This window comes from Desulforamulus putei DSM 12395 (assembly GCF_900129195.1).
Taxonomy (GTDB): domain Bacteria; phylum Bacillota; class Desulfotomaculia; order Desulfotomaculales; family Desulfotomaculaceae; genus Desulfotomaculum; species Desulfotomaculum putei.
Genome location: NZ_FQUY01000024.1, coordinates 1 through 42,270 on the forward strand (window position 1 = coordinate 1; position 42,270 = coordinate 42,270).

The 42,270-nt window shown below is 48.3% G+C and carries 42 protein-coding genes, 4 tRNA genes and 2 pseudogenes; 12 read left to right on the top strand and 36 right to left on the bottom strand.

Going from position 1 to position 42,270, the window contains the following annotated elements:
* Positions 1-6 precede the first annotated feature (6 nt).
* Complete coding sequence (locus BUB67_RS17245; RefSeq protein WP_274377244.1) at positions 7-105, top strand: DUF5348 domain-containing protein; 99 nt, start codon at positions 7-9, stop codon at positions 103-105.
* A 417-nt stretch (positions 106-522) separates the two neighbouring features.
* On the opposite strand, the gene BUB67_RS12950 is transcribed toward BUB67_RS17245, so the two are convergent.
* The 18 genes from BUB67_RS12950 to BUB67_RS13035 all read right to left on the bottom strand — a co-directional run bounded on the left by BUB67_RS12950 (position 523) and on the right by BUB67_RS13035 (position 14,536).
* Positions 523-597, bottom strand: a tRNA-Gly gene (locus BUB67_RS12950).
* A gap of 60 nt (positions 598-657) precedes the next feature.
* Positions 658-733 (bottom strand) — tRNA-Lys (locus BUB67_RS12955).
* Positions 734-763: 30 nt separating this feature from the next.
* Positions 764-839: transfer RNA gene (locus BUB67_RS12960), tRNA-Glu, on the bottom strand.
* Between the two features lie 14 nt (positions 840-853).
* Positions 854-929 (bottom strand) — tRNA-Lys (locus tag BUB67_RS12965).
* Positions 930-1,097: 168 nt separating this feature from the next.
* Positions 1,098-2,384, bottom strand: a complete 1,287-nt coding sequence (locus BUB67_RS12970) for an adenylosuccinate synthase (RefSeq protein WP_073239842.1) — start codon at positions 2,382-2,384, stop codon at positions 1,098-1,100.
* A gap of 398 nt (positions 2,385-2,782) precedes the next feature.
* Positions 2,783-4,105 (bottom strand): replicative DNA helicase, encoded by a 1,323-nt coding sequence (dnaB, locus tag BUB67_RS12975; protein WP_073239843.1) that lies wholly within the window; start codon positions 4,103-4,105, stop codon positions 2,783-2,785.
* 37 nt (positions 4,106-4,142) lie between these two features.
* The gene (gene lonC, locus BUB67_RS12980) at positions 4,143-6,086 is read right to left on the bottom strand and encodes a Lon family ATP-dependent protease (RefSeq protein WP_073239844.1); all 1,944 of its coding nucleotides are present in this window, start codon (positions 6,084-6,086) and stop codon (positions 4,143-4,145) included.
* Between the two features lie 48 nt (positions 6,087-6,134).
* On the bottom strand, positions 6,135-6,584 hold the full coding sequence (rplI, locus tag BUB67_RS12985) for a 50S ribosomal protein L9 (protein ID WP_073239845.1): 450 nt from the start codon (positions 6,582-6,584) through the stop codon (positions 6,135-6,137).
* 31 nt (positions 6,585-6,615) lie between these two features.
* On the bottom strand, positions 6,616-7,575 hold the full coding sequence (locus BUB67_RS12990; RefSeq protein ID WP_073239846.1) for a YybS family protein: 960 nt from the start codon (positions 7,573-7,575) through the stop codon (positions 6,616-6,618).
* Between the two features lie 379 nt (positions 7,576-7,954).
* Positions 7,955-8,365, bottom strand: coding sequence for a MarR family winged helix-turn-helix transcriptional regulator (locus BUB67_RS12995; protein WP_073239847.1), 411 nt, complete (start codon positions 8,363-8,365; stop codon positions 7,955-7,957).
* 153 nt (positions 8,366-8,518) lie between these two features.
* Positions 8,519-8,752, bottom strand: coding sequence for a 30S ribosomal protein S18 (rpsR, locus tag BUB67_RS13000; protein WP_008411728.1), 234 nt, complete (start codon positions 8,750-8,752; stop codon positions 8,519-8,521).
* A gap of 42 nt (positions 8,753-8,794) precedes the next feature.
* A complete protein-coding gene (locus tag BUB67_RS13005) occupies positions 8,795-9,202 on the bottom strand; it encodes a single-stranded DNA-binding protein (protein ID WP_073239848.1) in 408 nt (135 codons plus the stop codon).
* A gap of 36 nt (positions 9,203-9,238) precedes the next feature.
* The gene (gene rpsF / locus BUB67_RS13010; RefSeq protein WP_073239849.1) at positions 9,239-9,526 is read right to left on the bottom strand and encodes a 30S ribosomal protein S6; all 288 of its coding nucleotides are present in this window, start codon (positions 9,524-9,526) and stop codon (positions 9,239-9,241) included.
* A 370-nt stretch (positions 9,527-9,896) separates the two neighbouring features.
* The gene (locus BUB67_RS13015; RefSeq protein WP_073239850.1) at positions 9,897-10,109 is read right to left on the bottom strand and encodes a DUF951 domain-containing protein; all 213 of its coding nucleotides are present in this window, start codon (positions 10,107-10,109) and stop codon (positions 9,897-9,899) included.
* Positions 10,102-10,971: a mechanosensitive ion channel family protein gene (locus BUB67_RS13020; protein WP_073239851.1), complete on the bottom strand. Its 870-nt coding sequence runs from the start codon at positions 10,969-10,971 to the stop codon at positions 10,102-10,104. Before BUB67_RS13020 ends, BUB67_RS13015 begins: the two co-directional genes overlap by 8 nt.
* A gap of 143 nt (positions 10,972-11,114) precedes the next feature.
* A complete protein-coding gene (locus BUB67_RS13025; RefSeq protein ID WP_073239852.1) occupies positions 11,115-12,509 on the bottom strand; it encodes an aminopeptidase in 1,395 nt (464 codons plus the stop codon).
* An 88-nt stretch (positions 12,510-12,597) separates the two neighbouring features.
* The gene (locus BUB67_RS13030) at positions 12,598-13,368 is read right to left on the bottom strand and encodes a CvpA family protein (RefSeq protein ID WP_084127741.1); all 771 of its coding nucleotides are present in this window, start codon (positions 13,366-13,368) and stop codon (positions 12,598-12,600) included.
* Positions 13,369-13,480: 112 nt separating this feature from the next.
* Positions 13,481-14,536, bottom strand: coding sequence for a YkvI family membrane protein (locus tag BUB67_RS13035; RefSeq protein ID WP_073239854.1), 1,056 nt, complete (start codon positions 14,534-14,536; stop codon positions 13,481-13,483).
* Positions 14,537-14,708: 172 nt separating this feature from the next.
* On the opposite strand from BUB67_RS13035, the gene yyaC reads away from it, so the two are divergent.
* The gene (gene yyaC / locus BUB67_RS13040; RefSeq protein ID WP_073239855.1) at positions 14,709-15,314 is read left to right on the top strand and encodes a spore protease YyaC; all 606 of its coding nucleotides are present in this window, start codon (positions 14,709-14,711) and stop codon (positions 15,312-15,314) included.
* A 17-nt stretch (positions 15,315-15,331) separates the two neighbouring features.
* On the opposite strand, the gene BUB67_RS13045 is transcribed toward yyaC, so the two are convergent.
* Both BUB67_RS13045 and BUB67_RS13050 read right to left on the bottom strand, forming a co-directional pair.
* Positions 15,332-15,970, bottom strand: coding sequence for a phosphoribosyltransferase (locus BUB67_RS13045; RefSeq protein ID WP_073239856.1), 639 nt, complete (start codon positions 15,968-15,970; stop codon positions 15,332-15,334).
* A gap of 44 nt (positions 15,971-16,014) precedes the next feature.
* Positions 16,015-16,518 (bottom strand): DUF4446 family protein, encoded by a 504-nt coding sequence (locus tag BUB67_RS13050; protein ID WP_073239857.1) that lies wholly within the window; start codon positions 16,516-16,518, stop codon positions 16,015-16,017.
* 154 nt (positions 16,519-16,672) lie between these two features.
* On the opposite strand from BUB67_RS13050, the gene larC2 reads away from it, so the two are divergent.
* The gene (larC2, locus tag BUB67_RS13055; RefSeq protein ID WP_084127742.1) at positions 16,673-17,860 is read left to right on the top strand and encodes a nickel pincer cofactor biosynthesis protein LarC2; all 1,188 of its coding nucleotides are present in this window, start codon (positions 16,673-16,675) and stop codon (positions 17,858-17,860) included.
* Positions 17,861-17,918: 58 nt separating this feature from the next.
* On the opposite strand, the gene BUB67_RS13060 is transcribed toward larC2, so the two are convergent.
* Complete coding sequence (locus BUB67_RS13060; RefSeq protein WP_238457057.1) at positions 17,919-18,362, bottom strand: DegV family protein; 444 nt, start codon at positions 18,360-18,362, stop codon at positions 17,919-17,921.
* A 62-nt stretch (positions 18,363-18,424) separates the two neighbouring features.
* A complete protein-coding gene (locus tag BUB67_RS13065) occupies positions 18,425-19,120 on the bottom strand; it encodes a DUF554 domain-containing protein (RefSeq protein WP_073239859.1) in 696 nt (231 codons plus the stop codon).
* A gap of 222 nt (positions 19,121-19,342) precedes the next feature.
* On the opposite strand from BUB67_RS13065, the pseudogene BUB67_RS13070 reads away from it, so the two are divergent.
* Both BUB67_RS13070 and BUB67_RS13075 read left to right on the top strand, forming a co-directional pair.
* A pseudogene (locus BUB67_RS13070) lies at positions 19,343-19,477 on the top strand (transposase); the annotation flags it as partial.
* Positions 19,478-19,510: 33 nt separating this feature from the next.
* A complete protein-coding gene (locus tag BUB67_RS13075) occupies positions 19,511-20,584 on the top strand; it encodes an RNA-guided endonuclease InsQ/TnpB family protein (protein WP_238457058.1) in 1,074 nt (357 codons plus the stop codon).
* Between the two features lie 149 nt (positions 20,585-20,733).
* Here the strand turns inward: BUB67_RS13075 and BUB67_RS13080 are convergent, their stop codons facing one another.
* The 14 genes and pseudogenes from BUB67_RS13080 to rpmH all read right to left on the bottom strand — a co-directional run bounded on the left by BUB67_RS13080 (position 20,734) and on the right by rpmH (position 32,562).
* The gene (locus tag BUB67_RS13080; RefSeq protein ID WP_073239861.1) at positions 20,734-21,609 is read right to left on the bottom strand and encodes a ParB/RepB/Spo0J family partition protein; all 876 of its coding nucleotides are present in this window, start codon (positions 21,607-21,609) and stop codon (positions 20,734-20,736) included.
* Positions 21,602-22,363, bottom strand: coding sequence for a ParA family protein (locus BUB67_RS13085; protein WP_073239862.1), 762 nt, complete (start codon positions 22,361-22,363; stop codon positions 21,602-21,604). The genes BUB67_RS13080 and BUB67_RS13085 overlap by 8 nt, the downstream gene beginning before the upstream one ends.
* Before the next feature lie 325 nt (positions 22,364-22,688).
* Positions 22,689-23,003, bottom strand: a pseudogene (locus BUB67_RS13090) (transposase); the annotation flags it as partial.
* Between the two features lie 109 nt (positions 23,004-23,112).
* On the bottom strand, positions 23,113-25,020 hold the full coding sequence (locus BUB67_RS13095; RefSeq protein ID WP_073239863.1) for a methyl-accepting chemotaxis protein: 1,908 nt from the start codon (positions 25,018-25,020) through the stop codon (positions 23,113-23,115).
* 182 nt (positions 25,021-25,202) lie between these two features.
* Positions 25,203-25,349, bottom strand: a complete 147-nt coding sequence (locus BUB67_RS16470) for a hypothetical protein (protein WP_159431841.1) — start codon at positions 25,347-25,349, stop codon at positions 25,203-25,205.
* Positions 25,350-25,539: 190 nt separating this feature from the next.
* Positions 25,540-25,983, bottom strand: coding sequence for an Hsp20/alpha crystallin family protein (locus tag BUB67_RS13100; protein WP_073239864.1), 444 nt, complete (start codon positions 25,981-25,983; stop codon positions 25,540-25,542).
* 390 nt (positions 25,984-26,373) lie between these two features.
* Entirely contained in the window at positions 26,374-27,096 is a 723-nt protein-coding gene (rsmG, locus tag BUB67_RS13105; RefSeq protein ID WP_073239865.1) for a 16S rRNA (guanine(527)-N(7))-methyltransferase RsmG, read from the bottom strand.
* A 1-nt stretch (position 27,097) separates the two neighbouring features.
* Entirely contained in the window at positions 27,098-28,987 is a 1,890-nt protein-coding gene (gene mnmG / locus BUB67_RS13110) for a tRNA uridine-5-carboxymethylaminomethyl(34) synthesis enzyme MnmG (protein WP_073239866.1), read from the bottom strand.
* Positions 28,988-28,997: 10 nt separating this feature from the next.
* Positions 28,998-30,383, bottom strand: a complete 1,386-nt coding sequence (mnmE, locus tag BUB67_RS13115; RefSeq protein ID WP_073239867.1) for a tRNA uridine-5-carboxymethylaminomethyl(34) synthesis GTPase MnmE — start codon at positions 30,381-30,383, stop codon at positions 28,998-29,000.
* A gap of 87 nt (positions 30,384-30,470) precedes the next feature.
* On the bottom strand, positions 30,471-31,091 hold the full coding sequence (gene jag, locus BUB67_RS13120) for an RNA-binding cell elongation regulator Jag/EloR (RefSeq protein WP_073239868.1): 621 nt from the start codon (positions 31,089-31,091) through the stop codon (positions 30,471-30,473).
* Positions 31,066-31,758 carry a YidC/Oxa1 family membrane protein insertase gene (locus BUB67_RS13125; RefSeq protein WP_073239869.1) on the bottom strand — a complete coding sequence of 231 codons (693 nt, stop codon included), beginning with the start codon at positions 31,756-31,758 and terminating at the stop codon, positions 31,066-31,068. The genes jag and BUB67_RS13125 overlap by 26 nt, the downstream gene beginning before the upstream one ends.
* 31 nt (positions 31,759-31,789) lie before the next feature.
* Positions 31,790-31,996 carry a membrane protein insertion efficiency factor YidD gene (gene yidD / locus BUB67_RS13130; RefSeq protein ID WP_073239870.1) on the bottom strand — a complete coding sequence of 69 codons (207 nt, stop codon included), beginning with the start codon at positions 31,994-31,996 and terminating at the stop codon, positions 31,790-31,792.
* Positions 31,997-32,338, bottom strand: a complete 342-nt coding sequence (rnpA, locus tag BUB67_RS13135) for a ribonuclease P protein component (protein ID WP_073239871.1) — start codon at positions 32,336-32,338, stop codon at positions 31,997-31,999.
* 89 nt (positions 32,339-32,427) lie between these two features.
* On the bottom strand, positions 32,428-32,562 hold the full coding sequence (rpmH, locus tag BUB67_RS13140; protein ID WP_073239872.1) for a 50S ribosomal protein L34: 135 nt from the start codon (positions 32,560-32,562) through the stop codon (positions 32,428-32,430).
* A gap of 379 nt (positions 32,563-32,941) precedes the next feature.
* Here rpmH and dnaA point away from each other — a divergent pair, with 379 nt between their 5' ends.
* The 7 genes from dnaA to gyrA all read left to right on the top strand — a co-directional run bounded on the left by dnaA (position 32,942) and on the right by gyrA (position 41,782).
* Positions 32,942-34,267: a chromosomal replication initiator protein DnaA gene (gene dnaA / locus BUB67_RS13145; RefSeq protein ID WP_073239873.1), complete on the top strand. Its 1,326-nt coding sequence runs from the start codon at positions 32,942-32,944 to the stop codon at positions 34,265-34,267.
* 234 nt (positions 34,268-34,501) lie between these two features.
* A complete protein-coding gene (gene dnaN / locus BUB67_RS13150; protein ID WP_073239874.1) occupies positions 34,502-35,599 on the top strand; it encodes a DNA polymerase III subunit beta in 1,098 nt (365 codons plus the stop codon).
* Positions 35,600-35,611: 12 nt separating this feature from the next.
* Positions 35,612-35,824 carry an RNA-binding S4 domain-containing protein gene (locus BUB67_RS13155; RefSeq protein WP_073239875.1) on the top strand — a complete coding sequence of 71 codons (213 nt, stop codon included), beginning with the start codon at positions 35,612-35,614 and terminating at the stop codon, positions 35,822-35,824.
* A 10-nt stretch (positions 35,825-35,834) separates the two neighbouring features.
* Complete coding sequence (recF, locus tag BUB67_RS13160) at positions 35,835-36,950, top strand: DNA replication/repair protein RecF (RefSeq protein ID WP_073239876.1); 1,116 nt, start codon at positions 35,835-35,837, stop codon at positions 36,948-36,950.
* Positions 36,950-37,213: an extracellular matrix regulator RemB gene (remB, locus tag BUB67_RS13165; RefSeq protein WP_073239877.1), complete on the top strand. Its 264-nt coding sequence runs from the start codon at positions 36,950-36,952 to the stop codon at positions 37,211-37,213. Before recF ends, remB begins: the two co-directional genes overlap by 1 nt.
* Before the next feature lie 180 nt (positions 37,214-37,393).
* Positions 37,394-39,310 (top strand): DNA topoisomerase (ATP-hydrolyzing) subunit B, encoded by a 1,917-nt coding sequence (gyrB, locus tag BUB67_RS13170; RefSeq protein ID WP_073239878.1) that lies wholly within the window; start codon positions 37,394-37,396, stop codon positions 39,308-39,310.
* Positions 39,311-39,340: 30 nt separating this feature from the next.
* Positions 39,341-41,782 (top strand): DNA gyrase subunit A, encoded by a 2,442-nt coding sequence (gyrA, locus tag BUB67_RS13175; protein ID WP_073239879.1) that lies wholly within the window; start codon positions 39,341-39,343, stop codon positions 41,780-41,782.
* The last annotated feature ends 488 nt before the right edge of the window (positions 41,783-42,270 follow it).

Consider the following 42,270-nt stretch of genomic DNA (forward strand, 5'->3'; position numbering starts at 1 on the left):
ACCAACATTGCCTGTAGATTAGAGTTGGATAGTGAATGGTATGTTATTATGCAAGATGTACGATTAAATTTAAAAATTCAGGAAACATACCGGGTGATAATTTAAGTTAGAAAAAGGGGGGGAGTGGTTGTTCTTGCCACTTCCTCCCTTTCTAAAATATCGGTCATTATATCCGTCAACTTTGGGTCATCATGCAACATCAATCTTAGGACATTATGCAGCGTTAATAACAATATAGCAATACTTCTAACAGAAATAAAGGGTAGACTGTCAGAATTAAAAAAAGATAACATATAGCCTGGCTCTGAAATTGCGCCACATAATAATAACGCCCCGGGAACTCCCGGGGCAAACTTATTCTAAAGAGATTTTTTCCCAATACCCATGCTGATCAGGTGAGATAAGAATTGGTTAGCGCTGACACCCTCTTTTTTGGCTGTTTCGATAACCATCCGTGTGCAGGCTTTTTGAAATAAAAACCCTCCGCAGGATTAAATAAGTCCTCGGAGGGCTTGATTTTACTGGAGCGGGTGACGGGGATCGAACCCGCAACCCTCAGCTTGGGAAGCTGATGCTCTACCATTGAGCTACACCCGCATCTTATTAATAATTATATCCACCTGTTTAAAAAAATCAAACATCTATGAAATAAAATTTTGGTGACCCATCCGCGACTCGAACGCGGGACACCCTGATTAAAAGTCAGGTGCTCTACCAACTGAGCTAATGGGTCATGTAAAATAAGAGACAAAAAAACAAAAATTGGTGACCCCTACGGGATTCGAACCCGTGTTACCGCCGTGAAAGGGCGGTGTCTTAGGCCGCTTGACCAAGGGGCCACAAATTTTTGTGGTGGTGATCCATCCGCGACTCGAACGCGGGACACCCTGATTAAAAGTCAGGTGCTCTACCAACTGAGCTAATGGATCAGATATTGAATTAGAGGTCACGCAACCTCACATGTGATATATTACAGCATCGCAAGAGAAGTGTCAACAAGTTTGTCCTAAAAATATTCCTTTAACTTTTTAACAAAACTGTAATATAATGCACCAAATTTTAAACAAAAAGGGGGGCCTTACGGCCCCATTGGTTTGCTAGGCAAATAAATCTTCCAGGATAATGGTCTGGCTGCGTTTTACGCCAACGCTGATGAGGGCGATCTTTACCTCAGTCAATTCAACAATGCGTTCCAGGTACCGTTTGGCGTTGTCCGGCAGGTCTTCGTAACGGGTTACCTGGGAGATATCCTCCTGCCAGCCGGGGAACTCTTCGTAGACCGGTTCGCATTTGGCCAGCTCTTTCAAAGAAGCAGGGAACTCCCGGATGATTTCCCCCTTGTAGCGGTAGCCGGAACAAAGCTTGATAACCGGCAAGCCGGTAAGCACATCCAGCTTGGTGATGGCCAGGCTGTCCAGGCCGCTGATGCGGGCGGCATAGCGTACAATGACTGCGTCGAACCAGCCGCAGCGGCGGGGGCGACCGGTGGTGGTACCAAATTCATGGCCCTTTCTTCTGATTTCTTCCCCTGTCTCATCCAGCAGCTCCGTGGGGAAAGGCCCTTCGCCCACCCGGGTGGTGTAGGCCTTCACGATCCCCAGCACCCGGTCAATTTTGGTGGGACCGATGCCGGTGCCCAGTGCGGCGGCGGCAGCGGTGGGGTGGGAAGAGGTTACATAGGGATAGGTGCCATGGTCCAAATCCAACAGGGTACCCTGGGCCCCTTCGAAGAGCACGTTCTTGCCCTCCTTAATGGCGTTATGCACCAGCAGGGAAACATCTTCGGCCATGGGCTCCAGCATTTCTGCATAACCCTGGTATTCCTTGAGAATTTCCTCATAGTCAAAGCCCCTGGTATCGAAAAGCTTCTCAAAGACGGTGTTCTTGCGCTCGATATTTTGTTTTAATAACTTGGGAAATTCTTCTTTATCAATCAAATCCACCACGCGGATGCCCACCCGGGCAGCTTTGTCGGTATAGGTGGGACCAATTCCCCGCCTGGTGGTGCCGATTTTAGCGTCGCCCTTTTGCTCCTCTTCAACAGCATCCATGAGACGGTGATAGGGCATGATGACATGGGCCCGCTGGCTGATGCGCAGCTTACCAATGGGCACACGGCGCTCCGCCAGGGAATCCAATTCCTGTTTCAGCACGCCCGGATCAATGACCACGCCATTGCCAATCAAGCATAACTTGTCAGGATACAAAATTCCGGATGGGATCAGGTGCAGTTTAAATTCCGCATCGTCCACCACCACGGTATGACCGGCATTGTTGCCGCCCTGGTAGCGCACGATAATATCTGCTTTCTCCGCCAGAAAATCCGTTACCTTCCCTTTGCCTTCGTCCCCCCACTGGGCGCCGATAATCACAACTGTAGACACAAGAGAGCACCTCCTAAAGCCTCATTTAAGCCGCTGAACAGGTCCCAAAAGGGGTCAGACCCCTTTTGGAAAATTCTGGTGCGTTCAGCAAGATCTTTTCTTCACTAACTACGGGTAAAAATCAGCCTGCTTTCCCGGGCATACTCCGGTTCCTGGTAGATATTCTTTCCATTGAAATAAAAATAACCCAAACAGAAACTTGAAAAGTTTTCTATTTGAGTTCCGACAGAATACCCCCATTAATTTACAATATAATTATAATTAAGGTATGGGATCTGAGAGAGTCCCCAAACAGGAATATACTAACCCAGTTTCTTGTTATTGTCAACCGGAATAAAGAAACGAAAAAGGGCAAACCAGCTGCATGGGCTTTGTTCTTTCTTGCACAATGTTATTTTCTATTCACGGCGGGCTAAATTGACGAATTTTACAAATTCTTTAAAAAATCCCAGTTCAATGGTGCCAACAGAACCGTTCCTTTGCTTGGCTACGATAATTTCCGCGATGCCCTTTTTTTCTGAATCCGGATTGTAGTATTCGTCCCGGTAGATAAACATGATGAGGTCGGCATCCTGTTCGATGCTGCCGCTCTCCCGCAAATCGGACATCATGGGGTGTTTATCGGTGCGGCTTTCCACCGCCCGGCTTAACTGGGACAAGGCCAGCACCGGTACATTCAGTTCCTTGGCCAGGGCCTTCAGATTGCGGGAAATCTCGGCAATTTCCTGCTGGCGGTTTTCAATGCGTTTGCCGCCGGACATCAGCTGCAGGTAATCAATAATAATGAGACCTAGGCCCTTTTCGGCCTTCAGCCGCCTGGCCTTGGAACGAATCTCCCTTACCGTGGCGGCGCCGGTATCGTCCAGGTAAATGGGCGCCCGGGAAAGGTAGCGGGCAGCTTCATGGAGTTTGGCCCAGTCTTCGTCGGTAAGATCTCCTGTCCGCACCTTGTGGGCGTCTATCATGGCCTCGGAGCACAACATACGCTGCACCAGCTGCTCCTTGGACATTTCCAAACTGAAGATACCCACCGGCACCTGATGCTTTAGGGCCGCATACTGGCCGATCAAAATGGCAAAGGCGGTTTTACCCATACTGGGACGGGCCGCCAGGATAATTAAGTCCCCTTTTTGCAGGCCGTTGGTCATACGGTCTAAATCGTGGAACCCTGTGGGGACACCGGATATTTTGCCCCGGTTGCTATAGACATGTTCGATTTCTTCAAAGGTCTTGACCAAAATTTCTTTAATAGGTGTAAAGGTATCGCCGCTGCGGCGCCGGCCCAGTTCCAGAATGGAGCGTTCGGCCTCGTCCAACAGCTCTTCGGGATTTTCGCTTCCCTCGTAGCCCCGGGCGGAGATCCTGGTGGTGACAGAAATGAGGGCCCGGGTGAGGGCCTTTTCCTCCACGATGCGGGCGTAATATTCGGCATTGGCGGCTGTGGGCACCAGATTGGCTAGGGTGGCCACATAGGTGACGCCGCCCACCTTCTCCAGATCGCCCCTGGCCCGCAGAAGGTCGGTGACGGTAATGAGGTCCACCGGTCGGCCAGCTTCGGCCAATTCCAGGATCACTTCGTAAATAATACGGTGGCTGTCGCGGTAAAAGTCCTCCGGTTTCAGGAACTCCATCACTCTGAAGATGGCCTCCCGCTCCAGCAGCATGGCCCCCAGCACCGACTGTTCCGCTTCTATATTTTGTGGTGGTACACGGTCCAACATGGGTATCACCCTTCGGGTCATTCTGTATGTCCGTTAACTAACCGGCCAAACTGCCGGCCTGATCGTCCGGCAAAATGTGCTGTAAGATTTCTTCTACCCTTTGAACAGGAACCACTTCAATGCCTTTCAGGTCCACCGGTACGTCCTGCATGTTTTCTTTGGGAATAAACACCTTTTTGATACCGGCCTGTTTGGCGCCATAGATTTTCTCAAACACCCCGCCCACGGCCCGTACCTTTCCTTGAATGGAAATCTCCCCGGTTACCGCAATGTCCTGGGGGATGGGCTGTTCCTGAACAGCGCTCAGCATGGCCAGCATAATGGCCACGCCGGCGGAGGGTCCATCGATGCGGCCGCCGCCCACCACATTGATATGGATGTCGTAATTGCTGATATCTTTGCCGGTGAGTTTGCGGATGACGGAGGCGGCGTTGAATACCGAATCCCTGGCCATACTGCCGGCGGTATCGTTAAAACGGATGTTTCCCTGTCCCGGGTTGCGGGTAGGAAAAGCGACGGCTTCAATTTCCAAAACCGAACCGAGGTAGCCGGCTACCCCTAGGCCAAAGATCTTACCCACTTCCGGTTCATCGGATGCTTTGGTTAACACATAGGGGGTCAAACGGCTTACCTGAACCACTTCATAGATATCCTGAACCGTAATATAAACGGGGGTGCCGGGGCTTTCCTGCCGGCGGAAGCAGGCCAGACCGTAGGCGTCCGCTAAAATGTTAATGGCTTTTCTGCCCTCAATGGTGTACTCGGAGATAATTTCCGGCACTTGAGCATCAATTTTTACCGCCAGCTTCGCTGCCGCCTGTTTAATAATATCCTGAATGGCTGCCGGGGTGAGGGGTTCAAAAAACACCTCGGCACAGCGGGAACGCACGGCCGGATTAATATCCTCCGGGTCCCGGGTGGTGGCGCCGATGAGAACGAAGTCCGCCGGCGCTCCTTCTTCAAATATTTTTTTAATGTACCGGGGTACATTGGGATCATTGGGGTCGTAATAGGCCGAGTCAAAAAAGACCCGCTTGTCCTCCAGCACTTTGAGGAGCTTGTTTTGCAGAGCCGGGTCCAGTTCGCCAATTTCATCAATAAACAAAACGCCGCCGTGGGCATCGGTGACCAGGCCCAGTTTCGGCTCCGGAACACCTGTTTCCGCCAAGTCCCGGCGGGCACCCTGGTAAATGGGGTCATGGACAGAGCCCAGCAGAGGGTTGGTCACTTCCCTGGGGTCCCAGCGGAGGGTGGTGCCATCCACTTCCACAAAGGGAGCGTCCTTGGCAAAGGGGGCTCCTTTCATGCCCTTGGCCGCTTCCAGGGCCAGCCGGGCAGCGGTGGTTTTACCAACCCCCGGGGGGCCGTAAAGGATGATGTGCTGGGGAAAGGGAGAGGCCAGCTTGGCCAGCAGGGCCTTAACAGCCCGCTCCTGGCCAATGACTTCGTCAAAACTTTCCGGACGCAGGATTTCCATGGCGGAAGAAGCCAGTTTCTTGGATTCTAACTTCTCCAGAACGGCCAGCCTTTTTAAGGTCTGGGCGTTTTCCGGGCCGCTGCTTTCCTTAATGACCTGCAGCTTGATTTCACGAATATAGTCTTCGTGACGCTGGTTCATCTTTTCGCCGATTTTCTTTTCCAGTTCCTCTTCCACTGTGCGCCGGGCAACGGTATCGGCAATTTCGTCCTGTAGGGTTTCTAAAATAGCCGGGATCTCTTCGATGGAAGGCAAATCTTCGTAGGTTGGATCTTCAAATACCAGCTTTTGTAAAGCCAGTACCCTTTCCTCAATCTTGTCGGAACGCATCAATTGCAAGGCTTCCAATTTTCCTGCCCGCAGTACCAGCTTGTCCGAGCCATAAATATTGCTTAACAGCCCGTACATGGCTGTAACCTGCCGCTGCAGTTGGTCCAGTTTGGAAAATTGACCGGAATCCTGTTCTTTGGCGCCGCTCATGAACCTTTCGAGGAAAACTTTCATTTATGCTGCTCCTTTCAATGCCTGATCCTGTCCCGGTTCCTGTGGATTTTACTCTACGGCAACAACGTTCACATTTATTTCAGCCTGGGCCACCGGATGGATTTTAACGGTGATTTTGTGGTTCCCCAGTGTTTTGATGGGCTCCTTCAGTACAATTTTTTTCTTGTCGATGTCATAACCATGCTGGGCCTTGAGGCCGTCTGCAATGTCCTTGTTGCTGATGGCGCCGAACAAGCGGCCGGCGTCGCCCACCTTGGCCTTCAACACCACCGTTAAATCATTGATTTTGGCTGCCAGTTCTCTGGCCTGTTCCTCTTCCTTTTGCTTCTTGGCAGCCTGGGTTTGTTTCTGGTTCTGAATTTCCTTCAGCTTACCCTGGGAAGCCGGGGAGGCCAGGTTCCGCGGGAACAAAAAGTTTCTTGCGTACCCCTCGGTAACGTTAACGATATCTCCTTTTTTGCCCAGTTTGGCAACGTCCTGTAAAAGCACAACCTGCATGGCAATCCTCCTTCTATAATGAAAGTAATCCTTAGTTTTCTCTTTTCGCTAACGGCCGGCGAAGGTTGAAAATAGTGTCCAGTACCCCCAGTACCACAATGGCGGGGTACATCAATGTAATGTAAAGGATTAAAATCACTGTCAAAACCATTTTAAAGGGCTTGGAAAAAGGAATCTTTTTAAAAAAATGCACCACCACCGACAGGCCGATGATAAAGAAGATAAAGAGAAAGACGGTCAGGATATTCTGCCCTATCACTTTGACGGTGTTCAACGCAAATTGGTTGCCTCCCAGGTAAAAAATGAGGCCCAGGATGATCCCCCAGATGGCGTACCAGGGCAACCTCCATTGACTGAAAGGAGGCAGGGCATTCACTTGATAATCCAGTTTTCTTAGCACCCGGTTCCCCACCATATAGGACAGGCCTGCGGATAACATCCCGTGCAGGACAAAATATGCCGGTAATAACAGGAGGGAGGCCCTTACTGTTTGCCTGAACAATTCCTGCTGCTCTGCCGGTACCGGGTTGCCTGCTTCTTCATACATGGAAAACACCGCGTTGAGTGATTCATTGATGGCAGCGTGTATCATCTCAATATTGATTCCCGACACAAAAACCGTTAAAGCAATGACGGTCAGGTAGGCAATGACGGAAACCACAGAGGCTGCCACCAGGGCATGGCCCGGTGATACGTAATTTTTATAGAGCAGACCCAGAACCAGTCCCAGGGGGCCAAAGAGGATAAACAGCAGCAGAACCTTCAAGGGGCTGGGATAGAGGACCATCAATAAAAATCCTGTTACCAAAAGGGACAGGACCGCCGTATATAAGCCCCTGCGTCTTACCAAAACAGCCAGAGGAATTGGCATGAGGATGCTGATTAAAAATAAAAACGGGGGAATGAACATCCCCAGCAAACCCAGCACCGCCGTAAGCCCGGCCGTAAAGGCCCCGTCCACCAGCGCCCGGGTATCTCTAAAGGAAGCCAAACAAAGATCACCTCTTCTTATCCGTCATATATGTTTGAAGGGAGTCCGACATTATTTCTTCTTCCATTTTATCTTCCCTTACAAGGACAGGGATGACAGAACATCAGCCTTGAGCCATTCAATCAGTTTAATGTTGCTGTCTATAGCATTTTCCTGCCGAGAGGGGAGCATGCAGAAGACTCTTATCACCTTAAAACAACTAAAGATTCGCTGGCACCGGCGGCATTTCCTGCAACAGGTCTGTGTTATTTGTTCCCGCCACTGGTTAAATCAGCATAAATCAGCACATTCCAGTGGGCTCTGACCATTTCCTCCGGCACAAAAGTAAAAGCTGTTGATCCCTGCCGGGGTTAACAGCTTTTAGCAAGAAAATCTTGTATTACAGGGAGGATTCCAGCTTGCTAAGGAGTTTAATTAATGTTTCCAGTTCCTCTTCCGTAAAATGACCTTTAATTTTATCCTGAATGTATTCTTCAAAACCGGGGAATTGCTCTTTTAAATTTTTGGCCTTTTCTGTCAAAAAGATTCGCACCACCCGCCGGTCTTCCTGATTCCTTTCCCGGCGCACCAGCCCGTCTCGCTCCATGCGGTCCACCAGAGAAGTAATGGTGCTGGCCTTTAAAAACAGTTTGTCCCCCAATTCGGTAACGGTGAGGCCGTCCTGCCGCCATAATTTCAGTAAGGCGGACAAGGGGGCGGGGTCCAAACCCATTTGTTCAGCCAGATTGCCGAATTGAATTTGCATTTTTTTGAAAGCCATGTAAAGACTGAAGGCCAATTTACTCTCCATGGGAAATGCTCCGGTTCACAAGATTATGCCATTATTATACGGCTTATTCATATTAAAGTCCATAAAGGTGGTTCTGTTTCGTGATATTTGTATTGGAAATGTTTTTAAACAAAAGTAAAAGGATGGGGGATATCCCTCATCCTTTCGGAGATCTTAGGATTCTGCAGTAAAGGGCAGCAGGGCAATATTACGAGCCCGCTTAATGGCAGTTGTCAGCATCCGCTGGTGATGCGCACAGTTGCCGGAAATACGGCGGGGTAAAATTTTACCGCGCTCGGTAATATATTTCTTTAACTTGGAAACTTCTTTATAGTCAATGGTTGTTGCTTTATCTACACAGAAGCTGCAGACACGCTTTTTGCCTCTGCGTCCACGCTCACGTTTCACAGTTTTCCCTCCTTGCTCGGGTACCGGCTTTTAGTCTAACCCCTAGAACGGTATGTCATCTCCGCTAAAGCTGATCTCGCTTCCAAAACCGCCGCCACCAAAGGAACTGCTGCCTTGATTGTCCCGATCTTTCGGCCAATCAAGGAACTTGATGGTATCTGCCACCACTTCAGCGGCTTTGCGGCGAATTCCCTGGTTGTCATCATAGGAACGGATTTGCAGGCGGCCTTCCACAGCGATCAGGCGACCCTTGCCCAGGTTGTTGGCGCAGGTCTCGGCTTGTTTCTGCCACACTACAATATCGATAAAGTCCGTTTCTTTTTCTTTTTCTTTATTAAACTGAGGGCGATCCACCGCCAGTGTCATTTTTGCCACAGCAATGCCGTTGGTGGTATAACGAAGTTCTGGATCCCGGGTCAGACGCCCAATTAAAATAACCTTATTGAGCATTGTTAACACCGCCTTGGGTTGTTCTATCAACAAAACCTACTCATCTTCGCGTGTGATCATGTGGCGAATGATGTCATCATTAATCTTCATAACCCGGTCCAACTCAGCGGCTGCAGCGGCTTCTGCTTTGAACTGCATTACTACGTAGATGCCCTCTTTCATGTGGTTAATTTCATAAGCCAGGCGACGCTTACCCCACTTGTCCAGTTTGGTAACCTCGGCGCCTCTTTCTTCCACCAGGGCTTTAAATTTTTCTACCAATGCAGTTACTTTTTCTTCTTCAACCTCGGGTTTGATGATATACATCACTTCATAATTGCGCACAACAGTTCACCTCCTCCCCACGGACTAACGGCTCTGCCCCTGAGGCAGAGCAGGGTGGAAACATGCCATATTAAAGCACTGTAAAATTATATCATCAATATATATAAAGGGCAAGAGCTTGCCAGAGAAATTTTTTCCCTTGACTCAGGGGGACGGTTCCCTTGATTCTGACCTTCCCGACTCAAGGAAACGGTTCTCTTAAGTGAATAGAAGCCAATTGACTCATTCATGGGTTTTGAGCAGGAATGTATCGAGGGAGACTGTCATTTATGATGAAAGACTCAAGAGAACTGTCCCCTTGATTCTTCCCAAAGACTCAAGAGAACCGTCCCCTTGATTCTGATGAAGAGAAACGTCCCCTTGATTCGCTTCAAGAGAACCGTCCCCTTGATTCGCTTCCAGGGCTGCTGATCACTGCCTTGACACTTTTCTCAAATTTGGGTCTTGGCAACATGAGAACCCGACCGCATTTTTGGCATTTGATGCGGAAATCGACACCTGTGCGCATCACTTCCCAGGTATCATTGCCGCACGGGTGGGGTTTACGGGTTTTTACCACATCTCCTACCTGGTATTTATGCACCCGGCGCACCTCCCATTGTCGTAATTAACACCCTGCGGGGGTAAGGAATTTCAATTCCTTCTTTATCAAACACCTCTTTAATGGCCTTTCTTAACTGACGTTCAATCTCCCACTGGCGCATGGGTTTGGTTTTAGCAGTGACCCGGATCACCACATCGGATTCACCAAACCTTACAACCCCCAGCACATCCGGCCCTTCGATCAAGTCTTCCGCCCAGGTTTGGGCAAAGTCCCGGCTCATTTGTTTGAGGACTTCGATGGCCCGGTCAATATTCTCTTCGTAGGAAATGCCAATTTCAACCATGGCTTGCATGCCCCCGCGGTTGAAATTGGTCACCATGGTAATGATGCCGTTGGGAATGATATGCAGCTGACCGCCAAATTCCCGGACCTTTGTCACCCGCAGCCCGATTTCTTCAACTGTGCCGGTGACACCTGCCACCGTGACATATTCACCCACCGCATACTGGTCCTCGAACAGGATAAAGAAACCGGTAATAATATCCCGCACCAGGTTTTGGGCCCCAAAGCCCACCGCCAAGCCCAGGATGCCGGCCCCTGCCAGTACGGTCTTGGCAGCATTGGGGATAAATATTTCTATGATGGACATGGTTGCCACAAAATAGACCCCATAGCGGAGGACGCTCTTTAACAAACCGGTGAGGGTCTGGGCCCTGCTGTCGCTGATGAATTTGCCGGGTTTCGTAAAAAAGATTTTTTCCACCAGTTTACTGCCGAAATGGATCAGCAATTTGGCCAAAACCAGGGTGGCCATAATTCTTAACGTAGTAGCCAATGCCCGCTGAATATCTGCCGGCGTATACAGGCCGAAAAGCCATTCTTTCAATGATGCTAAATCCATAATCCCCTCCCCTTTAGCCTTACGGGCATTCCTTAAGGGTCCTGTTGCTGGACTTAAAGGCATGCTTGCGGGTCCCGGACCCACAAGAAATATCTGACAGGTTGACAACAGGACCCGTAATCACTACCCTAAAGGCCAACTGCTTACGCTCCAAAGAAAGCCTTATAGGCTCTGTAACATTCAAAAATATCCGCCTTGCTGGCAATTTCCAGGGGTGCGTGCATGGAAAGCAGCGGCACCCCGCAGTCGATGACTTCAAACCCCAGTTCCGCAATCATATGGGCAATGGTGCCGCCGCCCCCCTGATCCACTTTACCCAGTTCCCCGGTTTGCCAGGTGATTTGATTTTGATTCAGCAGGTTTCTTAAAAAGGCCACATATTCTGCGTTGGCATCGTTGGTATGATATTTACCCTTGGCCCCGGTATATTTGGTGACAACCACACCGCCGCCCAGTCTGGCCGCATTCAGTTTTTCCAGCACTCCTTCAAAATTGGGATCCACTGCCGCCGTCACGTCTGCGGAAAGGGCAATGGATTTGGCAAAAACCCGGTAGATGGCCAGTTCATTAAACCGGGGGTCCATGCGGGATCCTATTTCCGCCACGGCATTTTGCAGGAATCTTCCCTGCATGCCGGTATTGCCGGTACTGCCGATTTCCTCTTTGTCGACAAACAGCGCCACCGCTGTGCGGGCGGGAGCGGTTGTTTCCAGAATGGCCCGTAAGGAGGTATAGACACAAACCCTGTCGTCCTGACCATAGGCCCCCACCATGCTGCGGTCCAGCCCAACATCACAGGCGGGTCCTGCCGGTACCGCCTCCAGCTCGGCGCTGATAAAATCCTCCTCCGTAATGCCGTAATTCTCATGCAGTAGAGTAAGCATGTTCATTTTAACAGCGTTATCCTTGTCGCCGCCCTGCAGGGGCAATCCGCCGATCAACAGGTTTAGCTGTTCGCCTTCCACCGCTTCGGTCAGTTTCTTTACCATTTGGTCTTTGGCCAGGTGGGGCAGCAGATCTGTGATGGTGAACACCGGGTCTCCGGGACGGTCCCCGATAGAAATTTCCACTGTTTGCCCGTCGGCTCGGCAGACAATGCCATGCAGGGCCAGGGGAATGGTCAACCACTGGTATTTTTTAATACCTCCGTAATAGTGAGTTTTAAAAAAGGCCAGCCCTTCCTCCTGATACAGCGGGTGGGGCTTCAGGTCCAGCCTCGGCACATCGGTGTGCGACCCAATTAAACAGATCCCCTTCTCCAAACCCTGCTGCCCGATCACGGCCAGCGCTACAATCTTTCCCTTACCGGTGATGCAGACCCTGTCCCCGGGTCGCAGGTTTTGGCACTGTTCGATGGGTATGAATCCGCTGGCCAGGGCCATGTTGACAATTTGCCGGACACAAGAGCGTTCTGTCTTGGCACAGGTGATAAAGGTTTTATAGTCTTCGGCAAAGGCCATAATTTCCTGCATGGTTCCTTCACCGGCGTTTTCCCAAACATTTTTCCGGCTGTACTTGAGCCGGTCCGCTTTTACCATGAACTTTTCCCCCTTTATTTGGTTTTGGCAATGCTTATCAAGACCCACTTATTATGCCCCACCCGGAGGTAGGTAATTTGAACCGCCGCTATATTTTTGTGCCCGGACCGCCGGGGATATGTTTAAACAAAAATTGGCTGCTGAACTCCGGTATCAGGGGCGGCAGGATGTCTAAATGTTGCAACGGCGGGCCGAAATGTGCCATGAAGAAGGAAGTGCTGATCCCCTTTGCCAGGGCTGCCGACAATCCCTGAACACCCAGCAGAGCCAAGGGAACCTGCAGGGGTACCAGAACCGTGATCATCACCAGAATAATCACCACCCCGGTGAAAAAACCAAGGACAAGCCCCGCCAACTTGTCCACCGGACCCAGCGGGCTGAATCTAAAAATGACGGCGAAGATGGAAACAATCCATTCAACAGCTGTCTTTACCACCAGAAAAATGCCCAGAAAGGCCAGTATTTTCAACAGACCATGGGCCAGCAGCAGATTGAGGGCTTGACCAACCGTGTGGTGCGGCCCCAACAGGCTCAGGTGGGCAATAATATCCTGCCAGGGAGTCGGCAAAGGGAGTTGGGCGCTGATCTTTTGCAGCAGCCCAACGGGAAGTTTCAATATTTCCGGACTGTTAAAGGGTTCCGGGAGTTTGATCAGAGGTTTTAGAAATTGGGCGATGCTGTCCGCCCAACCCCACCGGTCGGCCAGCCATTGGGCAAGCTTAAGGTGATAATGAACCGCGGCGCCAAAGGACAACAGCAAGCCGGCCAACCGGAGTACGCCTGCCAGCAACCCGTGGCAGTACCCCCTAAAACTTGTCAGTATCAATATAAGCAGAAAAAAATAGTCTAACCAGTTAATTTTCTACACCCCCGCTTTACTAAACTCCCCGGGATGCAGCACATTCCATTTCCGTTCATTTTTGTGTTCGCTGTTATTTTGCCATAATCCTTCCTCCGGAAACCCGTTGCTGTCACCGCTTGCAAAACTTCCACAGCGGTACAAGCAGCAGGGAGAAAAAAAGCGCCATCCCTGCATAGCCAAACACAGGATACAGCAGCCTGACCAAAAAAGAAAAATCCAGCAAGGTCAGGGGCAGTACAGCCAGGCAGACCGCAAATCCGAAAAACCGGTAACGCTTGCCCCCTGCGGGCGCCAACCGGCTGGCAAAACCATGGGCATTGGCAATGGCGGTGGTAAGGATGGCCACCCAGATTAACAGAGCAAAGACAGGCCGCAGGGAGGCGCTGACACCGGAAGCCATATATAGCATGGGCACTTCATAATTGGTGACATGGGGGTAAAAGGCCAATCCGGCAATGGTTACCATTGCCACAGCGAACCCCAGACCCAGTCCTCCCAGGATGCCCGCATAAATGCCTGTTCTTTTGTCGATGGAACGCCCCATGGAGGACAACACCGCCACCGGAACAACCATATTAAATGAAACATACAACAGGCTGGACCAAAGCCAGTGGCCCCCTACCCCATGCTGGTTGATAAAGGGCAATTCAGCGGGTAAACCACGGGCTGCCAGGGCCAGGCCGGCGATCAGGCAGACCGCCGCCAGTTTTACCGGTACTAATATTACATTCACGTTTAATAATCCTGTTAACCCGTGCATGATCACAAAAAAAACAGCCAGCAAGGCTACGCCGACCCCCACCCACTGCGGCAGACCCAGATATTCCTGCACCACCGCACCGCTGCCGGAAAGCATTACCCCCAGACCTCCCACCAGCATGAAAAGACTCAGAATGTCCATAAATTTTCCGGCCCATGGCCCCATTAAATAGGAAAGCAGTTCCTGGTAGCTGCCGGCACGTAATTTTACACCCAGATACAACGCCATGGCGCCCAGATAGGCAAATAGTACCGCCGACACCAGCGCACCCAGCAGCCCTTTATAACCATATAAAATAAAGAATTGCAAAATCTCCTGCCCCGACGCGAACCCGGCCCCGATCACCGCCCCCACATAGGTTGCCGCCAACCTTATTACCAGCCCCGTTCCCGTCTGCTTGATCATTGAGCCACCCCTAACCTTTTCTTTCTCCCTAGATACTATGCCGAAAAAGCGTCAGGCTGAACAAGAAATGAAAATGGCCCCAATTTATTTTGATAAATCCATGTATTTTGGAATAAAGGGAGAATAAGCGGGGAATAAATATAGTATGTTTGCTTTGAGAGGAAGTGATGGGATGTCCGTTCATATGGATACCTTGCACCGGCAAGCAGTTTTGCCCCCGAAAACAAAAATCAGTGTCGAGGATCCCCTCGCTGTAGATAGCTTTGCCATGGATCTGGTCACCCGGTTACAGGGTTACGGCATAAAGAGTGATGATGAAGTGGTCATCGTCTGTATCGGCACCGACCGTTCCACCGGAGATTGCCTGGGGCCCCTGGTGGGAAGCAAAATAGCAGCCGATGCCGGCCATCGTTTTAAGGTTTACGGTACACTGGATGAACCGGTACATGCCAGCAATATGAATGAAAAACTGGCGGAGATCCGGTCCAGGCACCCCGAAGCGCTGGTCATCGCGGTGGATGCCTGCCTGGGACACCTGGAAAACGTGGGCTGTGTAAATATCGGCGACGGCCCCCTGTTGCCCGGCGCCGGGGTCAATAAGTCCCTGCCCGCCGTTGGACAGCTGTACATCACCGGTGTGGTAAACGTAGGTGGCTTCCTGGAGTACCTGGTGCTGCAGAACACCCGGTTGAACCTGGTGATGAGACTGGCCAACCTGATCGCAGAGGGCCTGCTGAAAACCGCCCAAATCATACAAAATCAATCCCGAAGTGGTTAACTTCGGGATTAACTTTTTTATAAACAGTATTGATAACCTTTAAGAATGGATATGACTTCATCGTCACTGATTTGACTGAAGTCCCGGTAAAACTGCCCCACTGCATAAAAGGGCTCCTCGGATACCAGGCAGACCAAATGGTCCACTTCTTTTTCCAACCGCTCCACCGTGTCCGGGGGAGCCACAGGGATGGCCAGTGTGACGGCCTGACACCCGGCATTTTTGATGGACCGCAGGGCCGCCATAATGGTAAACCCTGTGGCAATACCGTCGTCTACCAGTATCACATGCTTGCCCGAGAAATCCGGCGATTTGCTGCTCCCCCGGTAGGCCGTCATTCTCCGTTTAATTTCACTGATAATCTTTTGGACGGCCGGCGCCAGGTCTTTTTCCGATAATCCCAGGCGGTTGAGCAAATTTTGATTATAGATCACCGTACCGTCTTCGGTGACGGCGCCCACAGCCACCTCAGGGTTTTGGGGTGCCCCCACTTTCTTGGGAATGATAATGTCAAGGGGGATATCCAGCGCCTGGGCTACCTGGGCCCCCACCACCACGCCGCCCCGGGGAACGGCAATGACGATTCCTTCTTGAATGTTTATTTTTTTCAGGGACTCGGCCAGCCTTTGTCCTGCGTCAATGCGATTTTTAAACAAAAGAAACCCTCCCGTATCAATAAGGTGGGCCGGTGAGGGGTTTCTTATTCATATTTTTCAAGGGTTCTCTGGACGGCCTTCACTTCCTCTTCAGTCAGACTGTAATCCGAAGTACCTTTACGGATGGGTTTGGCATAAATCCTGGTTTCATCCCTTCCATAAAGGCCGGTTAAAACCACCCCGTCACCTCTGCGGTCCAACAACGCCATGGAAAAACTGAGGTCACTGCCCATGTTATCGAAGGCGTTAAACCGGATCAAACCAGGGTTATGGACACATTGGGCCAGCTGTTCCTTTAAAATGTCCTGCTCCCGTCTCATTTCCTGTCCCAAAACCTCCAATTTCTGCACATCACTGGCATAGCGCTGTAATATTTCTTCTAAATCAGCGCCGGAGGGGCCCCGCGTCAACAGGCGGTACCGCCTGTTGACGTCCCTGAAACGGCGGTACAGGATCACTTGACTGATGAAAAGCAAAACAATAACAACGGCAAGGGCCAAAATAATCATCGCTGAATTTATTTCAATGATTTGCCATAAATGATTCACGTCTTTACCACCCTTTTAATTTTTACGTTATACTACTGGTAGAACATCATTAGTATGGCTTGTCCGCCATATCATGATGATAATTACTAAATGGCATCCGAGGAACATTATACCAGAGATTGCTAAACTGTAGTAGATAAAATAGTTAACAGGGGTGTATTTTTTGAAAATTCTGTTTATTGATTGCTTTAGCGGCCTGTCTTTGGACATGCTTTTAGGGGCGCTGCTGCAGCTGGGCGTTGCAGAAAACCTTTTGCGGTCACAGTTGGCCAAGATCAATACCGGCAGTTACCGGATAAATATTTATGATGAAAAGGACTTTTCGGTGGCGGCAAAACGCATTGAAATCATCACCGGCGACTCGCCCCCTGATTATGATACCCGGCAGATCGTTGACTTGCTGGAAAACAGTGATCTCAGTTCTTTTGTAAAAAAAATCTGCGCGGAAACTTTTCTCCGTTTGGCCATGACCCGGGCCAAGGTGACGGGGCTGCCATTGGAACCGATTGTTATAGAAAATTCCCTGGGTTCTTTGGTGCTGCTTGTTGGGATTGCCGTCTGTATTGAACAATTGGCCCCCGATAAAATTATGATGCAGTCCCTCCCCCTGGGTTCCGGTCTGGTTAAAGTCAATGACACCTGGCTGCCGGTCCCTGTGCCTGTCACTGCTGAACTGGTGAAGGGGCTGCCGGTTCAGTTGGGCCCGGTGGAGGGCGAACTTGTCCGGCCCCTGGAGGCCTCTTTGGTCAATGTGCTGGTGGATGAATTTGCTCCACCGCCGGTGATGGCGCCCTTTGCTATCGGTTACGGAAAGGGCAGCCTGCAACTGCCCATCCCCCACCTGCTCCGGGTCATGCTGGGCAGTGCGGAAACCCCTTGCGGTTACCTGGAGGAAATTGCCACCCTGGAAACCAACATTGATGATATGAATCCGGAATTTTATCCTTATATTATGGAATTATTTTTAAAAAAGGGAGCCCTGGATGTTTTTCTTACCCCCGTTATCATGAAAAAGGGGCGACCTGGTACCAAATTATCGGTCCTTTGCAAGACCGGTGATGTAAAGTATCTTGCAAATCTTATTCTTAAAGAAACTTCCACCCTGGGGGTCCGTATTGGCTATCAAAACAGAACAACCGCATTGAGGGAAATGATGAAAGTAAATACCCGCTATGGCCCCGTCGGTGTAAAAGTGGCGCGTTTGCATCCCGGGGAACCGGTCCTTCGGATTACCCCCGAATATGAAGATTGTAAAGCGGCGGCACAGGCATATGGCGTGCCCATCAGCCAGGTTTACCAGGAAACGTTGAAGGAAGCGGATGCTTTAAAGGAAAACTTATAGGCGTTTTTGCACATATAAAAGGGAGTCTGAAAATCCTTCAGACTCCCTTTATGCTTGATTAAACCTTACAGATACAAAACCCGATCAACCCCGGTCCGGTATGCACGCCGATAACCGGCCCCACTTGCCCGAAATAGGATTTCTTAACATTGGGCAGAGCTTTTATTTTACTGAACAGTTCCCAAGACTCCTCTGCCGCCCCACCGTGCATTACAGCCACAGTGCTATTTTTCTCACTCAGTCTTTTGCTGGCGATTTCAAACAGGCGCAGGATGGATTTTTTTCTTCCCCGCACCTTATCATAGGTATAATGTTTACCCTCTTCGTTAATGGAAATGATAGGTTTAATTTGCATAATTTCTCCAATGGTACCGGCCACATAACCGATTCTGCCGCCTTTTTTTAAGTAGTCCAGGGTTGCCACCACAAAATAAATATCCATGTTGCCAATAATATCTCTGGCCCTTTCCAGAGCAGACTGAAAACTAAGGGTATCCCGCATTGTAACCCTATATTATACCGGGCAATTCATATAATAAAAAAATGCCGGACTGGGTGTCCGGCCTAGATGCCAATGTTTAACTTTTGCCATAACCAGGAAAGAAAGACTGCCATAAAGATCGCCGGCAGCAAATTGCCAACTTTGATTTTTTTAATTCCCAAAACGTTACTGGCGATTCCTACAATTAACAAACCCCCGGTGGCGGTCATTTCATTGATCATGGCGGGTGTCAGGAAAGACTTAAGTTCGCTGGCTGCCAGTGTGATGGCTCCCTGGTAGATAAACACAGGGATTGATGAAAATGCCACTCCAAAACCCATGGTTGAGGTAAAAATAACTGCGGACGTACCGTCTAACAGGGATTTGGCATAAAGGGTTGAGGCGTTGCCGGTCAGTCCGTCCTCCAGGGCTCCCATGATGGCCATGGCTCCCACACAATAAATCAAACTGGTGGTCACAAAGGCCCTGGCCACTTCACCTTCTCCGCCACCGACCCTGGATTCCAGATAGGCGCCTGCCCGTCCCAACCATCCTTCAATATTTAAAATTTCTCCGATGACCCCTCCCAATACCAGGCTCAGAATAACAATCAATTCATTCTCGGTTTTAAGGGCCATTTTAAAACCAATCAGGGCCACTGCCAGTCCGATACCGCTCATCACGGTGTTGTTGGTGGACTCGCTGATCCCTTTGCGAAATAATAAACCTATTGCAGTCCCGGCAACAATGGCCGCTGCATTGACGATTGTTCCTGTCATTTTCTTCTCCTCCGTGCTGCCATGTTTCACGTGAAACATTTATTGTAATAAACCAGGTTTTTTCCGGTACGATAATATTTAATTACTAACAGAGAGGTCGGCTTATGAACCATGACATTATACTTCAGCCGCCAAGAAAACCTCGGACCGCAGTCCGGGGATGAAAGGCGGCTTGGTTTTTAAGTATTGAGTATTTTCTTTTGAGTATGGTAAATTTTAGATATGGATAAGGTTAAATCAACAAGACATTCACGATACCATATTAACTATCACATAGTATGGATACCCAAGTACCGGCGCAAGGTATTAGTCGGGCATGTGGCATCCAGGGCAGAAGAAATTCTTCGGCAGATAGCAAAGGCAATCCAGGAACACTGAGGTGTTACTATGTTGAAAGCATATAAATACCGACTATATCCAACTAAAGAACAATCCCGAAAAATGCACGAAACCTGCTTCCTGTGCAGTCTGGTGTATAACCAGTTCTTGGAGGAACGCCGGGAAGCCTGGGAAATATTCGGGGTTAGCCTTAGCTGCTATGAGCAAATAAAAGCTTTGCCTATCAAGAAAGAAGATGACCCACGGCTTAAACAAGTCTTTTCCCAGGTACTCCAGGATGTTGCCCGGCAGGTGGATAAGACCTACCAGGCTTTCTTCCGCAGGGTGAAAGCTGGGGAGACCCCGGGCTATCCCAGGTTTAAGGCAGCTCGAAGATATGACAGTTTTACTTACCCGCAGTCTGGGTTTTCTTTGAAAGATAACCGTCTGGTACTCTCAAAGATAGGCCCGGTGAAAATAAAACTGCACCGTCCCATGGATGGTAAGGTTAAGACACTAACCATCCGGCGGCAGAACGGTAAATGGTACGCTTGCTTTTCGGTGGAGATAGATGCAGTACCACTACCGCCTACCGGTGAATCCTGCGGAATAGACGTTGGGTTAGAAAAGTTCGTCACCACCTCAGACGGAGAAATGTTTGATAATCCCCGGCAATTACGCCAGGCAGAAAAGAAACTAAAGCAGCACCAACGCCGGGTATCCCGCAGGAAAAAAGGTTCTAACCGCCGGAAGAAGGCTGTCCGGGAACTGGCCCGGTGCCACGAAAAGGTGGCTAACCAGCGCCGGGATCTGCACCATAAGGTTGCCCGTTCCCTGGTAAACCGGTACGATGTGATAGCCATTGAAGATTTGCAGGTTAAGAATATGACCCAGAATCACCACCTGGCTAAGAGTATTGCTGATGCCGGCTGGGGGAACTTCAGACTAATCCTAACGAGCAAGGCTGAGAGTGCCGGCCGTAAGGTAGTTGAAGTTGACCCCAAGCAAACATCACAATTATGCTCCCGGTGCGGTGCGGAAGTTAAGAAAAAACTTTCTCAAAGGTGGCATCATTGCCCGGTTTGCGGTCTGTCTATAGACCGGGATATAAATGCTGCCATTAACATTTTAAAACGAGCAGTATAACTACCGTAAAAATTAGGGCCCGGACGGGGCCTTTGGGGACGGCCGGCGGTAGCAGCCCGGATGAACCGAGAAGCCTCACGTTTCAACGTGGGGAGTCGTCACGGCGAAGGCTATTCCTAATTGAATGGCTTAATGTTTCACGTGAAACATTAAGCCATCAACCTGTCTTCAGGGAGCAGTAATTCCAGCAGCCTGTTTAAATCGTTATCGTCATAATAATCAATCTCTATCTTACCGCCGCGCCGGTTGGTTTTGATCTGAACTTTGGTCCCCAGACAACTTCTTAACCGGTCCTCTAATTCCATGATCTCGGGGTTCCGGGGTTTTTCCTTTCTGGTCTTTTCTTTCTCCTGCTCCCCGTTAAGGATGTTCTTAACCAGTTCTTCAGCCTGGCGCACAGACAACTGCTTCTTAGTGATCAATTCGCACACTTCAAGCTGTTTGTGCCGGGATTCCAGCGCTAGCAGAGCCCTGGCATGTCCTACGGATATTTCCCCGCTGCTGAGCTTTACTTTTATCTCATTGGGCAGGGACAGCAGGCGAATCATATTGGCGATCTGGGGCCTGCTTTTTCCGACCCGCTGGGAAACCTGGTCCTGAGTAAGTTGAAATTCATCCATCAGCCTGCGGTAAGCTGTCGCTTCCTCCAGGGGGTTGAGGTTCTCCCGCTGTAAATTTTCGATCAGGGCAATGGCGGCAGACTGCAGCTCGCCATATTCTCTGACCACAGCCGGGATGTATTCCAGACCCAGTTGCTGACAGGCACGCCACCTGCGTTCACCGGCAATAAGCTCATAACCGCCGCCGGGTTGTGCCCTTACCACCACCGGTTGAACAACCCCATATTCCCTGATAGATTCCACCAGTTCCATTAATTTTTCCTGGTCAATCCTTAATCGGGGCTGTTTTGGGTTTGGCTTAATATCAGACACCTTAATCTCTTTCAAAATCCCTTGACCGGGGGCATCACTTGCCACAGGCATCAGGGCTTGCAGACCCTTTCCCAACCCTCTTTTTTTATTCAATACCCATCACTTCCTTGGCTAGTTCTCGGTATGCTTCCGAACCCCTGGATTTAGGATCATAGATGACGACCGGTATACCGTGACTGGGGGCTTCACTTAAACGAACATTCCTCGGAATAATGTTTTTGTACACCTTGTTCCCGAAAACCTTTTTAACTTCATCCACCACTTGTATAGACAGGTTCAGCCTGGCGTCAAACATGGTTAATAATACCCCTTCAATTTTTAAGTTGGGATTAAGGTGTTTTTGTACCAACTGAATGGTATTCATTAACTGACCAACGCCTTCCAGGGCATAAAATTCACATTGTATGGGTATCAGTACGGAATCGGCAGCTGCCAGAGCATTCAGTGTCAACAACCCCAGTGAAGGGGGACAATCGATAATAATATATTGATACCTTTCCTTCAAAGGTGCCAGCGCCCGTTTCAGAATCTGTTCCCGGGCCATTAAAGAGACCATCTCAACTTCGGCGCCGGCCAGCTGTATGGTAGACGGAAGCAAATCCAGGTTTCGAATCTCGGTGGAAATAAGTACTTTCTCCGCCGGAACATCATTAATTAAAACATCATAGATGCAGCGTTCCAGTTTCGTCTTGTCTATGCCTAAACCACTGCTGGCATTACCCTGGGGGTCAATGTCAACCAGCAGTACCGGTTGTCCCATCAGGGCGAGGCTGGCCCCTACATTAACGGCAGTGGTGGTCTTGGCCACTCCTCCTTTTTGATTGGCAATGCATATTATTTTCCCCAATTGAGCACCCCCCAAGTTTTTCTCATATCCCTATTCAACAGAGCAATGATTTCTTCCTTCTTTAAAAAGTACAGATATAGGTTTCCGTGAAAGGAAAAATGTTTCACGTGAAACATTAGGGCTGCAGACAAACCTCAAATTAAATACCTAAATCCGTGATTTACCCAACAGGCAGTCCCTCGGATTGATGTTAGTGATAAAATTTGTATTTTGCCGATGCTATTGACAATAATCTGGTAATCCTCTACAGGAGTACCCTAAAATTGACAACAGCAATCTAAGCACATCTTTTGTGCTTAGGTTTTATATTTTTTTGTAGATAACTTTATCTTGCTAAACACACAGAATAGGCTTGCTTAAATGTTTCAAACCAAGGACTATGCCTGCCAAACTGTAGTTTCTTCTTCCTAGCGTGCGATATTAACCGGGATGCCAATGTAATTAGGTTCTGTATTACTGTCCCTATCCTGCGGCGCTCTGCTTGCTTATGTAAAGGCACATGCTTCATCTGGGTTGTTGATTGACCAATGATCCTTAATAGGTTATAGGCCACTACCCCAAAATGTAACACTAGGTTGTTGGTGTCAAATTTGCCAGAGGGCAGTCTTTCTAAATCCAGGTCTGTCTTGAGCTCACTGTATCTGGCTATGGAAGCAATTTAATACTCTGCAATGTTTCACGTGAAACATTGGTATTTATAAAAAAGACCTATACCGATTAATCGGCACAGGTCGCTATTACTATGTTAACTATTGTTTTGTCTGCCAGCGAGCTATCAACTCTTCCAAACCTTCGGATAAACTGTGCAGTTCATAGGTAGTGGAAGTTACTTCTTCCATAGCAGCGGTTTGCTGTTGGGTAGCAGCAGCGGCGTTTTGTACAGCGGCAGAAATTTCTTCAGCTGCCCGGGCTACCTCTTTTACCCGGCTATGCAGTTTTTCTATAATTTCAATAATACCAGCAAACACCCTACCCGAATCAGCCACCTGCTGGACGCCGCCGGAAATTTGGCTGACGTTTTCTTCCATACTATGCAGTGCCTGATCTACACTTTTGTTAATAGACTTGGTATGCTCCATAATTTGACGGGCCGCCTGGGCCGAACGTTCCGCCAACACACGGACCTCATCTGCTACCACCGCAAACCCCCGTCCGTGTTCTCCGGCCCGGGCTGCTTCAATGGCAGCGTTAAGGGCCAGTAAATTAGTTTGTTCAGCAATTCCTGTAATCATCTCTACCATCTCACCGATGGTTTGTGTTACGCCGTTTAACTGGCGCAGTGCAGCGGCAGCACTATCCGCCGCCTGGCTTATTTGATCCATTTGCCCTTCCACTTTAGCCAGCTGCTGACGCCCCTGTTCGGCGGCAGCAGCAGCGCTGGCGGCATCAGAAGCCACCGCCCGTGTATTTTCCGCCACCTGTTCAGCATGCGAAGCCACCTGAGTCATGTTGGTAGCAGTGGCGGTGGCTGCCGCAGTAGTCTGCTGGGAGTTATTACTCAAGTCTTCAGCCACATTGGCCACTTTTTCCGCCGCCGCACCCAACTGACCTAGCACCTGACGGAAGCTGGCAGCCAGCTCGTTAAGGGAATAGGCAATTTGGCCTATTTCATCCTGACTTTTTACATCCAACTGTACATCCAGATTGCCGGCAGCCAGCTGCCGGTGGGCATCCGCCACCTGAATAATCGGTCGGGTTAGGCGTCCGGCATACCACAAGGCCAGCAAAGCAGCCAATAAACCTGCCAGCACAGTATTTAGTATGAGACCACTGTGCATCTTAACAGATGACTGTTGCAAAGTGGCCGCATCAACTGCCACCGCCACCATACCACGAATCTGACCGTCAAGGTCAGACAAGGGAGCAAAAGCAACAAAATGATCCAGTCCGTGAACTTTTAAACGTTTATGAATAATGTGATCGCCCTTATCCTTATTTTTTACCAGTTGACTGATTAACTGGGTGTCAGTTAACTCAAGTTGATCACCTTGTTTTTTAAATATATCCCCTTCGGGCAGGGCAGTATGTCCCCTGAGTAAATAGCGGCCGCCAATATTATAAAAGAAAAACACATCGCTGTTGGTGGTTTTACCCAAAAATTCAGCTAACTGATTATTTATATACAAACCGGCTTTAACTGTTCCCACCAACTGGTTATCTAACATAACCGGCGCCACAGCATCCAGAGCAGCCTCGCCGGTACTCTGGCTAATGGTCAACCCTTTAACGAACTGACCGCTTAAAGCCTTGCTAATCTGTTCGTGGTCCTTTTTATTATCACCAAATTTATCTGGATTGTGACCCCGCATTAAAACAATGCCCTGGGCATCTGTTACTTCCAAAGTATTGATGGGAAAACTTTTTTGTGCTATTTGAAAAGCAGGTTGCAGTAATTGCTGCAGTGCCGCCCGGTCGCCCTTTTGTAAAGCCTGGGCTAATAACTGGTTTTGACTAAGCATTTCAGCCAGCATGGATATTTCGTTTTGGCTGCGCTTCAGCGCCCGACGGCTTACATTAGAAGCATCAGTCATCCGTTCCTCTGCTGCCTGCTTAGCCATCTGATTGCTTGCATTGTATGCCAAAAAAACTGATACTGCCAGGGGCAGTAGTGTTAATAACAGCACAAATAAGGTTATTTGCCAGCGAATACTTTTCACATAATCACCTCTTATATAATTTAATGTAATTATTGTATATTTTATCCTTTGAATTTGTAGGCGACAAGTATCGTAAGGTTTTTGTTATATATTAATTGCATGCACTATAAATAAAAATAGCCCCTGGAAGGATTACTCACAGGGGCTGTGCGTATGTCCAGCCACAGGAACCGTCCCGGCGGCTATTTTTTCTTGTTTTTCTTATTTTTTACTTTTGATACTTTTGCTTGTTCAGTAAGCCCGAGTTCTGTACTTACCTCTTCCTTAAAATCGCCAACTGCATTATAGGCAGCTGGGAACAACCCTCTGTTTTTCTGTGAGCTTGGCATAATTATCCATCCCTAATCATTTTGGGTCATTAATAATTTGCCATGTCCAGGTAAGAAATATGAGGGTAATTATCAAATGTTTTTGTTTTTTGAGTGGATCATAGACCACCCATGGCAATTCATGACCTTTGTCGACAGTCTGAAATTAACTTTTTAATAGTTTAGGGAGGTTATGGACAAATCCAGCAAATTAATGAAACTCAATGTCAATTCTTTTTCTGGTATCTACTTGCAACTTGGGCATGCGTATTTCAAGCACACCGTTTTTATAGGTTGCTTTAACTCCTTCTGCCGCTACATGAGCAGGCAGGCTGACGGATCTCTGAAACCGACCAAAAAAACGTTCTTGCCGGTGCATGTGTTCTTCTTTTATTTCATTCACCTTGTTAATGGCGCCGCTAATGGTAAGCAGGTTGTTATCAATATAAATATTGACATCTTCCTTTTTTTCCAGCCCCGGTATATCGCATGCGGCTATTACTTCATTTTCAGTTTCATAAATATCAATCCTCGGGTTACCAAATCCCAGACCAATATTGTTTCTTATGGCAGGGATCTCTTGACTAAAGAATCGGTCAAATTCACGACGGATGTTTTCCAGATGACGGAAAGGCTCGTAAGGAATTAATGACATACTATAACCCTCCTTTATTTTATTACACTTTTTTAATGCCCAATAAAATTAAATTGTATTCATAAAACGGGCTGTGGTATAGCAGAAATCTTAGCGCCGCTTTCTGCTTATGGTACCGACAACAGCCCTTGGCGAAGCGCAGGAGCAAAATCCGGGGGCGCAACCAGGACGGTTGCGCCAGCCCGAACTGAACCAGGAAGGTGAATTGAGGGCGACCGGATTTTGCCCGGAGCGAGCCTTAGGGTACCCACGGGCACAAGACTGTCGGTGCGGCAACCGGAGTGAACGGGATAACGGAACTTCCCCTGTTATCCACAGTTTATTTTATATAGAAACATAATTTCCTAAACAATACAAAATCCAGGCAAGCCTGGATTTTGTATCTGTATATTACAAAATAGGTTTTTTGGCGGGTGTACCGGCTTTTCGGGGATAAGTCTTTGGGGTGGACTGTATCTTTTTTATAATTACCAGGCTCCGCCCGTCCTGAATAAGAGGTAATTTCATTTTTTTTACCTCTGCCAATTGACCGCCCAGGGTCATGATGGCTTTACCGGCTTCCTGAACTTCCTCTTCAATTTCCGGACCCTTTTGGGAAATGAAATAACCGTTGATTTTAACACAGGGCATGCAGTATTCGGCCAGGACCGCCAGCCGGGCCACCGCCCGGGAGACAACAAAATCATAGGTTTCCCGGTGCTCTGCTCTCCGGCCAAAATCTTCCGCCCTGTCATGGATAGCGCGAATGCCCGTCAGTCCTAAAGAAGCAAGGGTTTCATTTAAAAAAATAATCCGTTTTTTTAATGAATCCATGAGGGTGACATCCAAATCAGGGCGGTAAATTTTTAAAGGCAAACCGGGAAACCCTGCACCGGTGCCCACATCCAGCACCCTGGCACCTGCGGGAAAGTTTACTGCCGCTAAACAGGTAAGAGAATCAATAAAATGTTTAACAGCCACTTCCAATGGTTCCGTAATGGCGGTAAGATTAAACTTTTGATTTCCTTGCAAAACACAATCATAATATTGTTGAAACAACTGCAGTTGACGATCAGATAAATGAAAACCCATCTCCTGCGAGGCCTTTGTTAAGGATGTGATGAGTTCTTCCATGCTAATTACCTCCGGCGGCCTTGCGTCGCTCCTGTTCCAGCCATACCAGCAGCACCGAGATATCTGCCGGGCTGACGCCGGAAATACGGGAGGCCTGTCCGATGGAGGAGGGTTTGCATTGAGCCAGCTTTTGCCTGGCCTCTACGGAAAGGCCTTTTATGGCATAATAATCAATGTCTTCCCTTAATTTACGCCCTTCCATTTTTTCAAACCGTTCCACCTGAGCCATCTGCTTTTTAATATAACCTTCATATTTAACTTCAATGTCTACTTCTTCAATGACCTCATCCGGCAGGGGCGGAAATTCAGCGGATAATTTCATTAAAGATTTATAACTGATCTCCGGCCGTCTTAACAAATTGATGGCCGGGGTGGATTGGGTAATCTCACTGGAGTTTAATTCCCTTAATAAAGCATTGGTCTCCTCGCTGGCGGGAATTGTTATATTCTTCAATCGCTCGATTTCATCGTTAATGGCTTGCCATTTTTTCATGTAATGATGATACCTGGCCTCACTGACCAGTCCGATATCGTAACCCTTTTGGGTTAAACGGTGGTCCGCATTGTCCTGCCGTAACAACAGGCGATATTCCGCCCGGGCTGTCATTAAACGATAGGGTTCATTGGTGCCCTTGGTCACCAGGTCGTCAATTAAAACCCCGATATAGGCTTCCGCCCGGGAGAGGGTAAAGGGTTCTTTCTCTTTCACCTGTAAAGCGGCGTTAATGCCGGCCATGATTCCCTGGGCGGCCGCTTCTTCATAGCCGGATGTCCCGTTGATCTGCCCGGCTGTATAAAGGCCGGCAATTATTTTTGTTTCCAAAGTAGCCTTTAATTGGGTGGGAACCACATAATCGTACTCAATGGCGTAACCCGGCCGCATCATTTCTACCTGTTCCAGGCCGGGTACCGATCGCAGCATTGCCAGTTGCACATCCGGCGGCAAACTGGTGGACATGCCCTGTACATACATTTCATAAGTGTTTAACCCCTCTGGCTCGATAAAAATCTGATGCTGGGGTTTATCGGCAAACCGGACGACCTTGTCTTCAATGGAAGGGCAGTAACGGGGCCCCACCCCTTCAATAATACCGGAATACAGGGGCGATCGGTGCAAATTGTCCCGGATGATCTGGTGGGTCTTTTCTGAGGTGTAGGTCAGCCAGCAAGGTACCTGCTCCCTGTGCGTCACCGGGGAAATAAAGGAAAAGTTATGTAGTTCTTCATCCCCGGGTTGAATGGTCATTTTAGAAAAATCCACCGTCCGGCGGTCCACTCTGGCCGGTGTGCCGGTTTTAAACCGGCCCAATTGCAAGCCCAAATTTCTTAAATTATCACTGAGGTTGACCGAGGGAAACTGGCCGTTGGGTCCGCCTAGAAAGTGCACGTTGCCGATGATAATCCTGCCCTTAAGATAGGTTCCGGTTGTCACCACAACCGCTTTGGCGGAAAATTCCGCGCCGATATGGGTGACAACGCCGGTGACCCGGCCGTTTTTAACAAGAATTTCTTCCACCAGCAGTTGCTTAACGTCCAGGTTTTCCTGGGACTCCAGCGTTTTTTTCATTAACAATTGGTATTTGTTCTTATCCGCCTGAGCCCGCAGAGCGTGAACCGCAGGGCCTTTTCCGGTGTTCAGCATTCTCATTTGAATGGCCGCTAAATCGGTATTTAATCCCATCTGCCCTCCCAAGGCATCAATTTCCTTAACCAAATGGGATTTGGCAGGACCGCCCACGGCAGGGTTGCAGGGCATCAGGGCAACATTGTCCAGGTTCAGGGTCAATACCAATGTCTTACATCCCATCCTGGCAGCAGCCAAAGCAGCCTCGCAGCCGGCATGCCCGGCTCCCACCACAATAACGTCATAATCTCCCGCATGGTAACGCAATTTTTCCACCTCATTTACCTATACAAAAATCCGCAAAAATCCTGTCAATTAAATCCTCGGTGACATGGTTGCCGGTAATTTCCCCCAGAATTTCCCAGGCTGATTTTAGATCAATGGAAACCAGGTCCGCAGGAACCGCTTCCGCAAGACCCCGGCGGGCCTCCGTCAGATGATGTTTTGCCCTCTCCAGGGCATGCTTGTGACGGGAATTGGAGACCAGAATGTTGTCGGCGGCAGTGACTTTGCCTTCCAACACCAAATTTAAAATAGATTGTTCCAAACGTTCCAGCCCTATTTTCTTTTGAGCTGAAATTTCCAGGATGTCGCTGTAACCGATGAGCTGTTTTAATTGCTCATAATCAATGGCATGATCGGCAATATCGATTTTATTAATGATGACCAGTACTTTTTTATCCTTAATTAAACTAACAACCTTCAGGTCATCTTCCGTAAAACCGGTAGAGGCATCCAAAACCAGTAAAACCAAGTCTGCCTGATGCAATAACTGCCGTGATCTTTCCACACCCAGTTTCTCCACCAGGTCCCGGGTTTCCCGCATCCCTGCTGTATCAATGATTTTTAAAGGAACACCTTTGATATTGATAACCTCTTCAATGACATCCCGGGTGGTTCCGGGTATGTCCGTAACAATGGCCCTTTGTTCCCTGAGCAGGGCATTTAGTAAAGAGGACTTACCAACATTAGGTTTTCCCACGATGACCGTTCTAAGTCCTTCCCGATAAATCTTGCCGGTATCCGCATGGTCCAAAAGCTGTTCAATGACCTTTAACAACCCACTGCACCGGTCTGCCATTTCCTCCAGGTTTTCTGCCGGAATATCGTCTTCCGGGAAGTCGATGATGGCTTCAATTCTGGCCAGCAGCCCCAGCAGTTCCTGTTGTAATTCATTCACCTGTTCCGAGAGCTTGCCCCCCAGTTGAGCCATGGCAATCTTTGCCCCGGCATCGGTCTTGGCCCGGATGATATCGATGATGGACTCCGCCTGGGCTAAATCCAAGCGGCCATTGAGAAAGGCTCGCTTGCTGAATTCCCCCGGCTCCGCCAGGCGGGCGCCCTGGCGCAGCACAACTTCCAGGACCCTGCGCAGGGGCACAATTCCCCCGTGACAGCTGATTTCCACCACATCTTCAGCGGTAAAACTGCGCGGTCCCCGCATCACCGAAAGCAGCACTTCATCAATGATTTCCCGGGAATCCGGATCAACCACATGGCCATAAACCAGTTTATAATTATCTTTGATATACCAGTCCCGGTTCACCTTGGGCTGAAAAACCCGCCGTCCTACCGCAATGGCTTCCGGGCCGCTGATACGGATCACGCCGATACTTCCTTCCCCGAGAGGAGTGGCAATGGCAACAATGGTGTCGTCTAACACGTTTTCAACCTCCGCATGGCATTGGTTAAATAACCAGAATGATTTGGAAAAACCCAGCAACCGGACGTTGCTGGGTTTTCCATCATGTTATTTCTTTGGGGAAATAATGATTTTTCTAAAGGGCTCCTCACCTTCACTGAAGGTGTAAATATCATCCCGACCCTGCAGGGCCGTGTGGATAATACGTCTTTCCTGAGAATTCATGGGCTCCAGCACAACGCTGCGGCCCCGCTGCTTTGCTTTATCTGCCAACCGCATGGCCAGTTTTTGCAAAGTTTCTACCCTGCGCTGGCGATAACCTTCCACATCAAGGATGACTTTCCGTTTTTGTTCCTGGTTTTTATTAATGGCTAAATTAACCAGATATTGCAGGGCGTCCAGGGTTTCTCCCCTGCGTCCTATCAGAACGCCCAAATCCGGGCCTTGTAAACTAACCTGCAGAACTTGATCTTTTTCTTGAATCTCCATGTCCACAGGAATTTCCATGGCCTGAAAAATACTCTTTAATAAATTGTCAGTTCTCCTGACAGGATTGTCCTTCAAGGTTAATTTTACTCTGGCAGGACGGGAGCCGATCAAACCAAACAAACCCTTGGAGGGCTCTTCCAGGACTTCAATCATAACCTCATCCCGCAACACTCCGAATTCTTGCAGGCCAAGTTCAATGGCTTCATCGATGGTCTTACCGACCTTTTCTACTACCTTCAACTCCGGTTACCCCCTCTTTAAGGTGCAGGGTCTCTTTGTTAATAAACCACTGTTGAATTGTTCCTACGATATTGAATACAACCCAATATAATGCCAAACCGGCCGGTACGGTGCTGGCAATCCAACCGATTAACAAAGGCATCATATATAACATCGTTCTCTGGGTTTGGTCCTGGGTATTGGTGGTTAGTTTCGACTGCATATAAGTGGTGGCTGCGGCCAGCAGAGGCAAGATAAAATAGGGATCTTTATGACTTAAAGATGGAACCCAGAAAAAGTGCGCATGATCCGGGTTTTTAAAAGGAAAAGCGTACAGGGCCCGGTAAAGAGCAATCAGGATCGGCATCTGGATCAATAGGGGCAGACACCCGGCCATGGGGTTTACATTGTGCTCTTTGTACAGCTCCATAATCTTTTGCTGCATCATCTGAGGGTCTTTGTTCTTATACTTATCCTGAATGGCCTTAATTTCCGGCGCCAGTTTCTGCATCATGACCATAGAATGCATCTGCTTTTTGGAAAGGGGATATAATACCACTTTGATGAACACGGTCAACAATATAATGGCAAGGGCATAGCTTGGCACACCTATATTGACAGTGAACCCATACAGCCAGTTCATTAACGCAGTCATTCCGTTTACAATGGCATCAAACCATCCAAACAATAGTCGTTACCTCCTTAAAGCCCAACAACATTTAAACTGGGTCATATCCGCCCGGGTGGAAGGGATGGCATTTGGCCAGTCTCTTCACTGTCATCCACAGTCCCTTTACCACACCGTATTTTTTTACAGCTTGTATCGAATATTCAGAACATGTAGGGTAAAACCGGCAAGTAGGCGGCTTTAAAGGAGAAATAAACCTTTGATAAAACATGAGGCCAAGCAAAACAACCTGCCGCATTCATTCCCTCTCCTGTTGATTCAGTTTACCCAGAACATGCCACACGTGTTTTTCCATTTGATGATAATCCTGATCAAAGGAAGCCTGACGAACAATAAACACAAAATCGTGTGCTGCCGGAAAACGCTCCAAATTAAGCCTACAGATTTCCTTTAATATACGCCGCAGACGGTTACGGCAGACAGCTTTACCAACCTTTTTACTGATGGAAAAACCAAACCTGCGACCCAAACCCTTATTAGGAAATTGATACAGCACCAGATAACGGTTTGCCGCTGACACTCCATGACGGTAAACACTTTGAAACTCAGAATTCTTCTTTAAAGAAATAAATTTTTCCATAGGGTCTTCCTAATAAAGGTTTTTTATGGATATCTTAACCAAAGGGGTAAAAGGTTATACAAATTAGGAAAAGGCCACCCAAAGCGGCCTTATGCGGTCAAACGTTTTCTACCTTTTAAGCGTCTTCTCTTTAGTACGTTTCGGCCCGATTTAGTAGACATTCTCTTCATAAAACCATGAACTTTCTTGTGCCGGCGGTTCTTTGGCTGGAATGTGCGCTTCAAACTATGTACACCTCCTTTAATGAGATAAGTATATAAAAAAAGATGGAAATACCAGACAGTCACTGAAAATTATATTAAAATTACCGCCTTTAGTCAAGATATATGGTTTTTTGAAATTTTTTAGTTTCCTAGATATCCATACCATATGTGAATATCATTTATTTGTTGATAACTCCTGGAAGTTTTGGTATTATTGATTTACACTTGTGGATAATTTTGATTATCCAGTTTTTACACAGGCTGTGGATAAAATTGTGAACAACTTTGTTGATTGTTAAAAATTTTACCCTACATCATCACATTTGCTCTCCACGCTCCCTTATTCAACTTAAGGGATTTTTTTAGGAATTAACGAAGTTCAGGGGGTTTTTTAAAGAACATGCAAAATGATATTCTGGCCAGGTGGGAGCAGGTTTTAATCCGTTTAGAAAAACAGGTGAATAAACATTCCTTTGAAACTTGGCTCGCCAAATGCAAACCGGTGGCTTTCTACGATAATACCATTATTATAGAAGTTCCCGACCATTTTTCCAAAGGTTGGCTGGCCGACCGTTATGCACCCCTTATAAAACAAGCCTACGAATCCATTATGCACCGGGAAATTTCCCTCCAATTTATTTTGGCAGGGCAGGAAGTGGACCAGCCCAAACCAAGGGAAAGATCCCAGGAAGAAACCTACATTAATATCCTCAATCCCAGGTACACCTTTGATACCTTCGTCATCGGCAACAGCAACCGTTTTGCCCATGCTGCTTCCCTGGCCGTGGCGGAATCCCCCGCCAAGGCTTATAACCCTTTATTTATTTACGGCGGCGTTGGTTTGGGAAAGACTCACCTGATGCATGCCATCGGGCATTATATACTGGAAAATAACCCCAATTTAAAGGTGGCCTACGTTACCTCAGAAAAGTTTACCAATGAACTGATTAACTCCATTCGAGATGATCAGACGGTGGAATTTCGCAATAAATACCGCAGTATGGATATTCTCCTGATTGACGACATTCAATTCCTGGAGAAAAAGGAACGGACCCAGGAGGAGTTTTTCCATACTTTCAATACCTTATATGAAGCCAACAAGCAGATTATCATCTCCAGCGACCGTCCGCCCAAGGAAATTGCCACCCTGGAGGACAGGCTGCGCTCCCGTTTCGAGTGGGGGCTGATCACCGACATCCAGCCGCCGGATTACGAAACAAGGGTGGCTATTTTAAGGAAAAAAGCTCAACTGGAAGGTATTACCAATATCCCGGACGACACCATTGCTTATATCGCGGATAAAATCCAATCCAACATCCGGGAGCTGGAAGGGGCCCTCATCCGGGTCAGCGCTTTTTCTTCCTTAGAAAAAAGAGAAGCCACTCCCCAGCTGGCGGCAGAGGTTTTAAAGGATGTCATTTCACCCAGCAAACCAAAGGTTATTACCGTTTCTTTAATTATGCAATGCGTGGCGGATTTTTACGGCCTGCGCATAGAAGACCTGAAGGCTAAAAAAAGAACTAGGTCGGTGGCTTTTCCCAGGCAGGTGGCCATGTATCTCACCCGGGAATTAACGGACCTGTCCCTGCCCAAGATCGGCGATGAGTTCGGCGGCCGGGACCATACCACCGTTCTGCACGCCTGCGAAAAAATTGTGGCCGATCTGCCCGGCGATCCGGTGCTGCAAGAAACCATCAAGGAATTAAAAAAACGCATCAGTGAATAATGTGAATAGCTGGTGGACAAGTTTGTTAACAATGTGGATGAACAAAACAACCCGGCTTTTAGAGGTTTTACCCTGTGAACAATATCAGGGACTTTTCTCCACAGGTTTCCTACAGCCTTAACACCAAGCTGGACAAGGATTAAAGACCGTTACACACAAACCAACAGGTATTATTACTACTACTAACCTATCATAATTTATTTAATTAAAAATAAAAAATAACGGGGGAGGACTATGAAAATAATCTGTACCCGTCAGAACCTGGTCCAAGGGGTCTCCACTGCCCAGAGGGCTGTTTCTGCGAAAAATCCTTTGCCTATACTCTCCGGCATATTACTAACCGCCCGGGATCACCGCCTGGAACTGCAGGCCACCGATCTGGAGATGGGAATCCAGTGTATAATCCCCTGCACTGTGCAGGAAGAGGGTTCCATTGTACTGCCGGCCAAATATCTGGGCGAGATTGTCAGAAGACTACCGGATGCGCCCATACAAATTGAAACCAGCCAGGGCACCAATGTCGTCATTCGGTACGGCCAATCGGAAATTACCATCAACGGCTTTCACGCCGAGGAGTTTCCTACATTTCCCAACCCACAGGGAAAAAATTCTTTGTCCATACCGGAAGAGGAATTAAAGGAGTACCTGCGTCAAATTCTTTTTGCCACTTCCCCGGATGAAAACCGGCCTGTCTTTACCGGTGTACTGATGGAACTTTACGACGGCAATTTGCGGTTTGTGGCCACCGACACACACCGTTTGGCTCTGCGGGATGTAAAAATAAATACAGAGGTTTCTGATATAAGTGTGATTATCCCTGGAAAAACTTTAAATGAACTGTCCAGGGTTATTGGCGCTGCCGATAAAGAAGTAACCATTTCCCTGGGTGATAACCAGGTGATCTTCGGCATGGAAGATACCCTGCTGGTTTCCAGGCTCATTGAAGGACAGTTTCCCAACTACCGGCAGGTCATTCCACAGGGATATAAAACCAGGATCCGGGTTAAGACCAGGGATCTCCTGGAAGCCGTGGAAAGGGCTTCCCTGCTGGCCAGAGTGGGTACACAAATCATTCGTTTGAACATCGAGGAAGAAAAAATTGTCATCACTGCCAACACTGAAGTGGGCAGGATCCATGAGGAAGTCCCCGTATACCTTCAGGGAGAACCCATGCAAATCGCCTTTAACGCCATGTATCTGATAGATGCGTTACGGGCCGGCGGCAGCGAAAATATTTACCTGGATATGTCCGGCCCTTTAAGCCCGGGTATTTTACGCCCTGTGGAAGGAGACGACTACCTCTCGCTGGTATTGCCGGTTCGCACCATCTAAGGAGAGATACCCTTGACCCAAAAAATTAAAGTAAATAGTGAGATACGGCTGGACCAATTTTTAAAATGGGCCAATGTTACCGGTTCCGGGGGACAAAGTAAGATGCTGATCCAATCGGGACTGGTGAAGGTGAACGGGATCACGGAAACCAGGCGTGGCAAAAAACTGAAGGCCAATGACAGGGTGGAAGTGGATGGCGCCGGTAGTTTCCTGGTTGTGATGTGAAGGTGAAATTTTGCGGGTATCCAGTGTAACGCTAAGAAATTTCCGCAACTACAAAGAAGAGTCTTTTCAACCCCATCCGGCCGTCAATATTATTACCGGCCCCAATGCCCAGGGAAAAACAAACCTGCTGGAAGCTATTTTTTACAGCCTGCGGGGCCGCTCCTTTCGGGCCGAAAGAGATAAGGACATTATACGCTGGCAAAGTGAACAAACGATCCTGCAGACCGAGGCGGAATTAAACTCCCGGACATTTCTCCTTCACTGGAAAATCCAGGAAGGTAACAAAAAATTACTGGTCAACGGGGCAGAGACACCCCGTTCCGAGCTGGATTACCTTGGTGTGGTTTTGTTTTGTCCGGAGGATTTGTATTTAATCAAGGGCTCACCCCAAGAGAGAAGGCGTTTTCTGGATTATGACGTGGGACCGTTAAACCCCGCCTATAGCCGCACCTGGCGGCAGTATGCCAGGGTTTTGACCCAGAGAAACACCCTGTTGAAGGAAATCAGAGACAGGCGCGCAACCAGGGAAATATTGGAAATCTGGGACGAACAGCTGTACCGGCACGGCGCCAAGGTGATTTTTCTTCGCCTGCAGGTATTAAAAAAATTAATTCCCATCGCCCGGCGAATACATTATGAACTGACCCGGGGAGATGAGGAACTGCAGGCAAAATACCTTTCATCTTTGGTGTTGGAGCCGGGCTTGAATGAAGAGCAGATTTATCAGATCTTTGCTGCGGCTTCCCAAAAGGTTCGTAACATGGAAATCCAAAGATGCCAGACTCTGCTGGGTCCCCATCGAGATGACCTGTCTCTCTTGATCAACGGCATTGAAGCTAAAACCTTTGGTTCCCAGGGACAGCAGCGAACGGTGACCCTGTCTTTAAAATTATCACAACTGGAACTGTGGTTTAAAGAATATGGCGATTACCCGCTTTTACTGTTGGACGATGTATTGTTTGAGCTGGACCGCAACCGGCAGTCCATGCTTTTGGATAGAGTTCTTAACAGGGTGCAAACCTTTATTACTGCCAGTTTTACGGGCGGTATAGAAGAAACCATCCGGGGCGCCGGGGCCCTTTGGCAGGTGAATGCCGGCTGCCTCACGAAAAAGGAGGAGTTTTAGTGTTTTTGCACTTGGGCGGGGACGTGGTGGTCCTTAAAAAAGATATCATTGCCATTCTGGATGCCCGGACCAAAAATTCAGCCATTACAAGGGAATTTATTGAGATCGCCAGGGATGAGGGGTTTATCCAGCCCATCTCTAACCAGGAAAAGGAGAAGTCCTTTGTGATCACCAGCAAGGAGATTTACGTTTCTCCTATATCCTGCACCACATTGAAAAAGAGATCGGATAACATGATGGAAAATTCAGAGGATGAGTCCTGAGGTAAAACCGTGCTGCACGGTTTTTTCTTTTCATAAAAAAATTTTTATAAGGCATGGTAAATATTCGACAAAATACATCAAGAAAACCAGACTTCCTGTAAATGTTAATGACCTTTCTTGAACAGGGAATACTTATTATGGTATAATATGGAGTCAATGTAATTAGATGGAGGTCATTCTATGGACCAACAGCAGCAGACCAATAAATACAGCGCCGATCAAATTCAAGTTCTCGAAGGGCTGGAGGCGGTCAGGCGCCGGCCTGGCATGTACATTGGCAGTACCAGTGCCAGAGGCCTGCACCATCTGGTCTATGAGGTTGTCGATAACAGTATTGACGAAGCCCTGGCCGGGTATTGCGATAAGATCCAGGTCACCATTCATAAAGATAACTCCATCACCGTTGAGGACAACGGCCGGGGGATTCCGGTGGATATACATCCCAAAGTCGGAAAGCCTGCGGTGGAAGTGGTATTAACCATGCTGCACGCCGGCGGTAAATTCGGGGGCGGCGGCTACAAGGTATCCGGCGGGTTGCACGGGGTCGGCGTGTCGGTTGTCAACGCCCTGTCCAAGAAACTTTCCGTGGAAATTAAACGCAACGGCCATATATACAGGCAGGAATTTTCCCGCGGCATTCCAACGTCAGACCTTAAAATCATCGGCAAAAGCAAAACCACCGGTACCAAAGTAACCTTTAAACCGGACGATGAAATATTTGAAGAACTGGTTTTCAGTCAGGAAACCCTGACTCAGAGAATCAGAGAGCTGGCTTATTTAAACAAGGGCGTCAAAATCACCCTTAAGGACGAAAGAAAAGAACCGCCTACGGAACAAGTCTTTCAATTTGACGGCGGCATCAAGGATTTTGTCAAACACCTGAACAAAACAAAGCAGGTACTGCATCCCAAGCCCATCTATATCAGCGGGGAAAAGGAACAGATCATCGTTGAGGTGGCCCTGCAGTACAATGACGGCTATACGGAAACCATGCTTTCCTATGCCAACAATATTCATACCGTGGACGGCGGTACCCATGAAGTGGGCTTAAAAACAGCCCTCACCAGGGTTGTCAATGATTACGGGCGCAACCACAACATCTTGAAAAATAACGATGCCAACCTAACCGGAGAAGATATCCGGGAAGGCGCCACCATTGTCATCAGCGTCAAGGTGCCGGAACCCCAGTTTGAAGGACAAACCAAAACCAAGCTGGGCAACAGTGAAGTCAGGGGCATTGTCGAATCCATCTTTGCGGAGAAATTTTCCACCTATCTGGAAGAAAACCCGTCGGTAGCCAGGAAAATCATCGAAAAAGCCGTTACCGCCGCCAGGGCCCGGGAAGCTGCCCGCAAAGCCCGGGAACTGACCCGGCGCAAAAGCGCCTTGGAGACCATGTCTTTGCCGGGTAAGCTGGCAGATTGCTCTGAAAAGGACCCCAGCGTTTCCGAACTTTATCTGGTGGAGGGCGATTCTGCGGGCGGTTCCGCCAAGCAGGGCAGGGACAGGCGTTTCCAGGCTATTCTGCCTCTGCGGGGTAAAATTATTAACGTCGAAAAGGCCAGGATGGATAAAATTCTGACCAATGAAGAAATCAGGGCCATGATCACCGCCTTGGGTACCGGCATTGGCGAAGACTTTGATTTAAGCAAGGCCCGTTACCACAAAATTATCATCATGACCGATGCCGACGTGGACGGCGCCCATATTCGCACACTGCTCATGACCTTTTTCTACCGCCATATGCGGGCCCTCATCGAAGCCGGCTATGTGTATGTGGCGCAGCCTCCCTTATTTAGAGTGCGCAAAGGGAATCATGACAGCTACGTCTACAGTGAAAAGGAGCTGGAAGAACTGTTAAAGAGAATTGGCCACGACAAGGTCAATATACAGCGCTATAAAGGTTTGGGTGAAATGAACCCGGACCAACTATGGGAAACCACCATGGACCCGGATACCCGAACCATGCTGCAGGTGACCCTGAAGGATGCCATTGAAGCCGATGCCACCTTCTCCATGCTGATGGGCGACCGGGTGGAGCCGAGAAGAGATTTTATTCAGGAAAACGCCAGATATGTGAGGAATTTGGATATTTAAATAGTTTAAAACTTTTCGGAGGTATTGAAAATGGCTCCCCAAACTGGTAAGGTCATCCCTTTGGACATTAACAGCGAAATGAAAAATTCCTACTTGGATTACGCCATGAGTGTAATCATAGGTAGGGCTTTACCGGATGTGCGGGATGGCCTCAAGCCTGTTCACAGACGAATTCTTTACTCCCTCCATGAATTGGGGTTGACGCCGGACAAGCCCTATCGGAAAAGCGCCGGTATCGTAGGTAAAGTCATGCAGGATTTTCACCCCCATGGCGATATGGCCATTTATGATGCCATGGTCAGGTTGGCCCAGGACTTTGCCAGCCGGTACCCCTTAATTCAGGGGCACGGTAACTTTGGTTCCATTGACGGGGATCCGCCGGCGGCCATGCGTTATACCGAGGCCCGCATGGCCAAGATTACCCTGGAAATGCTGGCGGATATTGATAAAGAAACGGTGGACTTCGTTCCCAACTACGATAACCGTACCGAAGAACCTACCATCCTGCCGTCCAAAATCCCCAACCTTTTGATTAACGGGTCTTCAGGTATTGCTGTAGGCATGGCCACCAACATTCCTCCCCATAACCTGGGAGAGGTCATTGACGGCATTTTAATGATGATTGAAGACCCCAATGTCACCCCGGACCAATTGATGAAGGTTATTAAAGGACCGGACTTCCCCACCGGGGCCAAAATCATGGGCAGGGAAGGCATCCGCCAGGCTTACCGCACCGGCAGGGGCAGCGTCAAAATCCGGGCCCAGGCCACCATTGAACAAAAGGCCAACGGCAGGCCGGTGATTGTTGTCCATGAAATCCCCTACCAGGTCAATAAAGCCAAACTGATTGAAAAGATTGCCGAACTGGTCAGGGATAAAAAAATTGAGGGGATTTCTGACCTGCGTGACGAGTCCGACCGCCGGGGCATGAGAATTGTTATTGAGTTGAAGAAAGACACCAACCCCAATGTGATCTTAAACCTTTTATACAAGCATACTCAGATGCAGGAAACCTTTGGCATCATTATGCTTGCACTGGTTAACAACGAACCTAAAATACTAAATCTGTCCCAGATGATCTTTCATTATCTGGAACACCAAAAGGATGTTATCACCCGCAGAACCAGGTATGAACTAAAGAAAGCAGAGGCCCGGGCTCATATTGTGGAAGGCCTGCGTATCGCGCTGGCCAACCTGGATGAGGTTATTAAAACCATTCGGGAATCCAAAAACACCGAAGAAGCCAAGAAGGGTTTGGTTGAAAAGTTTAATTTAACCCAGGTACAGGCGGAAGCCATTGTGGAAATGCGCCTGCGCAGCCTTACCGCCCTGGAAGTAGAAAAGTTAGAGACGGAATATAAAGAGCTGTTGCAAAAAATTGATTACTTGCGTTCGGTACTGGCTGATGAGAAAAAAGTACTGGGAATTATTCGGGATGAGCTGATACAGGTCAAGGAAAAATTTGCCGATCCCCGCCGAACTGTCATCACCAACGAAACTGCCGGTGATTTTGACATCGAAGATCTCATTGAAGAGGAAGATATGGTGGTCACCCTGACCAACCATGGTTACATCAAGCGGATCTCCTTAGATACCTACCGCAGCCAAAGAAGAGGCGGCAAAGGCATAACGGCCATGGGCACCAAGGAAGAAGATTTTGTGAGGCATCTGTTTGTGGCCTCCACCCACCACTTCCTGTTATTCTTTACAAATAAAGGAAAGGTCTATCGCTTAAAGGTGCATGAAGTACCGGAAGCGTCCAGGACCGCTAAGGGTACACCCATTGTTAATTTATTAAACTTTGACAATGACGAATATGTAACGACTGTCATACCCATTAAGGAATTTGAAGAAGAAACTTTCTTGTTTATGGCCACCAAAAACGGCATTGTTAAAAAGACACCTCTTACGGAATACGATTCATCCCGTCGCGACGGTCTCATCGCCATCAATCTGGATCAAAACGACAAACTGGTGGCGGTTGAGCTTACCCACGGCAAAGAAGAAATTATACTGGGAACCCAGGAAGGGATTGCCATTCGTTTTTCAGAAGAGGACGTAAGACCCATGGGCCGGGCAGCCAGGGGTGTCAAAGGTATCACCCTGGCAAAAAATGATTATGTCGTTAATATGGATGTGGCAAGAGACGGCGCCGATTTGCTCACAGTAACCGCCAATGGCTACGGCAAGCGAACTCCTCTCACAGAATACCGTTCCCAGACCAGAGGCGGCAAAGGAATTATTAACATAAAAACAACCAAGAGAAACGGGCCTGTGGTAGGGGTTCAGGTGGTAAAAGAAGAAGATGAAATTATGATGATCAGTGCAGAGGGAATCATTATCAGGTTGTCTGCCAGGGACGTCTCATCTATGAGCCGTAATACCCAGGGTGTTACTCTCATGAGGACCGCAGAAAATGACCGCATTGTGGCCATTGCCAGGGTTGTTAATGAAGAAAACGAAGAGGAGTAAACAAAACAAAACTACCTCCCAGCAAAGGGAGGTAGTTTTGTTTTAAAATCACATTGACACACTACATTTTGTTATGATATATTAATCTACGCCGATAAGGCATTTGTTTATATTTTTTTGGGAAGTTGCATATCTTTTGTTAAAAAAGTTGTCTAATCATAATACAAGATATTAAAAAAAGAATTGACCTAGGAATAAAACAATGCTATGATAAAAGATGTCGCCGTGAGGTGGCGGTTAAAAATTACCGCTTGCAATAAGCCAATGAAAGTGGTAAGATAAAATTCCTGCCGCGAGATCGGCACTGACAATTGGTCTTTGAAAACTAAACAGTGGATGATGGATGTACAACAGGTCAAGTCAAAAGTCATCGATACAAGATGAAACTGTGACAGACCACATCCTCGTCAAGCGTGAACAAAGACGCTAGCGAGTAATTCACGGATAACAAAGAGCCAAAACTCTTTAAAAATATTGAAGATATTTTT

Excerpts from the sequence above, each read along its gene's own strand:
- dnaB (WP_073239843.1), bottom strand. The coding sequence starts at position 4,105 with ATGTTGGACCGTGTACCACCACAAAATATAGAAGCGGAACAGTCGGTG.
- lonC (WP_073239844.1), bottom strand. The coding sequence starts at position 6,086 with ATGAAAGTTTTCCTCGAAAGGTTCATGAGCGGCGCCAAAGAACAGGAT.
- rplI (WP_073239845.1), bottom strand. The coding sequence starts at position 6,584 with ATGCAGGTTGTGCTTTTACAGGACGTTGCCAAACTGGGCAAAAAAGGA.
- BUB67_RS12995 (WP_073239847.1), bottom strand. The coding sequence starts at position 8,365 with ATGGAGAGTAAATTGGCCTTCAGTCTTTACATGGCTTTCAAAAAAATG.
- BUB67_RS13005 (WP_073239848.1), bottom strand. The coding sequence starts at position 9,202 with ATGCTCAATAAGGTTATTTTAATTGGGCGTCTGACCCGGGATCCAGAA.
- BUB67_RS13020 (WP_073239851.1), bottom strand. The coding sequence starts at position 10,971 with ATGGATTTAGCATCATTGAAAGAATGGCTTTTCGGCCTGTATACGCCG.
- BUB67_RS13025 (WP_073239852.1), bottom strand. The coding sequence starts at position 12,509 with ATGGTAAAAGCGGACCGGCTCAAGTACAGCCGGAAAAATGTTTGGGAA.
- BUB67_RS13035 (WP_073239854.1), bottom strand. The coding sequence starts at position 14,536 with ATGATCAAGCAGACGGGAACGGGGCTGGTAATAAGGTTGGCGGCAACC.
- yyaC (WP_073239855.1), top strand. The coding sequence starts at position 14,709 with ATGTCCGTTCATATGGATACCTTGCACCGGCAAGCAGTTTTGCCCCCG.
- BUB67_RS13060 (WP_238457057.1), bottom strand. The coding sequence starts at position 18,362 with ATGCGGGATACCCTTAGTTTTCAGTCTGCTCTGGAAAGGGCCAGAGAT.
- BUB67_RS13065 (WP_073239859.1), bottom strand. The coding sequence starts at position 19,120 with ATGACAGGAACAATCGTCAATGCAGCGGCCATTGTTGCCGGGACTGCA.
- BUB67_RS16470 (WP_159431841.1), bottom strand. The coding sequence starts at position 25,349 with ATGCCAAGCTCACAGAAAAACAGAGGGTTGTTCCCAGCTGCCTATAAT.
- BUB67_RS13100 (WP_073239864.1), bottom strand. The coding sequence starts at position 25,983 with ATGTCATTAATTCCTTACGAGCCTTTCCGTCATCTGGAAAACATCCGT.
- rsmG (WP_073239865.1), bottom strand. The coding sequence starts at position 27,096 with ATGGAAGAACTCATCACATCCTTAACAAAGGCCTCGCAGGAGATGGGT.
- yidD (WP_073239870.1), bottom strand. The coding sequence starts at position 31,996 with ATGCGGCAGGTTGTTTTGCTTGGCCTCATGTTTTATCAAAGGTTTATT.
- rnpA (WP_073239871.1), bottom strand. The coding sequence starts at position 32,338 with ATGGAAAAATTTATTTCTTTAAAGAAGAATTCTGAGTTTCAAAGTGTT.
- dnaA (WP_073239873.1), top strand. The coding sequence starts at position 32,942 with ATGCAAAATGATATTCTGGCCAGGTGGGAGCAGGTTTTAATCCGTTTA.
- dnaN (WP_073239874.1), top strand. The coding sequence starts at position 34,502 with ATGAAAATAATCTGTACCCGTCAGAACCTGGTCCAAGGGGTCTCCACT.
- gyrB (WP_073239878.1), top strand. The coding sequence starts at position 37,394 with ATGGACCAACAGCAGCAGACCAATAAATACAGCGCCGATCAAATTCAA.
- gyrA (WP_073239879.1), top strand. The coding sequence starts at position 39,341 with ATGGCTCCCCAAACTGGTAAGGTCATCCCTTTGGACATTAACAGCGAA.